This window comes from Actinomycetospora rhizophila (assembly GCF_042657905.1).
Taxonomy (GTDB): Bacteria; Actinomycetota; Actinomycetes; order Mycobacteriales; family Pseudonocardiaceae; genus Actinomycetospora; species Actinomycetospora rhizophila.
This window is the reverse complement of sequence record NZ_JBHSKG010000011.1, coordinates 56,436-112,523: the sequence shown is the minus strand read 5'-3', so window position 1 is coordinate 112,523 and position 56,088 is coordinate 56,436. Positions and strand designations below refer to the sequence as shown.

Sequence of the window (56,088 nt, the reverse complement as noted above, 5' to 3'; positions counted from 1 at the left end):
TCGTCCCGATCGCCTCGGGCTCGCAGCTGACCAAGGTCGACAAGGCCTACGGCGAGCTGATCTCGCTGGGCCTCGTGGACGACGCCGAGTACAAGGTGTTCGGCGCCCAGGCCGCCGGCTGCTCGCCGGTGTCGACCGCCTTCCGCGAGGGCACCGATGTGGTCCGCCCCCAGAAGCCGGACACGATCGCCCGCTCGCTGGCCATCGGCAACCCCGCCGACGGGCCCTACGTCCTCGATGCGGTGCGCCGCTGCGGCGGGACGATCACCGACGTCACCGACGACGAGGTCCGCGACGGCATCCGGCTGCTCGCCCGCACCGAGGGCGTGTTCGCCGAGACGGCCGGCGGCGTCACCGTGGCCAACGCCAAGAAGATGGTGGAGTCGGGCGACCTGGACCCGGACGCCGACACGGTCCTGCTGATCACCGGCGACGGCCTGAAGACCCTCGACGCGATCGAGCACCAGGTCGGGCCGAAGGCGACGATCCCGGCGACGTCGAAGGCCGTGCGCGAGGCCCTCGGGCTGTAGGTCCGCGGCACGTTGCGCATGATCGACAGGCGTCGCGGCTCCCGATGGTGCCTCTCGCCGGCGCCGACCCGTGTCCCGAGGACACGGGTGGAGGCCTGCCTCGACGACCTCGCTGGAGAGGCGCGACTTCCGTGATCGATGGACCTCGTGGCCTGCGGAAGGTGCCCCTCGCCGAGTCCGGGCGGGGGAGAGATCAGCGGGCGCGTCGTGCACCTCCGGGACGGCACGCGGGAGAATGAGGCGCCCCTGACGACGGCGCCTGACGATCCGGCGTCGCACCTCACATCAAGCCGGTGAGGTGTCGACGCCTTCGCCCAGCGGCTCCGATCCGGTGACGAGCGCGGCGTAGATCGGGACGCCGGAGTTCGACACGTCCCAGTGGAGCGAGACGGGCCGTTCGTGGCGCACGAGGCGGTACCAGACGTCGAACTCTGCAGCGGGCAACAGGACGAAGAGCCAGGTGCCCTGTCGTGAGCCAGGGGTCGCGGGCACGTCGCTGAACGACATCGTGGCCCCGCTGAGTTGACCGGGGTGGGCCGGATCCGCCCAGAGCACGAGCTCTGATTCGACCGACGCGTTGACACCAGGGGTGCGGACGTGCCGGCTCACGGCGTAGCTGCCGATGCGCATGACGTCGAGGGCCATGGACGATCCCCTCCCCCGGAGCTCCTGCTCAGTCTCGTCGCCCACCGACCCGCCCAACAAGGGACGCCGGGCGTGCGGATCACCGCCGCCTCGGGTCGGGGCGCGGGTCGCCGCGGGCGACGACGGCCGGGCCGGCGCGCGGGTCGGCGCCGGCGACGACGGCGAGGTCGCCCGACTCGTCGGTGCGGCGCACGAGCGCGCCGGTGCGGGCGAGCAGCCCCACGACCTGCGGGTTCGGGTGCCCGTAGGTGTTGCCGCGCCCGACGCTGACCAGCGCGAGCGAGGCACGGGCCGCCGTGAGGAAGGTCGGCAGCGAGGACCGCGAGCCGTGGTGCGGGACCTTGAGGATCTCGGCGTGCAGGTCCGCGCCCGACCCGAGCAGCGACGACTGCGACGACAGCTCCGCGTCGCCGGGCAGCAGCACCCGCCCGACCGGGGTGTGCGCGCGGACCACCACCGAGGTGTCGTTCACCGCCGACCCGTCCTCGCCGTCGACGTGGGCGGTCGGGCGCACCGGGCCCAGCACCTCGAGCACCAGCCCGGGCCAGCGCAGCACCGTGCCGCGCGCGAGACCGACCAGCGGGGCGCGCGCCGCCGCCGCGCGCCGCACCACCTGCGCGAGCGTGTCAGCCGGCTCGCGCGCCGGACCCAGCGCGACCCCGCCCACCGACCGCCCCGCGAGCGCCCCGGCCAGCCCGCCGACGTGGTCGGCGTGCAGGTGGCTCAGCACGACCAGCGCCAGCGAGCGGACCCCGAGCCGCACCAGGCACCCGTCGATCGCGCCCGCGTCCGGGCCGACGTCGACGAGGACCGCCCGCCCCGGCTCGCCGGTCGCGAGCACCAACGCATCCCCCTGACCGACGTCGCAGGCGACGAGGGTCCAGCGCGCGGGCGGCCACCCCGGCGGCGCGACGCGGGTCGGCACGAGGACCAGCAGCGCGCCGACCAGCACCGCCGCGACCACCGCGCGCAGCCGGCGCCAGCGCAACGCCGCCCCGACCAGCACCACGAGCCCGGCGAGCGCGAGAGCACCGGGCACCCCGCCGGGCCAGTCCAGCGTCGCCCCCGGGACCGCGGCGCACCGGCGCGCCACCCAGACCAGCCACGACACCCCGGGCCCGGCGGCCCACACGAGGGCGTGGGCGCCCGCGGTCCACCACGGCGCCACCCCGGCGGCCATCACCCCGAGCACCGTCACGGGCGCGATCACCGGCGCCGCGAACAGGTTCGCCACCACCGCGACGAGGCTCACCTCGCCCGACAGCCCGGCGATCACCGGCGCGGTCACCACGTGCGCGGCCGCCGGCACCGCCAGCGCCTCCGCCACCCCGGCCGGCACCCGGCGCGCCCGCATCCGCGCGACGAACCCGGGCGCCAGCAGCACCAGCGCCCCGGTGGCGAGCACCGACAGCGCGAACCCCGGGTCGGTCGCCAGCCCCGGGTCGACGAGCAGCAGCACGATCACCGCCGCGCACAGGGCCGGCACCACCGAGCGTCGTCGCGCGACCGCGAGCGCCAGCACCGTCACCCCGCCCATCACGGCCGCGCGCAGCACGCTCGGCGAGGGCCGCGCGAGCACCACGAACCCGACCAGCGCGAGGCCCGCCAGCACCGCCGCCGTCCGCGGGCCGAGACGCCCCAGCCGCGCGAGCAGCAGCACCGCGCCGCACACGATCGCCACGTTGGTCCCCGACACGGCGGTCAGGTGGGTGAGGCCGGCGGCGCGGAAGTCGTCGGCGAGCCCCGGGGAGACGCCGGAGGTGTCGCCGACCACGAGCCCCGGCAGCAGGCCCGCCGGGTCCTCGGCCAGCACGGCGCGTGCCGCGTCGCGCAGACCGCCCCGCAGGTCGCCGGCAGCGCGCTGCACCGCGGGCACCGGGCCCACCGACCGCGGGGGTCCGCGGACCTGCAGCACCGCGACCGTCAGGTCGGCGCGGTCCGGCGGCCCGAGCCGTCCCCGCGCGCTGACGAGCTGACCGGGCAGCAGTCCCGCCCAGTCCTCGGCGGGTGCGAGCAGCACCACCCGCCCACCGGCCCGCCACCCGGGCCCCGCGCCGACCTGCCCGCCGACGAGCTCGCCCCGCACCACCACCCGCCCCGGGCCGGGCACCGAGGACCGGACGGGGCGCGGGTCGGCGGTGACGACGAGGTCGAGCCGCGCCGACACACCGGCACCGGTGGCCGGACGCAGCGGGTGGCTCGCCACCGCGAAGGCCCCGAGGCCGGCGACCAGCCCCACCGCGGCGGTGCAGCCGCCCGCCGCCACCACGACCGCGCGCAGTCCGGGGCGCCCCGGACCGCGACGACCGGTCGCCCGCCGCGCCGCGATCACCGCCGCGACGGCGGCGAGCACGACGAGCGCGAGCGCGACACCCCACCCGGCCGTCAGCGCCGCGATCGCCACGCCCCACGACGCCAGCGCCGCCGGGACGAGACGCAGGTCGGGCGGCGCCGGCGGCGGGTCGTCCGCCGGGTCGCGGCGCGCGGGGGCGCTGCTCACACCGTGACCAGGTCGCGCAGGGTCGCGAAGCGGGCGTCACCGATGCCGCTGACCTCCTGCAGCTGCTCGACGGCGCCGAAACGCCCGTTCTGGGTGCGCCACTCGAGGATCCGCTGGGCGGTGACCGGTCCGACGCCGGGGAGCTGGTCGAGCTGCTCGAGGGTCGCGGTGTTGAGGTTCACCGGCCCGCCGGGGGCCGCGCCCCCGGCACCGCCCGCCGGTGCGGCCCCCGCCGCACCCGCGGCCGGTGCCGCCGGGGCCGCCGGGACCGCCGCCGCGGGCACGCCCACCACGACCTGCTCGCCGTCGGAGAGCCGCGCCGCGAGGTTGAGCCCGGTCAGGTCCGCCTCGGGCGACGCCCCGCCCGCCGCGTCGATCGCCTCGCCGACACGGCTGCCCGGCGGGAGCCGCACGAGCCCGGGGCGCGCGACCTTCCCGGACACCGACACCACGATCGGCCCCGTGTCGGGCGGCGCCGGACCACCCGGGAGGGCGGGCAGCGGCGAGGGCTGTACCGGAGCGCCCGCCACCAGCGGCAACGCCGGCACCGGCTCGGCGACCGGGCGGTCGGACCACACCCCCACCGCCGCGACCACCGCCGCGACGGCGGCGACCGCCGCGAGAGCGAGCGCGCCCGTCCGCCCCGGGTCCCACCGCGCGCCGATCCACGACGACGGCAGCCACCGCGTCACCCACCGCCGGGCGCGCTCGCCCCGTTCCGGCGGGTCCCACGCGCTCCCCCGGCGCGCGGCGGGGACCGGGTCGTCCTCGTCGTCCCACCACGGGTCGTCCGGCGCAGCCACCGGAGGGTCGTCCCGCGCCGGCGCCGGCGGCGGCAGGCGCAGCCGGGCCGCGGGCGTGCCCGGCGGCGCCCCGGGCCACCCCACCCGCGCACCCCCGGAGGGACCGGGGTCCGCCGGAGCGCCGACCTCGACCGCGTCCCGCCCACCCCACCCGCCCGCGCGGCCACCACCGCCGAGGGCCCGCAGGCGGGCACGGGCGTCGTCGGTGTCGGGCGGTGCGGAGCGGGCCATGCGCGGGACGCTAGGAACCGCCCCGACCAGCAGCCCAGCACCGAGCGGACGCCTGGGGACAACCACCCGGGGTGGGGACGGCGCGGTGCCGCGCCCACGCCGTGCAGCCCCCGGACGGGCGAGCGGGACCCCCCTATCAGCGACCCAGCGCCGCCGCCACCTCGGCGCCGATGGCCTCGCCGACCGCCCGGTGCGCCGACCAGCCCCAGTGGATGCCGTCGGGGTTGCCGTGGCCGCCGAGCACGTGGTCGGCGACGAGAGGGGTCGGGTCGACGAGGCGCACACCGGAAGATGCCGCCCACGCCGTCAGCGCCACCACGTGCCGCTCGCGGCCCGCGTGCACCCCGCCGTAGGCCGGCGCCCGGTGCACCGCGGGCAGCATCGCGACCACCGGCAGGCCCGGGATCAGCGCGGTCACCGCGACGCGCAGGCGCTCGAGGTGGCGCACGGTCTCCGCCGGCGGCAGCGCCACCGGCCCGGCGCGGCCGAGCACCCGCGCGGCCCGCGGCACCGCCCACGCGTGGGCGTCCCGCGCGGCCCGCCGCAGCCGCGGCCGGTGCACCGCCGGGATCAGCTCGCGCAGCGCCGTGGGCAGCGGCGACGGGAGCGTGTCCATCCCGCCGACGCCGAGGACCACGGCGTCGGCGTGCCGCAGCGACGCCCAGATGCGCGGGTCGCCGACCATCGCCCGCCACGCGTGCCGCGCGGTCCACCCCAGGCCGGCGTGCAGCTCGGCGCGCCCGCCGAGGACGCCGGCCGCCACGTGCGGCCACAGGCGGGGCTCGTCGGCAGGCTCGGCCCGGTCGGGGCCGTGGAAGGACAGGGAATCGGCGATCACCACGAGGAGCGGGTCCTCGTGCGTCACGCCGCGAGCCCCCAGGCGCGCAGGCGCCAGCGGTCGAAGCGGCGCTCCAGGATCGCCCACGCGCAGTTGTGCAGCGGCGAGAGCGAGTGCCACGCCGAGACCGGCCAGCCCAGCGTGGCCGCGGTCAGCGCGCTGATCGTGCCGCCGTGCGCGACCACCATCGCGGTCTGGCGCTCGTCGGTGTCGGCCAGCTCGTCGTCCAGCTCGGCGAGCACCGGGACGGCGCGCTCGGCCACCGCCACGCGCGACTCCCCGCCGGGCGGCGCCCACTCCGGGTCGCTGCCCCACGACGCGAGCCCGCCGGGCCAGCCGGCCTCGACCTCGGCGCCGGTCAGGCCCTCCCAGTCGCCCAGCGACGTCTCGCGCAGCCGCGGCTCGGGGCGCGGCACCAGCGCGGCCTCCTTGGCGACGGCCTCGGCCGTGCGCCAGGCGCGGACCTGGTCGGACGCGACGAGCAGCGCGGGCTCGTAGGCGGCCAGCAGCGGCGCGGCGGCCAGCGCCTGGGCGCGGCCGACCTCGTCGAGATCGGGGTCGAGGCGTCCCTGCATCCGGCTCTCGGCGTTCCACAGCGTCCGCCCGTGGCGGGCGAGGACGAGCCGGTGGAGGCTCACTCGCCGGCGGCGGTCTGGTCGGCCGGCGGGCCGTGGACCTCCGCCGGTAGCGGCACCGCCGGGCAGTCCTTCCACAGCCGCTCGAGGCCGTAGAACTCCCGCTCCTCGGTGTGGAAGACGTGGACGACGATGTCGGCGAAGTCCAGCAGGACCCAGCGGGCCTCCTGGGTGCCCTCGCGGCGCACGGCCTTGGCGTCGAGGTCGCGCAGCTTCTCCTCGACGCTGTCGACGACCGCCTGCACCTGGCGCTCGTTGGGCGCCGAGGCGATGACGAACGCGTCGGTGAGCGGGAGCCGCTCGGACACGTCGATGGCGACGACGTCCTGCGCGAGCTTGTCGGCGGCGGCGAGCGCGGCGGTCTCGGCGAGACGGCGGGCGCGATCGGTGACGGCCACGAAACCCTTCGGAGGTCGACGACTGCAGCGCTGGTCATGGTACTCGACGCCACCGCGTGCTCGTTCGCTCGCGACCGCCCACGGCGCCGGGGGTGCGGCGCATACTGGCCCGATGCCGGACTACGGGGACGGGCTGGCCCAGGGCGGCGACCTGGTGGCCGCCGCCGAGAACGCCGTCTCGCAGGCCACGGCCCCGCTCGGGGGCCGGCGGCCCGACCTGCTCGCCGTCTTCGTCTGCCACCCCGACCCCGACGTGATCGCCCGGGCCGGCGAGCGGGCGATGGAGGTGGCGGGCGCGCGGGTGGCCGTGGGGTGCAGCGCCGGCGGGGTGATCGGCGACGGGCGCGGGGTCGAGGCGCAGCCCGCGGTCGCCGTCTGGGCGGGAGCGCTCCCCGACGCCTCGCTCACCCCGTTCCGGCTCGACGCGAGCCGCACCGAAACCGGCATCGTCGTCGGCGGGATGCCCCAGCGCACCGAGTCCGACGAGGTCGCGCTGGTGCTCGCCGACCCGTACACGTTCCCGATCCAGGGCTTCGTCGAGCAGTCCGCCGAGGCGCTGCGGGGCCTGCCGCTGGTGGGCGGGCTCGCGTCCGGGCCCGGCGGCGCCGGGGCGACGCGGCTGTTCCTCGACGGCGTCGTGCACGAGCGCGGCGTCGTCGGCGTGACCATCGGGGGCGACGTCCGGGTGCGCACGCTGGTCAGCCAGGGGTGCCGTCCGGTGGGCCCGGCGATGACCGTCACGGCCGCCGAGGGCCCGCACCTCCGGGGCCTCGCGGGGCAGCCCGCCTACCGCAAGCTCGAGCAGATCGTGGGCGAGCTCGACGAGGCCGAGCAGCAGATGGTGGCGCAGGGCCTGCACCTCGGCGTCGCGATGGACGAGTACGCCGACGACCACCGCCAGGGCGACTTCCTCATCCGCGGCGTCGTCGGGGCCGACCCCGAGCAGGGGACGGTGACGGTCGGCGACGTCGTCGAGGTCGGCCGCACGGTGCGCTTCCAGGTGCGCGACGCCGCGAGCGCCGACGCCGACCTCGACTGGCTCATGACGCGCCACCGCGGCGGCGGCGACACCGCGGGCGCGCTGCTGTTCTCGTGCAACGGGCGCGGGCGGGCCATGTTCCCCGACGCCGACCACGACGTGGCCGCCGTCCGGCGCGGCCTGGGTCCCGAGGGCGTCGCCGGGTTCTTCGCCGCCGGCGAGATCGGCCCCGTCGCCGCCCGCAACCACCTCCACGCGTTCACCGCGTCCGTGCTCGCCTTCGGTGGCGACAGCGGCTGACGGGACCCCCTCGCACGGCTCCCGTCACCGTCGGTCCTACCGTGGTCACCGCACGCCAGCATCCACGGAGGACCACGACAGGCGATGAGCGTCGAGCCACGGCCGGACGTACGACTCCCCGAGGACGTCGTCTCCCTGCTCCGCGGCCCGAACCCGTGCTTCGTCGCCACGGTCACGCCCGACGGCTCCCCGCAGACGACCGAGACCTGGGTGGACACCGACGGCACCCACGTCGTCCTCAACGCCGTCGAGGGCCTGCCGAACGTGGAGAACATCCGCCGCGATCCCCGCGTCTCCGTGGCGATCGGCGACGCCGGGCGGCCGGGGCGCTACGTGGCGGTGCGCGGCCGCGTCGTCGAGGTGACGCCCCACGGTGCCGCCGAGCACATCGAGTCGCTCGCCCGGCGCTACCTCGGCCGGCCCTACCCCTGGCACCGACCGGACCAGACGCGGCTGATCCTGCGCATCGCCCCGACGGCCGTGCACCGCCCGGTCCCTGACCCCTAGCGGGTCCCCGGAACGACCTGGGCCGCCGGCTCGCCGCCGGTGGCGAACGGCGAGGTGGCGGACAGCCCGAGCAGGTCGGGCCGCACCAGCGCCACGCCGAGCGCGGCGAGCACGGCCACGAGCAGCACGATCGTGGAGATCAGCAGCGCGCTCGTGCTGCGGCGCGCCGGCGCCGGCGGCGCGACGACCGGCAGCGGCATCGAGCGCGGACGGGCCAGGTCCGGGTCGGCGGGCCACGGCCCCCAGGCATCCGCCGGCCCCGACGCGAGCAGGCGCGGGGGCTGGATGCGGGGCAGGGGGATGCCGTCGGTGCGCGCGAACGTCCCGGGGGCGTCGACCCAGGCGCGGGCGCGGTCCTCGGGCGACCATGGCGGGGTGGCGTCCGGGGCCGTGATCGCCGCGGGTGCTCCGTCGACCCGCTCTGACGAGGTCGACGGAGCAGCCGGAGGGATCACGTCGGCCGGCTTGAGCGTGACCAGGGCGACGCGCGGTGCGGGCACGCGGATCGGCCCGGTCGGGGCGTCGTCGACCGCGACACCGTCGAGCTCGTCGTCCGTGCTGTGCCGGCTCACGACGCGACCGCGGTGAGCGAGCAGCTGCCCGACGGCGAGATCCAGGTGCTGGGGGAACCGGTGAACGTGACGGGCGAGCCACCGGAGCCGGGCGTGACGACCAGGTCGCCGCCCTGCATCGCCCACGACCCGGTGTCGCCGGCGTCGGAGGTGTAGGTCCCGGCGCTCGCGAACGTCAGCGTCCCGGTGGCGAACCGGCACCCCTGGGCGGTGTAGTCCCCGGACGGCGCGCTCGCGGACGAGGTGGCCGACGTGGTCGTGCTCGACGACGGCGTCGAGGTCGTCGTGCCGGGCACCAGGCCGGGAGCGACGGCGTCCGGCGCGCTCCGGCGCTGGGCGTCGGTCGGCGAGGTCGTCGTGCTGCCGGACGTCTCCGGGTCCGTGGCGTCCCGGGCGACGAGCGGGTCCACCGATCGCTCCGATGTCGGACCGCCGGCCTCGTCGGAGCCCTCCGGGACCACCGCCTGCACCGTGTCGTTCTCGGTGTCGTCCTCGCCGTCCGAGCCCTGCGGGCGGTCGTGTCCGCGGCCGGTGTGGACGTCGATGATCGTGAAATTGTTCGTGACCCGGGTCGTCTGGTGCGTGACCACGGTGATCGACGTCGACGTGAACGACTGCCAGCGCGGGCCGACGTAGGCGACGGTGTTGAAGGACTGGGGTGCCGTGAGCGGGTTGCCGCAGGCACAGCGGGTGACGAGGTTGCCGTACCGGTCGACGAGCACCGCGGTGCCGGCCTGCAGGACCGCGGGCCAGGACGTGACCTCGCCGCCGGCCCAGCCGTGGTTGGTGACGTAGGTGTCCGAGCGCAGGACCACCGAGGTCAGCCCGTCGACGTAGCTCGAGACCGTCGCGGCGGAGCCGTCGCGCAGGCCGAGGACCGAGGCCCAGCCGGCGGCGCGGTCGGGGTGCTCGCCGAGGAAGCGGCTCAGGCGGGCGCGGTCGCACACCGCGTTGCTGCCCGAGCCGCCGTAGAGCCCCGGCGTGGTGCCCGCGTAGCTCCCGCTCGTGTCGGCCACGGGCCGGACGTCGGGGACGTCGGTGCCGACGCTCTCCATGAAGGGGTTGGCGCCGGCGGTGGCCACCGGCTCGAGCGCGACGTCGGTCGGCGCGTCCAGCTCGCGGGCGATCACCACGCCCCCCAGCGCCGCCACCAGCATCGCGAGCACGACGATCGCGACGAGCGGGCCCCGCGACGCGCGCCGCGGTGGAGGTGGCGGAGCCTGCGCGGCGACGGGCGGCGGCATCTGCACCGAGATCACTCCCCCAACGAGTGCCGCGCCCGCGGTCGGGCCCGGCGTCCGCAACGGATCTCGGTGGGTCGATGCGGTGCGTTAGTCGGCGCGCCGCCATGTCACTCGTTCGAGTGGGGAAGCGCCCGATCGGGGCAGCGGCGGCGACTACTCCGACGCGACGTGCTCCGTCGGGCCGAGCACCCAGCCCTGGCCCCGGGGCTGGTACAGCCCGCGCTTGGCGATGTACTGCACGACGCCGTCGGGCACGAGGTACCAGACCGGCTCGCCGGCGGCGACGCGCTCCCGGCACGCCGTCGACGAGATCGCCATCGCGGGCACCTCGAGCAGGCTCACCGCGCCGCGCGGGAGGTGGTCGCCGTCGAGCTCGAAGCCGGGCCGGGTGACGCCGACGAAGTGGGCGAGCCGGAACATCTCGTCGGCCCGGTGCCACGACAGGATCTGCTCGAGGGCGTCGGCGCCGGTGATGAAGAAGAGCTCGTCGTCGGGGAAGATCTTCGCGAGGTCGGCGAGGGTGTCGACCGTGTACGTCGCGCCCTCGCGGTCGACGTCGACGCGGCTCACGGTGAAGCGCGGGTTCGACGCGGTGGCGACGACCGTCATGAGGTAGCGGTCCTCGGCCGGGCTGACCGACTCGCTGTCCTTGCGGTAGGGCTGCCCGGTGGGGACGAAGACGACCTCGTCGAGCGCGAAGCGGATCTGCGCCTCGCTGGCGGCCACGAGGTGGCCGTGGTGAATGGGGTCGAAGGTGCCGCCCATGACCCCGATCCGGCGGCCGCTCATCCGTTCAGCCTAGATCGCACGCGTCTCACACCGGCAGCAGTCCCGACACCACACCGGCGAGCTGGGCGGCGGTGCGGCACTCGTGCATCGGGACGACCTGCCCGTAGCTGCGCGCCGCCGAGTCGCCGGTGCCCCACTGGGCCTGCGGCTCGGGGTTGAGCCAGTGCACGTGGCGGGCCTGCTCGGCGAGGTCGCCGAGGACGGTGAGGTTGGGGTCGCGGTAGTTGGTGCGCCCGTCGCCGAGGACGAGCAGGGACGTCCGGGGGCCGACGACATCGGGCCAGCCCTCCCGGAAGCGCCCCAGCGCCGAGCCGTAGTCGCTGTGCCCGTCGAAGGCGATGAGCCCGGGGCGCGCGGTGATCTCGGCCATGACGCCGCCGAGGTCGGCGTTCGGGCCGAAGAGGTCGGTGACCTCGACGCACCCGTCGACGAAGCAGAAGATCCGGATGCGGGAGAACTGCTCGCGCAGCGCCTGGACCAGCATCATTGTGAAGTGGCTGAACCCGGCCACCGACCCCGACACGTCGCAGAACAGCACCAGCTCGGGACGGCCCGGCCGGGGGCGGCGGAACGCCGGGCGCATCGGCACGCCGCCGGTGGACATCGAGCGGCGCAGCGTGCGGCGCAGGTCGATCGGGCCGCGGCGGGCCCGCCGGCGCCGGGCGGCGAGCCGGGACGCGAGGTGGCGCGCGAGCGGGGCGACGCGGCGGCGCAGGTCGGCGAGCTGCTCGGAGTTGGCGGTGAGGAAGTCGACGCGGTCGCCCTGCTTCGGCACGCCGGTCCGTGCGGCCGCCTCCCGCCCGCGGATCTCCGCGCCGCGGCGGCGTGCCTCGTCGGTGACCATGCGCCGGAACGACGAGATGCGGTCACGGACCTGGCGCCGCGAGACCTCCTCGGCGAACGGGCTGTCCCAGTCGGCGTCGGCGCCGCCGCGCAGGTCGGCGAGCACCCGGGCGAGCAGCGTCTCGGGGCGCACGGCGTTGAGCGCCTGGTAGGCCGACCACGTCGACGGGCGCCCGCCGCCGCCCTGGCCGCGGTCGCCGCCACCGCCGCCCTGCCCCTGCCCGCCCTGACCGCCCTGCCCCTGGCCCCGCCCGACGGCGCCGAGCCCGTCGACGATCGCGCGGGCCAGCTCGGCCATGGCCGCGGTGTCGCCGTCGCGCAGCAGGCCGGCGAGCAGGTCGCGCAGCGCCTCGACGTCGACCGACCCGTCCTCGGCGTAGGGCAGCGCGACCTCGCCGAGCGCGGCTCCCTGCCCCAGCGGGAACCACAGGTCGAACAGCGCGTCGAACACCGCCCGCTGCCCCGAGCGGCGCAGCATCGCCGCCGCGAGGCCCTCGCGCAGCTGCTCGCGCTGCAGGAGGTCGAGCTCGGCGATCACCGCGGCGGCGTCCACCGACTCCCCCGGCCCCACCGCGATGCCGGCCCGCCGCAGCGCGCCGACGAAGTCGACGAGGTGGGCGGGCAGACCGCCGTGCACGACCGGGCTCATGGTCCGGCTCCGCTCCGCTCCGTGTCCCGGCTCATGGTCAGTTCAGCCGCAGCTCGGCCATCGCGCGCTGCGTGTCGGCCTGGTGCTTGAGCACGACGCCGAGGGTGGAGCGCACGGTGTCGTCGTCGAGGGTGTCGAGGCCGAGCGCGAGCAGCGTGCGGCCCCAGTCGATCGTCTCCGACACCGAGGGCGCCTTGCGCAGCTGGATGCCGCGCAGCACCCCGACGATGCGCACGAGCTCCTCGGCGAGGGCCTCGGGCAGCTGCGGCACGCGGGTCAGCACGATGCGGCGCTCGAGCTCGGGGTCGGGGAAGTCGAGGTGCAGGAACAGGCACCGGCGCTTGAGCGCCTCGGACAGCTCGCGGGTGGCGTTCGAGGTGAGCAGGGTGAACGGGCGCTGGTTCGCCGTGATCGTGCCCCACTCGGGGACGGTGACCTGGAAGTCGCCGAGCACCTCGAGCAGCAGGCCCTCGACCTCGACGTCGGCCTTGTCGGTCTCGTCGACCAGCAGGACCGTCGGGTCGGTGCGCCGGATCGCGGTGAGCAGCGGGCGCGGCAGCAGGAACTCCTCGGAGAACACGTCGTCGCGCGTGTCGTCCCACGACTCGCCCTGGCTCGCCGTGATCCGCAGCAGCTGCTTGGCGTGGTTCCACTCGTAGAGCGCGCGGGCCTCGTCGATGCCCTCGTAGCACTGCAGCCGAACCAGGCCCGAGCCCGTCGCCTCGGCCACCGCGCGCGCCAGCTCCGTCTTGCCCACGCCGGCCGGGCCCTCGACCAGCAGCGGCTTGCCGAGGCGGTCGGCGAGGAAGACGGTGGTCGCGACGGCGGTGGAGGGGAGGTACCCGACGTCGGCGAGCCGGGTCATGACGTCGTCGACGGAGTCGAACAACGTCTTCTGGCCGACCGGCTCGGTGCTCACGCGCCGCATCCTGCCTCGCCCGCCGCGTGTTGTCCCGGCGATGTGGTCGACGTGGTGTGTCCGCGGTGCGGCCCCGTGCGGCACGCAGGAGCGGGACGGTCGTGACCGGCTCGGCGCGACGCTCAGTACTGGTTGGTGCGCACGTCCGTCGCCAGGGCCGCGTCGATCTCCCCGGCGGGCACGTGGGTCCCCGAGATGCTCTTGGCCATCGTCCCCGCGGACGGGACGTCGCCGCGGCCGGGCCAGCTCGCCGGGTCCCACAGCGACGACCGCGCGAACGCCTTGGCGCAGTGCAGGAAGAGCTCGTCGATCTCGACGACGACGGCCAGCTCCGGGCGCCTGCCCCGGACGGCGAAGCGGTCCGCGAACTCCGGGTCGGCGAAGATCCTCGCCCGTCCGTTGATCCGCAGGGTGTGGTCGCGGCCGGGCACGAGGAACAGCATCCCGACCTCGGGGTGGGAGAGGATGTTGCGGAACGAGTCGAGGCGGTGGTTGCCGGGGCGGTCGGCGAAGGCCACCGCCTTCCCGCCGTCGAGCACGAGCACCTGGCCCGCCGGGTCGCCGCGCGGCGAGACATCGACGCTGCCGTCGGCGCCCGTGGTCGCGAGGACGAAGAACGGCGACGCCGCGAGGAAGCGGCGCGACGCGTCGTCGACGTGGTCGATGGCCTTCTCGGCGATGAAGGCCGGCGGCTCGGACACGAGCGCGCGCAGCTCGGCCAGCTCGGTGATCTCCGGCATCAGGTGCTCCGGCGGACGAGGCTCACTGAGGTGACCCTAACTCACGTGAAGGCGCCCGCGTAGGCGTTGAGGGCCGGCTGACCGCCGAGGTGGGCGTAGAGCACCGTCGCGTCCGGCCCGATGTCGCCGCGCGCCACGAGGTCGACGAGCCCGGCCATCGACTTGCCCTCGTAGACCGGGTCGAGGATGACGCCCTCGAGCCGCGCGGTGAGCTCGATGGCGTCGATCGTGGAGGCGACCGGGATGCCGTAGCGCTCGCCCGCCCAGCCCTCGAGCACGGTGATCTCGTCGTCGCGCAGGTCACGCCCGAGCCCGATGAGCGACGCGGTGTGCCGGGCGATGCGCGCGACCTGGTCGCGGGTCTTCTCGAGCGTCGCCGAGGCGTCGATGCCGATCACCCGGCGCGGCCGGTCCGACCCCGCGAAGCCCGCGATCATGCCGGCGTGCGTCGAGCCGGTGACGGTGCAGACGACGACGGTGTCGAAGAAGACCCCGAGCTCGGCCTCCTGCGCCTCGACCTCGCGGGCCCACCGCGCGAAGCCCAGCCCGCCCAGCGGGTGCTCCGAGGCACCCGCCGGGATGCCGTAGGGCACCCCGCCGGCGGCGCGCACGTCGTCCATCGCGCGCTCCCAGGAGTCGCGGATGCCGATGTCGAAGCCGGCCGGGTCGAGGCGCACGTCCGCGCCGAGGATGCGCGAGAGCAGGATGTTGCCGACCTTGTCGTTGACGCTGTCGGGCCAGTCGACCCAGCGCTCCTGCACCAGCCGCGCCTTCAGCCCCAGCTTCGCGGCCACCGCCGCCACCTGGCGCGTGTGGTTGGACTGCACCCCGCCGATGGAGACGAGCGTGTCCGCGCCGGCGGCCAGGGCGTCGGGGACGATGTACTCCAGCTTGCGGACCTTGTTGCCGCCGTACGCCAGCCCGGAGTTGCAGTCCTCCCGCTTGGCCCAGATCGCCGGCCCGCCGAGGTGGGCGGACAGCCGGTCGAGCCGGTGCACCGGGCTCGGGCCGAAGAGCAGCGGGTGGCGGGGGAAGTCGTCGAGGGACACGGCGTCTCCTGGGTGGGGCGGTCGGCGTCGCGCAGAATATCGCATTTCGCGTGCCGGGACGGGCAGCCGAGGGCGACCCCACGCTGTCGGACCCCTGTGCTTTCGTGGAGCCATGACGGCGACCACCGACTCGGCCACCGACCTGCGCTCGGCCGCCGAGGCGACGCTGCAGCGCCTCGCGGGCCCCGACGCGGCGCTGCGCGAGGACCAGTGGGCCGCGATCCACGCGCTCGTGGCCGAGGGGCGCCGGGCCCTCGTGGTCCAGCGCACCGGGTGGGGCAAGAGCGCGGTGTACTTCGTCGCCACGGCGCTGATCCGGCAGCGCGGCGGCGGCCCGACGGTGATCGTCAGCCCGCTGCTCGCGCTCATGCGCAACCAGATCGACGCGGCGAACCGCGCGGGCATCCACGCGGTGACGGTCAACTCCGCCAACACCGACGACTGGCGCGACGTCTACGCCGAGGTGCAGGCGGGCGCGGTCGACGTGCTGCTCGTGAGCCCCGAGCGGCTCAACAACCCCGAGTTCCGCGACCAGGTGCTCCCCGAGCTCAGCCGCACCGCCGGCATGCTCGTGGTCGACGAGGCGCACTGCATCTCCGACTGGGGGCACGACTTCCGGCCCGACTACCGCCGGCTGCGCACGCTCATCGCCGAGCTGCCCGACGGCGTGCCGGTGCTCGCCACGACGGCGACGGCGAACGACCGGGTCACCACCGACGTGGCCGACCAGCTGGGGGTCTCGAGCAGTCACGACCACGCGCTGGTGCTGCGCGGCGAGCTCGACCGCGAGTCGCTGCGCCTCGGCGTGCTGCCGCTGGACAAGGGCGCCGACCGCTTCGCCTGGCTCGCCCAGCACCTCGACGACCTGCCGGGCTCGGGCATCGTCTACACGCTCACGGTCTCGGCCGCCGACGAGCTCGCCGCGTTCCTGCGCGAGCGGGGCCACCCCGTCGCCGCCTACACGGGCAAGACCGACCCCGCCGAGCGCGAGCGCGCCGAGGACGACCTGCTGGCCAACCGCGTCAAGGCGCTGGTGGCGACGAGCGCGCTGGGCATGGGGTTCGACAAGCCCGACCTCGGCTTCGTCGTGCACCTCGGCGCCCCGCAGTCGCCGGTCGCGTACTACCAGCAGATCGGCCGCGCCGGCCGCGGCGTCGAGCGCGCCGAGGTCCTGCTGCTGCCCGGGCCCGAGGACCGCGACATCTGGGCGTACTTCGCGTCGCTGGCCTTCCCCGCCGAGCCGCAGGTGCGTGTCGCGCTCTCCGTGCTCGGCGACGCCGGGCGCCCCCTGTCCACCGCCGCGCTGGAGCCGCGGGTGGAGCTGAGCCGCGGCCGGCTCGAGATGATGCTCAAGGTGCTCGACACCGACGGCGCCGTCCGCCGGGTCAAGGGCGGCTGGGAGGCCACCGGGCAGCCGTGGGAGTACGACGGCGCCCGCTACACCGGCCTGGCCAAGGCCCGGCGAGCCGAGCAGCAGGCGATGCTCGACTACATCGCCACCGACGGCTGCCGCATGGAGTTCCTGCGCCGCCAGCTCGACGACCCGGGCGCCGCGCCGTGCGGGCGCTGCGACAACTGCACCGGCCGCCACGCCGACCCCACCATCGGCGAGGACGTCCGCGTCCAGGCGCAGACGACGCTCGACCGGCCCGGCGTCCCGCTCGCGCCGCGCAAGCAGTGGCCCAGCGGCATGGACGCCCTCGACGTGCCGCTCAAGGGCAAGATCGCGCCCGGTGACGCCGCCGAGGAGGGCCGCGCGCTGGGCCGGCTCACCGACGTCGGCTGGGGCCCGCGCCTGCGCCCGCTGCTGCGCGCCGACGACCTCGTGCCCGACGCCGCGGTCGACGCCGTCGTCGAGGTCCTCAAGGGGTGGGACTGGGCGCAGCGCCCGGCGAGCGTCGTGTGGTTGCCCTCGCGCCGGCGCCCCGTGCTCGTCGAGAGCTTCGCCCAGCGCATCGCGAGCATCGGGCGCCTGCCCCTGCTCGGCGCGCTGGCCGACACCGCGCCCCCGGTCTACGAGGATCCCGAGGACGACGCCGAGCCCGAACAGCCCAACTCCGCCCAGCGCCTCGCCGAGGTGTGGTCGCGGCTCTCGGTGCCCGCCGGGATGGATCCGGGCACCGGGCCCGTGCTGCTCGTCGACGACGTCGCCGACTCCGGGTGGACGCTGACGGTCGCGGCGGCCCTGCTGCGGCGGGCGGGGGCGCCGGCGGTGCTGCCGCTGGTGCTGGCCACCACGAACTGAGCAGGTCTCGTCGGGTTCTCGCCCTGCTCTCAGGGGTCGTTCAGCTCTCTCGGCGACAGTCGTGGGGCACTGTCGGGATCGTCCGCTCCCGGCGCCGCTCCGCCCTCCCGCCGACGAGAGGACCCGAGCATGACGACGCCCCTCCCCCGCGAGCCCTCCGACGAGCCACGCCCGCTCTCCGACCGCGAGAAGCGCGCCCTCCACGACCTCGAGCACCGTCTCGCCGACGACGACCCGGCGCTGAGCATGAGCCTGCGCCAGCCCGCGGCCTGGCGGCGCCACCTCTCGGACCGCGCCCTCAACGTGATCATCCAGATCGCCGTCGTGGTCGTCCTGCTGGTGGTCGTGCTCCCCGGTCCGTGGGGCGCGGCGCTCGTCGCGGTCGCCCTCATGGTGATCCCCGGGACGCTGTCGATCCTCGCGTCACGCCGGGAGCGCGGGGAATCCGCGGCGGAATCGTGATCACCGCGCCCACGCCGACCGACCGGCCGGTTCCCGGGGCCCGTCCCCGGGTGGTATGCCCTGCGGTGTGACGATCGCTGCGCTGTACCGCTACCCCGTCAAGTCGATGCTCGGGGAGTCCCTGAGCCGTGCCGTGTTCGACGAGCGCGGGGTCGCGGGCGACCGCGCCTACGCCGTCCTCGACGTCGAGTCCGGCATCATCGCGAGCGCCAAGGTGCCCAAGCGCTGGGCGAAGCTGCTGGAGTTCTCGGCGGCGTTCGCCGGCGAGCCGGTGGCCGGCGAGACCGCCCCGCCCGTGATCATCACCTTCCCGGACGGCTCGACACGCCGCAGCGACGACCCCGACATCGACCGGGCGCTCTCCGACGTCCTGGGCCGCGAGGTCCGGCTCGTCACCACCGCGCCCGACGCGCCCAAGTTCGAGGAGCTGTGGGCCGACCTCGACGGGATGGACCGCGAGAGCCTCGCGCCGGAGCACATCATCGACGCCACCACCTCGCGCCAGGAGGACACCGGGGAGGCGATCAGCAGCTTCGACGTCGCCGCGTTCGCCCCGCCCGGGCGCTTCTACGACCTCGCGGCCCTGCACGTCGTCACCGAGTCGACGCTGGCCCGGCTCGCCGAGCTCGCGCCCGAGAGCGACTTCGACGTGCGCCGCTACCGCCCCAACGTCGTCCTCGCCGACACCGAGCCCGGGTTCGTCGAGAACGACTGGCCGGGCCGGGAGATGAAGCTGGGCGACGATGTGCGGGTGTCGTACACGTTCCAGACCATGCGCTGCGTCATGACGACGATGGCGCAGGGCGACCTCCCCGACGACCGCAACACCCTGCGCACGGTCGCGAAGAACAACCGGATCATGATCGAGAAGCCCGAGGTCGCGGGCAAGTGGGCCTGCGCCGGTGTCTACGCCGACGTGAGCGCCGGCGGCGAGGTCGCCGTCGGCGACGCCCACGCCTGACCCTGATCCACCCGAGGAGACGAGCACCCCCCGTGGACACCCGCTCGAGCACCGTCGACGGCGTGCTCGCCCGCAGCGCCCGCCGCACCCCGCACCGCGTGGCGCTGCACTTCTCGGACCGCACCTGGACCTACCAGGAGCTCGACGACGCCGTCACCCGCGCGGCCGGGTTCCTCGCGGAGCTCGGCGTCGGCGCGGGGGACCGCGTCGCCACCTACGGCAAGAACTCCGACGCCTACCTGCTCGCGTTCCTGGGGTGCTCGCGGCTCGGCGCGGTCCACGTCCCGATCAACTACGCCCTGACCGGTGAGGAGCTCGGCTACCTGGTCGAGCAGTCCGGGAGCCGCCTGCTGCTGATCGACCCGGCGCTGGCCGGGCCGGTCGACGCGCTGCCCGCGCAACCCAGACAGGTGGTCCCGCTGCGCGACGCCCCGGGGTCGCTGCTCGACCGGGCGCGCACCGGCGACCTCCCGGAGCTGACCACGACGGTCGCCGACACCGACCTCGTGCAGCTCCTCTACACCTCGGGCACCACCTCGCGACCCAAGGGCGCGATGATGACCCACCGCGGGCTGGTGCACGAGTACGTCTCGGGCGTGCACGCGCTGGCCATGTCGGAGCACGACCGCCCGCTGCACGCGATGCCGCTGTACCACTCGGCGGGCATGCAGCTGTTCCTCATGCCCTACCTGATGGTCGGCGCCACCAACCACCTCATGGAGGCGCCGGACATCCCCGAGATCCTGCGGCGGATCGAGGCCGACGCCATCGGCGCGATCTTCCTGGCGCCGACGGTGTGGGTGCCGCTGGTCAACCACGCCGACTTCACCACGCGCGACCTGACCAGCCTGCGCAAGGCCTTCTACGGCGCCTCGATCATGCCGGTGCCGATCCTGGACAGGCTGCGCGAGGCGCTGCCCGCCCTCGGGGTCTACAACTGCTTCGGGCAGTCCGAGATCGGCCCGCTGGCCACGGTGCTGCAGCCCGAGGAGCACGACGAGCGCCCCGAGTCGTGCGGGCGCCCGGTGCTGTTCGTCGAGCTGCGGGTGATCGACGACCACGGCGACGACGTCGGGCCGGGCGGCACCGGCGAAGTGGTGTACCGGTCGCCGCAGCTCTGCGAGGGCTACTGGGACAAGCCCGAGGAGACCGCCGAGGCGTTCCGCGACGGCTGGTTCCACTCCGGCGACCTCGTGCGGATCGACGAGCAGGGCTACATCACCGTCGTCGACCGGATCAAGGACGTCATCAATACCGGCGGCGTGCTGGTCGCGTCCCGCGAGGTGGAGGACGCGCTCTACACCCACGGCGCCGTCGCCGAGGTGGCCGTCATCGGGACGCCCGACGAGCGGTGGATCGAGGCCGTGACCGCGTTCGTGGTCCCGAAGTCGGAGGTGGGTGCCGACGAGCTGATCGCCCACGTGCGCGGCCGGCTCGCCGGCTACAAGACGCCCAAGAACATCCACTTCGTCGACGAGCTGCCCCGCAACCAGTCGGGCAAGCTGCTCAAGCGCGTCCTGCGCGACCAGGTGCCGGGGTGACGGCGGTGCCGCCGGGCGCGCCGCCGCGGTCGGGGAACTGGTTCACCCGGGGCGGCTGGTGGTTCTTCGTGCACCTGCTGAGCCTGGGTCTGCTGCTGCCCGTCCCCCTCGCCCACGCCGCCGTCCGGACCCGCCGGGCGGTCTACGCCGTGCTCGCGCTCGCGTCGGTGGCCCTCGTCGTCGGTGCGTTCGCGCTGAACCAGGCCGCGGACCGCACGCCGGACGGGCAGTACCAGGGCCTCGCGGCGTCGCTCTCGTCCCTCGGGCTGCTCACCGGCCTGCTCGGGGGTCTCGTCCTGCTGATCCTCATCCGACCCCGCGTCTTCCCCCGCTCCACCCGGCCCGTCGGCTGGGACCGCCCGCCACCGGACCCGGCGATCGCCGCGGCCCTCGCCGCCCGCGACCGCCGCAGCGAGGCCCGGCGCCTGGCCGCCGAGGACCCGCTGCTCGCGCGCGAGCTGCGCATCGGGCGCCCCGACCTGGCGCGCTCCTACGACGACGGCGGCCTCGTCGACCTCAACACCGCGCCCGGTCCGGTAATCGCCCGGACCCTGGGCATCGCGCCCGCGCACGCCGAGCGGATCGTCGGCTGCCGGGCGGCGGCGGGACGGTTCGCCGCCGTCGACGACGTGTTCGTCTGGGCGGACCTGCCCTACGAGGTGTGGGACCAGGTCCGCGACCGCGGCGTGGTGCTCGGCCGAACGGGTTAACGAGTTCCCTGTCCGCAGGCGGTGCGCTTCACTGAGCGTGAGGCCGTATCGAGGACCGGGGGGACCATGAGCCGGGAGAAGAAGGACCGACGCACGCCGCTGCCGCAGCTGGTGGTCACACCCGCCGGGTACCGGGCGTTCTCCCCGGAGCTGGTCCGCGACCGCAAGGACCTGCAGGAGACCACCGTCCGCAAGGAGCTGCGGTTCCAGAGCAACGGCGGCGAGTCGGTGGTCTGGACCATGACGGTCATCGGCGGCATCGGGCTCCCCCTGCTCCTCGGCGCGTCCGTGCTGAGCTTCGTCCTCTGGTGCGTCGCGGGCATCGTCGGCGGCTTCCTCGTCGGCGCGGTGATCGGCGGCATCGTGACGCCGGACCGCGAGAAGGAGTACCGCGAGGACCACCGCGAGACCGACCCCTGGGCCGAGATCCCGGCCGACGACCCGCGCGCCACGGTCTGCTCGCTCGCCGAGGAGATCGCCTCCACGCGGGCCTGGCAGGACGGCATCCTCGACGCACCGCGCCACCTCGCCGCCATCGTGTGGTCCGCGGTCTCGAAGGACGCCGCCCGGAGCACCGACGAGGACGCCGAGGACGTCGCCGTGGTCACCGAGAACCTGCGCGAGCTGCTGCGCGTCGCCCGCGACCTCGACCACCGTCGCGAGTACGGCACGCCGGCCGTCGACGAGCGGATCAGCGCCCGCGAGCCGACCGCGCGTGCCCGCGCCCTGTCCGCGGAGGCCCTCGAGAACGGACGCGCGACCCGCGACCTGCTCTGAGCACCGGCGACCCGTGTCCCCGGGACACGGGTCGCCGACTTCGCCCTCGTTCGACCGAGTGGCGTATCCCCCGGCGCCCGCGCGCGTTCTCCTCGTGGGCAACCGATCGGGGGGACGGGCGTGCGCCGGAGTCTGGGTACCAGGGTGGGGACGGCGGTGGTGGCACCGCTCGCGGCGCTGCTGGTGGCGACGGGGGTACCGGCCGCGGCGGCCGTGCCGACGACCCTGCCGACCTCCCTGCCCGCCCAGGCGCCGCCCCCGTCCGGCGACACCGAGGACGTCGAGCCCGCCGCGCTCCCGGCCGCCGGGGCGACGCCGGCGCAGGTCGAGGAGGAGCGCCTGACGACGCCGAGCCCCTCCCCCGACTCGGGCGGCGCCCGGCAGGCCACGAGCCCCGACCCGCTCAAGCTCGTCGCGGTGACCTGGACCGGTCCGGCGCCGCAGCTCGTCGAGATGCGCAGCCGGCTGGTCACCGGACTGTTCGGGCCGTGGACGCGGGTCGACCCGGTCGACACCGAGCGCGACGGCAAGCGGTCCGCGTCGACGGGCACCGAGCCGGTGTGGGTGGACGACAGCCGGGAGGTGCAGGTCCGCGCGACCACGGACGGGCAGCCGGTGACCCAGCGGGTGGCGCTCACCTCGATCGACCCCGGGACCAGCAGCAACGACGCCCGGATCGCCGCGGCGGCCGTCACGCCGGGCGGCGCGACGGGCAGCCCGAGCAGCCCGGCCGTGGTGACCCGCGCGCAGTGGGGCGCCGACGAGCGGCTGATGACGTGGAAGCCGGAGTACACGCCAACAGTCCGCGCGGTGACCGTGCACCACACGGCGGGCACCAACGCCTACACCGCCGCCGAGTCCGCCGCGATCGTGCGGGGGATCTACACCTACCACGCGCGCACCCAGGGCTGGGGCGACATCGGCTACAACGTGCTCGTCGACCGCTTCGGCACCGTCTTCGAGGGCCGCTCCGGGGGTCTGGCCCGCTCGGTGATCGCGGCGCACGCCGGCGGGTTCAACCGCGAGACCTTCGGCATCGGGATGATGGGCGACTTCACCTCGGTCGCCCCGCCGGCGGCCACCCTCGAGGCGACCGCGCAGCTCGCGGCGTACAAGCTCGGCGGGCTCTACCGCGACCCGGCTGCGAACGTCACCCTCACCAGCACCGGCGGCGGCACCTCCCGCTATCCGGCGGGGCGGGCGGTCTCGCTGCCGACCGTCTTCGCCCATCGCGACGTCGGCGCCACCGAGTGCCCGGGCAACACCGGCGTCCGGTCCATGCCCACGATCCGGTCGCGGACCACGGCGCTGGTCGGCAACCTCGCGAGCTACCCGATCCGGCAGAAGTGGCTGGCGCTGCGCAGCGTGCTCGCGGAGCCCTCGGTGGTCGAGAGCCCCACCGCACGCTCCGCGCGCGTCACCCGGTTCTCCGGCGTTAACGGGGCGGTCTACTGGTCGAGCGCCACCGGCGCCTGGGCGGTCTACGGCACCATCGGGGTCCGCTACGACGCCCTCGGCGCCGCGGGCTCGGTGTTAGGCCTGCCGCGCACCGACGAGAAGGCCACCCCGGACGGCCGCGGGCGCTACAACCAGTTCCAGGCGGGCTCGATCTACTTCTCGCCGTCGACCGGGGCCTGGCCGGTGCGCGGGCCGATCCTCACCCGCTGGGGCCAGCTGGGCTACGAGCGCTCGAGCCTCGGCTACCCGAAGGGCGACCAGCGTGCGGTCACCGGCGGGCAGCGCCAGGACTTCGAGCGCGGCTACCTGCGCCTGAACACGGCCACCGGCGTCGTGACCGTCAACAGCTAGCGGCACGCAGCGCAACGGAGCTGCCGCGCCGGAGGCCGGATACAGCTCTACTCCGGGTGCCCGATCGCCGTCGACGCCGGCACGACCACGTACTGGCGCAGGCACAGGTCGGTGAACACCACCGGGCCGCGCGGGCCGGGCACGTGGTCGACGTTGATGCCGGTCTCGGGCACGCGGCGCAGCTTGACGCCGTCGAGGAGCCGGGTCGTCGCGTTCCAGAAGGCGCCGGTGCCGGCGTAGGCGTCGAGGAACGCGCGCGCCGCGGCCTCGTCGGCGGTGGCGATCGCCGCCGCCAGGCCCGAGGTCTCGCGGTTGGCGATCGCCGCGGCGTCGGCGGGGCCCTCGGCCGGCGCGATGGTCACGGTGGCCTCGTGGCCGTCGTCGAGCGCCCATTCGTGCCCGAGCGCGTGGTCGTGCGGGGGCAGCGAGGCGCGCAGCCCGTGCCCCTCGAGCAGCTCGACCAGCCCGGGCACGACCTCGTCCCACCGGTGGCGCTCGACGAGCAGGAGGTTGAGCCGGTTGCAGACGCCGAGCCGGTCGATCGAGGACGTGACCATGGTCCGCGTGAGGTCGGGCGGGGCGGCGCGGTCGATGTAGAGCACGCCGCCGCCGTCGGCGTGGGCAAGGGTCCGCACGCCGTGCTGGGCGGCCTCGAGGCCCAGCGAGCGGGTGGTGTCGCCGGAACCGCGCAGGATGACCAGCGGGATCAGCGCGGGGCGGCGCACGAGCTCGACGGCACACTCGCGGCGCGGGTCGCTGACCAGCACGACCGCGTCGGGGTCGAGGCCGGCGCCGGCGAGGGCGGGCGCGACGACGGTCTCCATCAGCGCGACGGCCGACGCGAGCGCGGCGCCCCCGGTGCGCAGGACCCCCGCGTTGCGCGACTTCACCAGCTGCGACGCGACGTCGACGACCACGTTCGGGCGGGCCTCGAAGTTGGCGCCGATCACCCCGACCGGTCGCCGGCGCTCGATCAGCCGCAGGCCGTCGGGACGCTCCTCGAGCACCGTGTCGATCGCGGGCGTGGGCACGTCGGCGAGCTCGCGCAGCGTCCCGGCCATCGCGTCGAGGCGCGGCCGGTCGAGGCGCAGCCGGTCGACGAGCGCGGCGGTGGTGCCGGCCCGCTCGGCCGTCTCGACGTCGGCGAGGTTGGCGGTGAGCACCGTGTCCGCGGCCTCGGTGAGCAGCCGGGCCATGCCCCGCAGCGCCTCGGCGACCTCGTGGTCGTTGGCGGCCGCCATCCGCGGGGCCGCCGCCGCGGCTCGGCGCCCGCAGTCGGTGACGATCGCCGCGGGGTCCGTGGCGACGGAGGGTGCGGTGGTCACGGAGAGGTCACCTCGGCGGAGTCGGGGGTGGGGACCGTCGGGACGACGGGGACGAGGTCGTCGGCGTGCACCACCTCGCGGCGCAGCTCGGCGGGGAGGTCGTCGCTGGAGCGCCCGGAGATCTCGGGGAGCTCCTCGGCGTCGAAGGCCACGACGCCGCGGGCCACGACCTCGCCGTGCGGGTCGACGAGGTCGACGACGTCGCCGGCCTCGAAGTCGCCGTCGGACCCGGTGATCCCGGCCGCGAGCAGGGAGCGGCGGCGCCCGACCACGGCGCGCACCGCACCGTCGTCGAGGTGCAGCCGGCCGCGGGTGCCCGCCATGTGGCGCAGCCAGAAGCGGCGTGCGGACAGGCGCGGGCCGTGGGGCGCGAAGACCGTGCCCACCCCGGCGCCGTCGAGTGCGGCCGCGGCGTCGGCGGCCGCGGCCACCAGCACCGGGACGCCCGCGCCGCTGGCGAGGTCGGCCGCCGCGAGCTTGGAGGCCATGCCGCCGGTGCCCAGCGAGGACGGCTTCCCGACGCGGACGCCGGCGAGGTCGGCGCCCCCGGTGATCTCGCGGACGAGGGTCGCGCCCGGCGAGCGCGGGTCGGCGTCGTAGAGGCCGTCGACGTCGGAGAGCAGCACCAGGGCGTCGGCGGAGATCACGTGCGCGACGAGCGCGGCGAGCCGGTCGTTGTCGCCGAACCGGATCTCGTCGGTGGCCACGGTGTCGTTCTCGTTGACCACCGGCACCACCCCGAGCCCCAGCAGGCGCTCGAAGGTGCGCTGCGCGTTGCGGTAGGGCTGGCGGCGCACCACGTCGTGCGAGGTCAGCAGCACCTGGCCGACCGTGCGGCCGTGGCGGGCGAACGCCTCGGCGTAGGCGTGGGTGAGGTGCAGCTGCCCGACGCCCGCCGCGGCCTGCTGGGTCGCGAGGTCGCGGGGCCGGCGCGGGAGCCCCAGCGGACGCAGCCCCGCCGCGATCGCGCCCGACGACACGAGCACCACCTGGGTGGCGGCCGCCCGCGCGGCGACGGCGTCGACCAGCGCGTCGAGGCGGGCGACGTCGAGGCCGCCGTCGACGCTGGTCAGCGACGTCGAGCCGACCTTGACGACGAGCCGGCGCGCGCCGGCCACGGCCTCGCGCGCGCTCACCGGGGGTCGTCCTCGTAGTCCTCGTGCCACGGCGTGATGCCGAGCTCGAAGTCGCTCTGGTGGCGGCGGCGCTCGTCGCGGGCGGCCCGGCGGTCGGTGGCCGACGGGCGGTCGACCCGCTCGGCGCCCTCGAGACGGGGGTCGGTGCCGCGGTTGCCGCGCATCGCCGCGACGCCGGCCGGGGTCGAGGGCTCCCAGTCGAAGGTGTGGATGCCGATCGTCACCATGTCCCCCGGGCGCGCGCCGGCCTCGGCGAGGGCCTCCTCGACGCCGAGGCGAGCGAGGCGGTCGGCGAGGTAGCCGACGGCCTCGTCGTTGGCGAAGTCGGTCTGGCGCACCCACCGCTCGGGCTTCTCGCCCTTGACCAGGAACCCTTCTTCGGGGTCCGGCTCGACGGTGAAGCCGGTGTCGTCGACGGCGGTGGGCCGCAGCACGACGCGCGGCGCGGCCGAGGGCACCGCGGCGGCGCGGGCGTCGTCGACGGCGGCGGCCATCGTGTAGGCGAGCTTGTCCAGCCCGGCGTGGCTCGCCGTGGAGATCTCGACCACGGGCCAGCCGAACGCGGCCACGTCGTCGCGGACCATCTCCGCGAGGTCGGCGGCGTCCGGTACGTCGATCTTGTTGAGGGCGACGATCCGGGGTCGCGCGGCGAGGTCGGTGCCGAGCGCGGGGGTGTAGGCGGCGAGCTCGTGCTCGAGGGCGCGGATGTCGGAGACCGGGTCGCGGTCGGGCTCGAACGTCGCGCAGTCGACGACGTGCACGAGCACCGAGCAGCGCTCGATGTGGCGCAGGAAGTCGAGCCCGAGGCCCTTGCCGCTGCTCGCTCCCGGGATGAGCCCCGGGACGTCGGCGACCGTGAAGGTGCTCCCGCCCGCCGAGACGACGCCGAGGTTGGGCGCGAGCGTGGTGAAGGGGTAGTCGGCGATCTTCGGCTTGGCGGCGCTCAGCGCGCTGACCAGGGAGGACTTGCCGGCGCTGGGGTACCCGACGAGCCCGACGTCGGCCATCGAGCGCAGCTCGAGCACCAGGTCGCGCGACTCCCCCTCCTCGCCGAGCAGCGCGAACCCGGGCGCCTTGCGCGACGGGCCGGCGAGCGCGGCGTTGCCGAGACCGCCCCGCCCGCCGCGCACGGCGACGAAGCGCGTGCCGAGGCCGGTGAGGTCGCCGAGCACCTCGCCGTCGGTGTCGAGGACGACGGTGCCCTCGGGGACGGCGAGCTCGATGTCGTCGGCGTTGGCGCCGTTGCGGAAGCTGCCCATGCCCGGCTTGCCGTTGCCGGCCGTCGCGTGCGGGCGGTGGTGGAAGTCGAGCAGGGTGTGCACGCCGGGGTCGACGACGAGCACGACGTCGCCGCCGCGCCCGCCGTTGCCGCCGTCGGGGCCGCCGAGCGGGACGAACTTCTCGCGGCGGATCGAGGCGCAGCCGTGGCCGCCGCTGCCCGCCGTGACGTGGAGAGTCACGTGGTCGACGAAGCGGGCCATCGCTCGGCGTGTCCTTCCGGGGTGTGTCGTGTCAGCGGCGTGGCGTCGCTGTCATCCAGTGTCCGTAACGCCACGCGCTCGCTGGCGTGGCGGGGGTGGAACGAACGAAAGGGGTGGGTCCGCGTCCCGGACCCACCCCTGACGGTACTGCGCGTTATCAGGCGGAGACGGTCTCCTCCGCCGGGAGGACGCCGACGGTCTTGCGACCGCGCTTCGACCCGAAGGTCACGGCGCCCGGGACCAGGGCGAACAGCGTGTCGTCGCCGCCGCGGCCGACACCGACGCCCGGGTGGAACTTGGTGCCGCGCTGGCGGACGAGGATCTCGCCGGCCTTCACGACCTGACCACCGAAGCGCTTGACCCCGAGCCGCTGGGCGTTGGAGTCGCGACCGTTGCGGGAGCTGGACGCACCCTTCTTGTGAGCCATGGTGCTCCCCCTTACTTCGAGATGTTCGTGACCTCGAGGCGGCTGTAGCGCTGGCGGTGGCCGACGCGCCGCTTGTACCCGGTCTTGTTCTTGTACTTCAGGATCTTGATCTTCGGGCCCTTGGTGTCACCGACGATGCTGCCGGTGATGGAGACCTTCTCGAGGTCGGACGCCGAGCTGAGCACGGTGCTGCCGTCGACGACCAGGACGGGCTGCAGGTCGACACTGTCACCGTCGAGGAGCTCCACGTCGATGACGTCGCCGACCGCGACCTTGTACTGCTTGCCGCCGGTCTTCACGATCGCGTACATCTTCCGCGTGGACTCCTGTCTGCGAGGGCTTCCGGCTCCGGCGCGCGGCTCGTGCGGTGCGAGCCCGGCGCGCTGGCGCCGCGGGTGACGACCCGGCGGGCACCGATCTCCTAGGGTACCTGCCCCCGTGGTGCGGGTCCGACCCCGGGGGCCGACCCGCACCACGGTGGGTCGGTAACGGTCAGTCGGTCGGCGGTCCCGCCGGGCGCGAGGCCGCGCGACGGCGGCCCCGACGGGCGGTACCGCTGCCGGTGGGGGCGGCGGCCGGCTCCGGGGTGGCCGCGGCCTCCTCGGTGGCGTCCGGGGCGCTCCCCGCGGGCGTCACCAGGGCCTCGTCGCGGCCGTGGCCCCTGCCGTTGCCATTGCCGTTGGCGGCCCCGATGGCGCCGGTGATGCGCGGCGCCGGCGGGGTCTCCGCGGCGGAGTCCGTGTCCGGCCCCGTGCCGTTGCCGCCGGGGACGTGCTCGGCGAGGTCGGCCTCGAGCGCGACCTCGGCCTGGACGGCCTGGTGGATCGTCTCCTCGACCGACTCGACGCTCTCGACCGACCCGTCCGCCGTCTCGTCCGCAATCTCGGCGCTGTCCTGCTCCGCGCCGCTCGCCGCGGCGAGGCCCGCCTCGAGCTCCACCTCGGCCTCGTCCGCCTCGACGACGGTCTCGGCCACGACGGCCTCGGTGTCCGTCTCGGTCTCGGTCCCGGTCTCGGTCTCGGTCTCGGTCTCGGCCGGGGTTCCGGTGTCCGCGCCCGCCGTGGCGTCGAGGGCCTCGGACTCCGCGTCCTCGCTGTCCTCGTCGCCCGAGGGCACGAGGCCGCTGGCCGCCGCGACCGTCGCGGGCGAGCCGCCGTCGGAGCGCTCCGCCCGTCGGCCGCGCCGTCCGCGCCGTCCCGAGCCCTCCTTCGGCTCCTTCGCGTCCTTGGACTCCTTCGTGTCCTTGGACCCGCCGCCGTTGCCGGTGGACGACCCGTCGGAGCCCATGACGGGCTCGGTCGAGACGATGACGCCGCGGCCGCGGCAGTGCTCGCACGTGGTGGAGAACTCGTCGAGCAGGCCCTGCCCGACGCGCTTGCGCGTCATCTGCACCAGGCCCAGCGAGGTGACCTCGGAGACCTGGTGACGGGTGCGGTCGCGCCCGAGGCACTCGGTGAGGCGCCGCAGCACGAGGTCGCGGTTCGACTCCAGGACCATGTCGATGAAGTCGATGACGATCATGCCGCCGATGTCGCGCAGCCGGAGCTGGCGGACGATCTCCTCGGCGGCCTCGAGGTTGTTGCGGGTGACCGTCTCCTCGAGGTTGCCGCCGGAGCCGGTGAACTTGCCGGTGTTGACGTCGACGACGGTCATCGCCTCGGTCCGGTCGATCACCAGCGTGCCGCCCGAGGGCAGCCAGACCTTGCGGTCGAGCGCCTTGATCAGCTGCTCGTCGATGCGGTGCGCGGCGAACACGTCCTCGGGTCCGGTGTGGCGGGTCAGGCGCCCGGCGAGCTCGGGGGCGACGTGCGCGACGTAGTCCTCGAGGGTCTCCCAGGCCCGCTCGCCGGAGACGACGAGCGAGGAGAAGTCCTCGTTGAACATGTCGCGGACGACGCGGATGAGGAGGTCGGGCTCCTCGTAGACCAGCGTCGGGCCCTTGGCGCCCTTCGCGCCGGCGGCCGACGACTCGATGGTCTCCCACTGCGCGGTGAGCCGGCGGACGTCGCGCTCGAGGTCTTCCTCGCTGACGCCCTCGGCGGCCGTGCGGATGATGACGCCCGACTCGTCGGGGACGATCCGCTTGAGGATCTCCTTGAGCCGCTTGCGCTCGGTGTCGGGCAGCTTGCGACTGATGCCGGTGGCGCCGCCCGCCGGCACGAACACGAGGAAGCGCCCGGGCAGGCTGATCTGCGTGGTCAGGCGCGCGCCCTTGTGGCCGACCGGGTCCTTGGTGACCTGCACGAGCACCTGGTCGCCGGTCGAGAGCGCCTGCTCGATCTTGCGCTGCTTGCCCTCGAGGCCCGACGCGTCCCAGTTGACCTCGCCGGCGTAGAGGACGGCGTTGCGCCCGCGGCCGATGTCGACGAACGCGGCCTCCATCGACGGGAGCACGTTCTGCACCCGGCCGAGGTAGACGTTGCCGACCATCGAGTTCTGGCCCTCGCCGGCGACGAAGTGCTCGACGAGCACGCCGTCCTCGAGCACCCCGATCTGGCTGCGGCCGGCCTGCTGGCGCACCACCATCGTGCGCTCGACGGCCTCGCGCCGGGCCAGGAACTCCGACTCCGACAGGATCGCGGGCCGGCGGCGACCGGACTCGCGCCCGTCGCGGCGGCGCTGGCGCTTGGCCTCGAGGCGCGTGGAGCCCTTGACCCCGCGCACCTCGTCGTTCGAGGACCTGCCGCCCTCGGGGCGCTCGACGCGGTCGCGGACGTGGGTGACGGTGTCCGGCGGGTCGTCGCCGTCCCCGGAGGAGTCGGAGCCGCCCTCGCCCTCGGAGGAGCGCCGACGACGCCGGCGCCGGCGCCGCGAACCGCTCGAGGAGCCGTCGTCGCCCTCGGCGCCGTCGTCGGACTCGCCGTCGGTGTCGCCGTCGGACTCGCCGCCGGAGTCCGTGTCGCCGGACTGCCCCGTGTCGGACTCGCCGGAGTCGTCGGTGTCGTCCGACGACTCGCCGTCGCCCGACTCGGCGTCGTCGCTGCCGCCCCGGCCGCGCCCGCGTCCCCGCCGTCCCCGGCGGCGACGCCGGCGGCCGTTGTCGTCGTCGTCGGACCCGTCGTCGGCCGCGTCGCCGCCGGTCGTGTCGGACCCGGACGAGGTGTCGGCCGAGGTGTCGGCGCCGGTCGCGTCGTCGGACGGGCCCGTCGCGGCCGCGGACTCCTCGGCCGCGGGGGCGGGCTCGCCGGTGGTCTCGGTCTCGGTGGCCTCGCCCGGGGTCACGACGCCGGTGGAGCGGCTGCCGCGACGGCGGCGGGTGCGCGTCGGGACGGCCTCGGTGTCGGACCCCGCCGAGTCGGGCGCGAGGAACATCGGCGCCGCGAAGGCCGGTGCGGCGGCCCGCGACGGCGGGGTGACGTCGGTCGTGGCGTCACCGGTGTCGAGAACGGTGGCAGTCGCGGTGTCAGCTGCGGTGTCGGCTGCGGGGTCGGGCAGCACCAGGGCGTCCGCCGCCTCCGCGGGCGCCTCGCCGAGCACGTCCGCCGTGCTCGGGGCGGCCGCCGGCGCGCCGGGGGTCGGGAACAGGTCCTCGACCACCTGGCTCACGACGCCGCGGTCGACGCTGGACTGCGCGCTGCGCGCCCCGACGCCGAGCCGGGCCAGCACGGCCAGCAGCTCGCGGCTGGACGTGCCCACGACGCGGGCGAGCGCGTGCACCCTCACCTTGTCCGGGAGCGCTGCCAGGGCCGCGTCGTCGGGTCGTCCGGGTGCGACGGAACCCCCCGCGGCGGCTGAGCCGCCGGAGGGGGTGTCGTTGTCGGTCATCCATCTCCTCCGCCCCCGGGCGCGACACGGGTGTCGCGGCCACACGGGGACCTCGCGTGGTCTCGCCTGGGCGGCCGTCGGGGACGGTCGCCGACTGCGGCACGACCGACGGATCGGGTGGCCGTCTCGTCGTGCGGTGCGGCGACGCGACCAGCACCGAGGCCGACCGGGCCCGTCCGGGGGACTACGCGGGGGTGGCCGCGCGGTCCGCCGCGAGCGGATCGATCAGCTCTCCGCGCTCGTCGAGCCGTCCCTGGGCCCACCGGGTGGCCCTGACGGGCTCCGGGAACTCGAGGCCGGCGACGGCACGGAGGGCACTGCACACGTCGTCGGGTCGTGCGGCCGGCGTGGTGTGCCGTACGACCGCCGTCAGTCTCCCACACGTCGCCGCTCGTGCACGGTCCTCCCGGTCCGGGCTCGCCGGTTCGTCCGTCCGGGTGATCGAAAGACGCAGTTCGGCCACCGCCGCTCGCACGTCCAGCGGCTTCGGTCCGTTCTTGGTGACACGCTCCACCGACACCTCCGGGGCGGCGAGGAACGCCTCGACGGCCCGCGCGAGCTCGTCGTCGGGCACGCCGGGGGTCTCGATCTCCCAGCGGCTCGCGTCGATCCGGTCGGCGAGCGCGCCGGGGCCGGCGAGCACCACCTCGACCACGGCGATCCCCTCGGGCAGGACCGCGTCCACCTCGCGGGCGACGACCTCGGGGTCGAGCTGCTCGGTGACCCCGATCTCGACGTACTCGGCCTCGCTCGCCGCGCCCGTCGGGGCGGCGCCGATCCACGAGAGCCGCGGGTGCGGGCTGAACCCGTGCGAGAGCGACACCGGCACCCCGGCGCGGCGCAACGTCCACTCCATGGTGCGCGCGACGTCACGGTGCGAGCTGAAGCGGGCGCGCCCCCGCTTGGCGAAGCGCATCCGCAGCTTCGCCACCGTCGGCGCGGACGGGTGCGCCGCCTCGCCGGGCTTCGTCCTGGCCATTCAGCCTGCGCCTCCCCCGGTCGTCAGGACCATCATCTCGTCGCCGGCCGGGCTGAAGCCCGCGGCGCGGTAGAACGCCGCCCCCGACGCCGACGGGCGCAGCACCAGCCGGACCAGCCCGCGCTCGCGGGCGTGGCTCACCGCCGCGCCGAGGAGCTTGCGGGGCACGCCGCGCGGGGCGGCGCCGAGCGCGACGAGGCTGCCGACGTAGCCCCAGCGCTCCCCCGCCCGCCCGGGCGCCGGCATCGCGGCGACCTCGGCGACGTCGAGGGACCCGACGGCCTCCCAGCCCGCCGTGTGGCGGGCCTCCGCGACCCACACGACGTGGTGCGAGAGCTCGGCGCGCCACCACGTCGCGAACCCGTGCTCGAAGCCGGGGTCGGCCCCGGGCGCGATCCGGCCCCGCTGCTCGACCCAGGCCCGGCGCAGCGCGGCGACGGCGTCGCCGTCCGTGGTGCCGGCCCGGCGGACACGCACCTCGGTGTCGGGGACCTCGGCCGCGCTCACGGACGGTCGGCGGCGAACGCGGGGTTGCGGACCGGGGTCGACGTGCGGTGGTCGACGGGCGTGATCGGCAGCGACGGCCGCCCGGGAGGGGCCATCTGGATCTCGGTGCCCATCGTCGGGCAGACGCCGCAGTCGAAGCACGGCGTCCAGCGGCAGTCGTCCTGCTCCTCGGCGGCGAGCGCGTCCTGCCAGTCGTCCCACAGCCACCCGCGGTCGAGCCCGGAGTCGAGGTGGTCCCAGGGCAGGATCTCGTGCTCGTCGCGCTCGCGGGTCGTGAACCAGTCGACGTCGACGCCCTCAAGCTCCGCCGCGGCCGCCGCCATCCACCGGTCGAACGAGAAGTGCTCGCTCCAGCCGTCGAACTGCTGCCCGTCGCGCCACGCCCGCTCGATGACCCGGCCGATGCGGCGGTCACCCCGGCTGAGCAGGCCCTCGACCAGGCTGGGCTGCCCGTCGTGGTAGCGCAGGCCGACGTTGCGGCCCAGTGAGCGGTCGCTGTTGATGGCCTCGCGGAGCTTGCGCAGCCGGTCGTCCACCACGTCGGGCGGGGTCTGCGCGGCCCACTGGAACGGGGTGTGCGGCTTGGGCACGAAGGCGCCGATCGACACCGTCGTGCGGACGTCCCCGCGGCCCGCGGCCCTGCGACCGGCGCGGATGACCTCGTGGGCCATCGACGCGATCTGCAGCACGTCCTCGTCGGTCTCGGTGGGCAGACCGCACATGAAGTACAGCTTGACCTGCCGCCACCCGTGCTCGTAGGCGGTGGAGACGGTCTTGATGAGCTCCTCCTCGGAGACCATCTTGTTGATCACCTTGCGGAGGCGCTCCGACCCGCCCTCAGGGGCGAACGTCAGCCCGGAGCGGCGGCCGGACCGCGTCAGCTCCTCGGCCAGCGTCACGTTGAAGGCGTCGACGCGGGTGGACGGCAGGCTCAGGCCGGTGCCGGTGCCCTCGTAGCGGTCGGCGAGCGAGGTCGCGATCTCCCCGATGCCGGAGTGGTCGGCGCTGGAGAGCGAGAGCAGGCCGACCTCGTGGTAGCCCGAGTTCTTCAGGCCCTCCTCGACCATCTCCCCCACGCCCTGCGGCGAGCGCTCCCGCACCGGCCGGGTGATCATCCCGGCCTGGCAGAAGCGGCAGCCCCGGGTGCAGCCGCGGAAGATCTCGACGCTCATCCGCTCGTGGACGGTCTCGGCCATCGGGACCAGCGGCTTCTTCGGGTAGGGCCAGTCGTCGAGGTCGCTGGTGGTGCGCTTGTGGACCCGCGCGGGGGCGGCGTCGCTGGTCGGGGTCACCGCCGCGATGGCGCCGTCGTCGCCGTAGGAGACCTCGTAGAGCCCGGGGACGTAGACGCCGGGCACCGCGGCGAGCCGCTCGAGGGTCTGTCGTCGCGTCAGCCCCGAGGCCTTGGCCTCCTTGACGACGTCGGTGATGTCGCCGACGACCTCCTCGCCGTCGCCCAGGGCCACGAGGTCGACGAAGTCGGCGATCGGCTCGGGGTTGAACGCGGCGTGCCCGCCGGCGAGCACCAGGGGGTGCTCGGTGGTCCGCTCGGCGCTGCGCAGCGGGACGCCCGCGAGGTCGAGGACCGAGAGCAGGTTCGTGTACCCGAGCTCGGTGGCGAAGCTGACGCCGAGCACGTCGAACGCGCCCACCGGACGGTGCCCGTCGACGGTGAACTGCGGGACCCCGTGCTCGCGCATGAGCTCGGCGAGGTCCGGCCACACGGCGTAGGTGCGCTCGGCGAGCGCGTCGGGGCGCTCGTTGAGGACCTCGTAGAGGATCATCAGGCCCTGGTTGGGCAGGCCGACCTCGTACGCGTCGGGGTAGCAGAGCGCCCAGTGGACCGGCACCGACTCCCACGGCTTGGTCCCCGCGTTGCGCTCGCCGCCGACGTACTGGACGGGCTTGCGGACCCGGGGCAGCAGCGGCTCCAGGCGTTCGAACACGGACTCGACCACGGGACCCAGGGTAACGATCGAGGGCCTCCGGCCTCGTGAGTGGTTCGGGTCGCCGGGGCGACCCGAACCACTCACGTGGCGTCAGCCATCAGCCGAACCAGAGCTTGATCTCGCGCTCGGCGGACTCCGGCGAGTCGGAGCCGTGGACGATGTTCGAACCGGTCTCGAGGGCCAGGTCGCCGCGGATCGATCCGGGCACCGCCTTCTCGACCGGGTCGGTGCCGCCCGCGATCTGGCGGAAGGCGGCGATGGCGCGCGGGCCCTCGACGACCATCGCGGCCACCGGGGCCGAGGTGATGAACGAGATGAGCTCCTCGTAGAAGCCCTTGCCCTCGTGCTCGGCGTAGTGCTGCGACGCGAGGTCGCGGTCGACGGTCTTCAGCTCCAGCGACACGAGACGCAGACCCTTGCGCTCGATGCGCGAGACGACCTCGCCGATCAGACCCCGCTCGACGCCGTCGGGCTTGACCAGCACCAGGGTGCGCTCACTCACGTCGTTCGTTTCCCCTCTTCGTGGACCGCCTGTCGGCGCCGAGGGTAACGAGCGTCGTCAGCCGCCCTGCTCGGCCCATTGCTACTCGGGTCCGGCTCCGCTGCGCTCCGCGAACAGTCGCTGGCGCCGCAGCACCTCGTGGCGCATCCACAGCATCAGCGCCCAGACGAGGCAGAAGACGAGCCCCAGCACGCCGAGCGACGGCGACACGACCCAGCCCAGCAGCATGAGCACCTGCAGGCCCAGGGCCAGCGGCAGGCCCCACGGCCGCGAGAAGGTCGCGATCGCGACGATCATGCCGACGGTCAGCACGACCACCCAGGCGATCTTCGCCGGCGTCAGGCCACCCTCGACCTTGTCCATCACCAGCAGCCCGAGCGGCACGATGACGACCTCGAGCGAGAGGCACGCGCTGGCCGGGCCGCGGAACGCCTTCTTCGCCGCGGCACCACCGTCGGGAGCGGTCACTGCGGCTCCCTCCCCAGCAGCGTGCGGGCCTCGCCCGCGGCCACCACCGAGCCGACGACGAGCACGCCGGCACCCGCGACCGGGGTCTCCGGGTCGTCGGTCTCCTCGGCCAGCCCGATCGCCGTCTCCAGCGCCGCGTCCATCCGCGTCTCGACGACGACCCGGTCGGCGCCGAAGAACCCGACCGCGAGGCTGCCGAGCTCGTCGGCGTCCATCGCGCGGGGCGAGGAGACGGCGGTGACGACGACCTCGTCGAGCACCGGCTCGAGGGCGGTGAGAATGCCCTCGGCGTCCTTGTCGCGCATGACGGCGAGGACCCCGACGAGGCGGCGGAACGAGAACTCCTCGCGGACCGCGGCCGCGGCCGCCCGCGCCCCGTGGGGGTTGTGGGCGGCGTCGACGACGACGGTCGGCGCCGAGCGCAGCCGCTCCAGGCGCCCGGGCACCCGCACCGAGGCGAACGCGTCGCGCACGGCGGCGATGTCGAGCTTGCGCGACGCCCCCGCCCCGAAGAACGCCTCGACGGTCGCGAGCGCCAGCGCGGCGTTCTTGGCCTGGTGCTCGCCGAAGAGCGGCAGGTAGATGTCGTCGTACTCGCCGCCGAGCCCCTGCAGGCGCAGCTGCTGACCGCCGACGGCGACCTCGCGGGCGAGCACCCCGAACTCCATCCCGGAGCGGGCGACCTCGGCGTCCATCGCCACCGCGCGCTCGAGCAGCACCTTGGCCGCCTCGGGCGCCTGCTCGGCCATCAGCGCCACCGCGCCCTGCTTGATGACGCCGGCCTTCTCCGCGGCGATCCCGCCGAGCTCCGGGCCCAGGTAGTTCACGTGGTCGATGTCGATCGGCGTGATCGCGGCGACGACGGCGTCGGCGACGTTGGTGGCGTCCCAGCTCCCGCCCAGCCCGACCTCGAGGACGGCGACGTCGACGGGCGCGTCGGCGAACGCGGCGAACGCCATGCCGGTGAGCACCTCGAACTTCGAGAGCTTCGGGCCGTCACCCTGGGCCCGGTCGACGATCCCGAGGAACGGGGCGATCTCCTGGTAGACCTCGACGTAGCGGCGCGCGCTGATCGGGACGCCGTCGATCGCGATCCGCTCGGTGGCCCGCTGCAGGTGGGGGCTCGTGTAGCGCCCGGTGCGCGGCCCGATGCGGGTGAGCAGCGCGTCGATCATGCGGGTGACCGAGCTCTTGCCGTTGGTGCCCGCGACGTGGATCGCCGGGTACGAGCGTTGCGGGTCGCCGAGCACCTCGACGAGCGCGCGGATGCGCTCGAGCGAGGGCTCGATGCGGGTCTCGGGCCAGCGCTGGTCGAGCTCGGCCTCGACGGCGCGCAGCGCGGCGAGCGCCTCGGCGTCGTCCGGCTCCCGGTCGGGCCGGTCGTCGATGGGCCCGGTGGTGACGCCCTGGCTCAGCGCGTCGGCGAGCGCTCCCCCGCCCGGGCCGGAGCCGGAGTCGTCGGCGCCCCCGGCCATGGCCAGGAGCTGGGCGAGCTCGTCGGCGTCCGCGTCGCCGGACGCGTCCTGGTCGGCGGACAGGGAGCCCCATCGGTCGTCGCTGGTCATCACCCTCGATGCTACGGCCGGTCGTCTCCCCGGGCCCGCGCCGCCAGCCGGTCGGCGAGGCCCTGGGCGAGCTCGGGCTCCCCCGGCCCCGACCCGGCCGCCCGCCCCTAGAAGAGCGCGCCGACGTTCTGCAGGAGCGACCACACCCCGTAGAGGAACGGGATCACCACCCACAGCCACACGACGACGGTCAGGACGGTGCGGCCGACCGGCGCGCCGGTCCCGCTGCCGTCGCCGGCCTGGTTGCTGGTCGGACTGCTCATCGCGATGCTCCCTGCCTGCGCTGCTCGGCGGCGACCGACCCCTCGGGCGCGGCACGCTCCTCGTCACTGACGTAGTGCTTCGGGTCGATCGGACGGATCAGCTCGTTGGCCACGAAGCCGATGACCAGCAGCCCGATCATGATCGAGAACGAGACCGTGTACTTGGACGGCCCGGCCACGTCGCCCTGGGCCTCGACCACCGCGTTGACGATCAGCGGACCGAGCACGCCGGCCGCCGACCACGCGGTGAGCAGCCGGCCGTGGATGGCGCCGACCTGGTAGGTGCCGAAGAGGTCCTTGAGGTAGGCGGGGACGGTGGCGAACCCGGCGCCGTAGAACGACAGGATCAGCATCGAGGCGATCAGGAAGATCACCTTGTTGCCCTCGCCGAGCAGCAGGATCACGAGGTAGAGCAGCGCCCCGACCCCGAGGTACATGCGGTAGATGTTCTTGCGGCCCACGACGTCGGACGTCGACGACCAGACGAACCGGCCGAGCATGTTCGCGAGCGACAGGATCGACACGAACGCCCCGGCCGCGGCGGCGATCACCGGCGCCGGGCCCGTGGTGGCGAAGAAGTCCTGGTAGATGGGCTGCGCCTTCTCGAGGATGCCGATCCCCGCGGTGACGTTGAAGCAGAGCACGACCCAGAGCAGCCAGAACTGCGGGAGCTTGATGGCGGTCGCGGCCGAGACGGCGGGACCGGAGCCCGTCGAGCCGGGCGAGGCCTGCGGCGGGTTCGGGGGCTGCCAGTCGTCGGCGGGGACGCGGACCAGCAGCCACCCGACCGACATGAAGATCGCGTACCCGATGCCCATGACGAGGAAGGTCTGCGACAGCCCCGCGGGGCTGGTGCCGAAGCCGGCCAGGAGCTGCTTCTCGATGGGCTGGGCGATGAGCGCGCCGCCGCCGAAGCCCATGATGGCGATGCCGGTCGCCATGCCGGGCCGGTCGGCGAACCACTTGATCAGCGTCGAGACCGGCGAGATGTAGCCGATGCCCAGGCCGATGCCGCCGACGAAGCCGTAGCCGACGACGACCAGCCAGTACTGGCCGATGGCGATGCCGCCCGCGGAGATGACGAACCCGGCCGAGAAGCAGACGGTGGACACGAACATCGCCCAGCGCGGCCCGCGCCGCTCGACCATCGTCCCGCCGAAGGCCGCGGAGAGCCCGAGCATCACGATCGCGAGCTGGAACGGCAGCGCCGTCGCGGTGCCCGAGAGCCCCAGGCCCTGCCCCAGACCGGTCTTGAGCACGCTCCACGCGTACGCCTGGCCGATGGCGAGGTGCACCGCCAGCGCGGCCGGGGGAACGAGCCAGCGACTCCACCCTGGTGGTGCCACGATGGAGGAGCGATCGAAGAAACCCGCCATGGATGGCTCCTTAACGCCGACACGTCCGGTGGCGGGCAACTACCCGGTCGGACGATGGGTCACACACCGACCACACAGAGCAACAACGACAGGACGACCACGGAGGCGGTCATGGGACGCGTGACGGTGAAGCGTCCGGTGCTGCGCATCGTCGACGGCGAGATGCGCCGCCGTCCGGACACGCTGGCCGCCGAGGAGCCGCTGGAGATCCGGGTCGCCGGCCGCCCGCTGGCGGTGACGATGCGCACCCCGGGCCACGACGTCGAGCTCGCGCACGGCTTCCTGCTCACCGAGGGCGTCATCGGCGACCGCGAGGACGTGTCGACGGCGCGCTACTGCGACTCGGTCGACGACCACGGCCGCAACACCTACAACGTGCTCGACGTCGCCCTCGCCCCCGGCGTGGCGCCGCCCGACGACTCCGTCGAGCGCCGCTTCTACACGACCTCGTCGTGCGGGGTGTGCGGCAAGGCCTCGCTCGACGCGGTCCGCACGAAGACGCGCTTCGCCCCCGGCGACGACCCGGTGACGCTGACCCCCGAGCTCCTCGCCGGGCTGCCCGACGCCCTGCGCGCGGCGCAGGCCGTCTTCGACAGCACCGGCGGGCTGCACGGCGCGGGCCTCTTCCGCGCCGACGGCACGCTGCTCGTCGCCCGCGAGGACGTCGGGCGGCACAACGCCGTGGACAAGGTCCTCGGCCACGCCCTGCTCGAGGGCGCGATCCCGGCCGCGGGCACGATCCTCATGGTGTCGGGGCGCGCGTCGTTCGAGCTGACCCAGAAGGCCGTGATGGCCGGGGTGCCGGTGCTCGCCGCGGTGTCCGCGCCGTCGTCGCTGGCGGTCGAGATGGCCCGCGAGAGCGGGATGACGCTGGTCGGCTTCCTGCGCGGGCACTCGATGAACGTCTACGCCGGGTCGCAGCGCATCGTCGCCGAGGATGCTCCCCTGGTCGGGGCGGACGGCCCGTAGCACCGGCCGCGGCCCGTACGGTGACCCCGGCGTCCCCGTCCGTGCCCTCGAGATCCGAGGAGGAGGTCCCGGCCGTGCCCGCCCGACCGACCCGCCGCCAGTTCCTGGTCGGCTCCGCCGGCGCCCTCGGGGTCGCCGGGGCCGTCGGGCTCGGCGGGGTGCTCGTCGGCCAGGACGACCCCGCGCCGCCGCCGCAGCGCATCCCCGACCCGCCGCGCCGCGCCGCGCCGACCGACGCCGTCGGCACCCTCGAGTGGGTCGACTCCGTCGCGCGGGGACGCCGCGTGCGCCTCGTCACCGTGCTGCCGCCGGGCGCCGACCGCGCCCGGCTGCCCGTCTGCGTCGCCCTGCACGGGCTCAAGGGCAACGCCCAGTGGTGGAACGAGGCGGGCAACCGCAGCCTGCTCGGCGACGCCTGGGCCCGCGGGGTGCCACCGTTCGCCGTGGTCGGCGTCGACGGCGGCGACAACTACTGGCACCCCTACGCGTCGGGCGATGACCCGCTGGCGATGCTGCTCGACGAGATGCCCGTCTGGCTGCGCGAGCGCGGCCTCGCCACGGCGCCGGCGGCGGGCGACCTCCCCGGCGAGCCGGCCATGGTCACCGGCGTCTCGATGGGCGGGGCGGGCGCGCTGCTCTACACCCGCGAGCGGATGCGGCGGCGCCGCCCGCTGCGCGCGGTGGCGGCGATCAGCCCGGGGCTGTTCACCGACTGGCGGGTCGCGTCCCGGCGCCCGTTCACGGGTCGCGCCGACTGGGAGGCCAACGACCCGATGCGCTTCTTCCCCGAGATCATTCCGGTGCCCGCGGGCATCTGGTGCGGCGACCGCGACCCGTTCGTCGACGCCACGCGCCGCTACATCGCGCTCGCGCGCCCCGAGGTCGGCGCGATCAGCCCGGGACGCCACGACGGCGTCTACTACGCCAAGGTGATGCCGGACGTCGCCGGCTTCCTCGGCCGTCACTCACGCGACGAGCCGTTGCGCTCCGGGGGCCGCCGGGCGGGCTGAGCCCGGCCCGGCGCACCCGGAGCCCGACCTCAGGCCGACTTGTCGCGGCGCTCCCGGCGCGAGGGCTGGCGCGGGACGATCGTCGGGTTGACGTTGTCCTTCACCGTCTGCTCGGTGACCACGACCTTGGCGACGTCGTCACGACCCGGGATGTCGTACATCACCGGGTTGAGGACCTCTTCCATGATCGCGCGCAGACCGCGGGCACCGGTGCCGCGCAGGATCGCGAGGTCGGCGATGGCCTCGAGCGCCTCGGGGGCGAACTCGAGCTCGACGCCGTCCATCTCGAACAGCTTCTGGTACTGCTTCACCAGCGCGTTCCGCGGCTCGGTGAGGATCTGCACGAGGCTCGGCTGGTCGAGGTTCGACACCGAGGCGACGATCGGCACGCGGCCGATGAACTCGGGGATCAGCCCGAACTTGATGAGGTCCTCGGGCAGCGTGTCGCCGAACGACTCGGCCGACTCCATCTCGGCCTTCGACCGGATGTCGGCGCCGAAGCCCAGACCGCCCTTGCCGACGCGCTCGGCGATGATCTTCTCGAGCCCGGCGAACGCCCCCGCCACGATGAACAGCACGTTCGTCGTGTCGATCTGGATGAACTCCTGGTGCGGGTGCTTGCGCCCGCCCTGGGGCGGCACCGACGCCGTGGTGCCCTCGAGGATCTTCAGGAGGGCCTGCTGCACGCCCTCGCCGGAGACGTCGCGCGTGATGGAGGGGTTCTCCGACTTCCGCGCGATCTTGTCGACCTCGTCGATGTAGATGATGCCGGTCTCGGCGCGCTTGACGTCGTAGTCGGCGGCCTGGATCAGCTTCAGCAGGATGTTCTCGACGTCCTCGCCGACGTACCCGGCCTCGGTGAGCGCCGTGGCGTCCGCGATCGCGAAGGGGACGTTGAGCAGCTTCGCGAGCGTCTGCGCGAGGTAGGTCTTGCCGCAGCCCGTGGGGCCCAGCATGAGGATGTTGGACTTCGCCAGCTCGACGACGTCCTCGTTGCGGCTGCCCTCGCGGTTCTTCTCGCCGGCCTGGACACGCTTGTAGTGGTTGTAGACCGCCACCGACAGCGTCTTCTTGGTGTCGTCCTGGCCGATCACGTACTGATCGAGGAACTCGTGGATCTCGGTGGGCTTGGGGAGCTCGTCGAGCTTGACCTCACCGGCCTCGGCGAGCTCCTCCTCGATGATCTCGTTGCACAGGTCGATGCACTCATCGCAGATGTACACACCGGGACCGGCGATGAGCTTCTTGACCTGCTTCTGGCTCTTCCCGCAGAAGGAGCACTTCAGCAGGTCACCGCCGTCGCCGATGCGTGCCATCGCAGCAGACCTCGTGTCCCCTCCGGCGCACCGCGGTCGGTGCGCTCGTTCGTGGTTGACCGTACCTGCCCACCCGGTCGGACGGGGAGGTTCGCGCCCAGCGGATCGTGCAGGTCGCGAGCCCGCGACGCCGTCTCCTGCCCGGGCACGTCGGTGCTCCCGCGACGGGCGGTCGGCCCGCTGCGCCGGGTGCGCCGACATCCGTCCGGAGCCTCCCCCGGACCACCGCGCGTCGGCGGCGGCCCGGGAGCGGGACCGGTCGGATCAGCGGTTGGCGGAGAGCTTGCGGCTCGCCACCACGTCGTCGATGAGGCCGTACTCCTTGGCCTCCGGCGCGGTCAGGATCTTGTCGCGCTCGACGTCCGCACGGATCTGCTCGGCGGACCGGGTGGTGTGCGTCGCGAGCGTCTCCTCCATGAGGCGGCGCATGCGCGAGATCTCGGCGGCCTGGATCTCCAGGTCCGACGCCTGGCCGTAGAAGCCCTCGGTGGCGGGCTGGTGGATCATCACGCGGGCGTTCGGCACCGCGAGGCGCTTGCCCGGCGCGCCGGCGGCGAGGATGACCGCGGCGGCCGACGCGGCCTGGCCGAGGCACACCGTCGCGATGTCGGGGCGCACGTACTGCATCGTGTCGTAGATCGCCATCAGCGCGGTGAACGAGCCACCGGGCGAGTTGATGTACATCGTGATGTCGCGGTCCGGGTCGTTCGACTCCAGGAACAGCAGCTGCGCCATCACGTCGTTCGCCGACGCGTCGTCGATCTGCACCCCGAGGAAGATGATCCTTTCCTCGAAGAGCTTGTTGTAGGGGTTGGACTCCTTGACGCCGTAGCTCGTGCGCTCGACGAAGGAGGGAAGGATGTAGCGCGCGTTCGGCGAGGCCGGAGCCGTGCCGCCGGGCACGTGGAGCTCACTCATCTGCTCTGTCTCCTGTCTCAGGAACCGGACCCGTTGCCGTTGCTGCTGGGCTGATCGGAGGAGCGCGTCACGACGTGGTCGATGAAGCCGTACTCGAGGGCCTCGTACGGGTCGAACCAGCGGTCGCGGTCGGAGTCCTCGGTGATCCGCTCGAACGTCTGGCCCGTGTGCTCGGCGATGAGCTCGGCGAGCTGGCGCTTGAGCTTCTTCATGGACGCGGCGCGGATCGTGATGTCCGATTCCGTGCCGCCGAGGCCGCCGGAGGGCTGGTGCATCATGATCTGCGCGTGCGGCAGCGCCAGGCGCTTGCCCCGGGCCCCCGCGGAGAGCAGGAACTGCCCCATCGAGGCGGCGAGGCCCATCGCGACCGTGGAGACGTCGGGCTCGATCCACTCCATGGTGTCGTAGATCGCCATGCCCGCCGACACCGAGCCGCCGGGCGAGTTGATGTAGAGCGTGATGTCGCTCTTCGGGTCCTCGGCGGAGAGCAGGAGCAGCTGCGCCGAGATCTGGTTCGCGATGGTGTCGTTGACCTCCTGACCCAGGACGACGATGCGCTCCCGCAGGAGGCGCTCGTAGACCGAGTCGTTCAGCGTCATCGATCCCCCGGCGGAGCGCATGACCGCCCCGGCCGGGATGGAGAGGTGCTGGCTCACCTGTGTCCCTGCTTTCTCTGCTGAGGTGATCGGTCTGGCGTCGGTCGGGCCCACCGACCTCGACAGTAACCACCGGGACGGGCCGGACAGTCCGTCGACGGGCCGTGTTCGCTCCTGGCCGATGGATCGGCCAGGAGCGCGGGCCGGGTGCGCCGGATGGGTCAGGCGCGGGACGTGGAGTCGGGCGCGCCGACGACCTCGGTGTCGGCGGTCGCGTCCGCCTCGACCTGCGAGCTCGGCGAGGCGGGGTCGCTGGCGTCGGTGTCGGCGTCGGCGACCTGGGCGGCGTCGTCCGTGGGACCGGCGGCGGCGTCGGCGCCCTCGGCGGTGGCGTCCTCGGTCGCGTCGGTGGCCTCGTCGACCGTCTCGCCCTCGACCTCACCGGCGGTGCCGAAGAGCTCGGAGAGATCGACGTCGCTGCCGCCGGGGCCTGTGATCGTCGCGGACTGCACGACGGTGGCGAGCGCCTTGCCGCGCCGGACGTCGGCGAAGATCGCGCCGAGCTGGTTGGCCTGCTGCGCCTGCTGGATGTACTCCTCGGGGCTCACCCCGAAGCGCTGGGCCTGCATCATGATGCGTTCCATGAGTTCCTGCTGCTCGACCTGCACGTTCGCCTCGTCGGCGATCTTGTCCAGGAGCAGCTGGGTCTTCACGGCCTGCTCGGCGCTGGTGCGCAGCTCGGTGTCGAACTCCTCGCGGGTCTGGCCCTGGGACTCGACGTACTCGGTGAGCCGCGCCTCGTCGTGGTCGAACTCGTGGACGGCCTCGTGGGCGCGGACCTCGACCTCGGACTGCACGACCGACTCGGGCAGCGGCACGTCGGCCGCCTCGAGCAGGGCCTCGAGCACGCGGTCGCGCGCCTGGCTGCCCTGCTCCATCTTCTTGACGCGCGCGTAGCGGGTGCGCAGGTCGTCCTTGAGCTCGTCGAGGGTGTCGAACTCGCTCGCGAGCTGGGCGAACTCGTCGTCGGCCTCGGGGAGCTGGCGCTCCTTGACCGTCTGCACCGAGACGGTGACCTCGGCGTCCTTGCCGGCGTGGTCGCCGGCCACGAGCTTCGTCGTGAACTGCTTGGTCTCGCCGGCAGACATGCCCTCGAGCGCCTCGTCGAGGCCCTCGATGAGCTGGCCGGAGCCGACCTCGTGCGACATCCCGCTGGTCTGCGCCTCCTCGACGGCCTCGCCGTCGACGGTGGCGGACAGGTCGATGACGACGAAGTCGCCGTTCCGGACCGCGCGGTCGACGCCGGTGAGCGTGCCGAAGCGCGCCTGCAGCCCCGTGAGCTGCTCGTCGACGTCGTCGTCGGTGACCTCGGCGTCGTCGACCTCCACGGCGATCGAGGTGTAGTCCGGCACCGTGATCTCGGGCCGGATGTCGACCTCGGCCGTGAAGGCGAGCTTGTCGCCGTCCTCGATCTCGGTGACCTCGATGTCGGGCTGGCCCAGCGGCTGGACCTCGGCCTCGGTGACGGCCTCGCCGTACTTGGCGGGCACGGCCTCGTTGACGACCTCCTCGAGGACGACGCCGCGGCCCAGGCGCTGGTCGAGGATGCGGGCGGGCGCCTTCCCGGGGCGGAACCCCGGGATGCGCACCTGCTGCGCGATCTTCTTGTAGGCCTTGTCGAAGTTGGGCTTGAGCTCGTCGAAGGGCACCTCGACGGCGAGTTTGACGCGCGTCGGCGACAGGTGCTCGACGGTGGACTTCACTGGTCGTCTCTCCTCGGGGCAGGGCCATCGTGCGCTCGTGCGGTGACCTGCCCGCAACCCCAGGGCGTACGGGCGGATCGGTCCGAGGCGTGACGCGGGAGGCCGTCCCCACCGCTCACGGTCGAGGAGCACCGGAGAGCCGGTGCCTGTACCTGCTGACGCGCCCGCCCGGGCGTGGCGGCGAGTCTAGACGTGACCCCCGACCGCTCGCCGTGGCGCCCGCCCGGACCGGGCACGACGGCGCGTCGGGACCACCCGTCCGCGGGCGGTCGGCGGGCTGTCGCGGGGAGGCGGGCCCACCGCCGACCTCGCCGTGACGACCGCCGATCTCATCGTCACGACCCGCTCGGCGGGCGGTGGTGGCCGCGGCCCGCCGCCCGTCTCGCGCACCGGACGCCGCATCGCTCGTCCGGGCGGCGACACGCCGGGAGACGCCACCGTTCGGAGGACACCGGACCTCTCCACCGCGCCGCGGGACAGGTCCGGAGCGGGCTGGCACGGTGGGGATCACCCCGCACCCGCTCCCCCGCCGCGGGGCCCGCCACGAGGAGGGACAGCCATGAAGAAGATCCGCGCCAACATCGAGCGTGCCCTCGAGACCTTCGAGGCCATCGCCGGCTACGGCACCAAGCGCCGCAAGCGCGCCCGGCGCTGACGGTGTGACGGCGTCACCCCCGAGGTCGGCGGACTGCTCGCGCTGCCTGGCGCTGTGCTGCGTCGGGCCGTCGTTCGCCGCCTCGGCCGACTTCGCCGTCGACAAGCCGGCCCGCACCCCGTGCCGCCACCTGCGCCCCGACGACGGGTGCGGCATCCACGACCGGCTCCGTTCCCGCGGCTTCCCCGGCTGCGCGGTGTTCGACTGCTTCGGCGCCGGCCAGCAGGTCGTGCAGGTGACCTTCTCCGGCGCCCGGCGACGCGTGCCGGCGATGTTCGACGCCCTCGAGGTCCTGCGCCCGCTGCACGAGGTCCTCGCGCTGCTCGACGAGGCCGTGCGGACGCCCCTGGCGGCCGAGGCCGGGGAGCTGCGCGACCGCGTCGAGGCGATGGCGACGCTGCCCGCCGAGGCGCTCGGCGGGGTGGACGTGGGCGCCGTGCGCCGGGAGGCGGGCGCGCTGTTCGACGAGGTCGTCGCGGCGGCGCACGCCGGGCGGCCGGGCCCCGACCTGCGGGGCGCCGACCTGCTCGGTGCCGACCTGCGGCGCCGCGACCTCCGGTCGGCGCGGCTACGCGGCGCGCTGCTCGTGGGCGCCGACCTGCGGCGGGTCGACCTCGACCGGGCCGAGCTCCTCGGCGCCGACCTGCGCGGCGCCGACGTCCGCGGCGCCCGCCTCGCCGGGGCGCTGCTGCTCACCGCCCCGCAGCTCGAGGCCGCCCGCGGGGACGCGCACACGACCGTGCCCGCGCACCTCGACCGCCCGACCCACTGGACTGCTCTACCGTCCGCCCGGTGACCCTGCGCTCGATCGCGCTCTTCGTCCTCGCCGCGGTCCTGGAGATCGGCGGCGCCTGGCTGGTGTGGCAGGCGGTGCGCGAGGGCCGGGCGTGGTGGTTCGCCGCGATCGGCGTGCTCGCCCTCGGGCTCTACGGGTTCGTCGCCGCCTTCCAGCCCGACGCCGCCTTCGGCCGCGTGCTCGCCGCGTACGGCGGCGTGTTCGTGGCGGGCTCGCTGGCGTGGGGCGTGGTGCTCGACGGCTACCGGCCCGACCGCTTCGACCTGCTCGGCGCCGCGATCTGCCTCGCCGGCGTCGGCGTGATCATGTACGCGCCGCGCTGAGGCGCCGCTCCAGCTCGGCGAGGTCGGCGACGAACCACAGATCGCGGCCCTCGTTGGCCTCGCGCACCCAGTCCCCGACGGGGCCGGAGGTGTCGCGGAGCGCGCCGACGACCACCAGGCGCAGCCGGTAGTTCACGAACTTCTGCACGACCGCGCCGGCGACCCCGCTGCGGAGCTGCGCGAACGCCGGGTCGAGGCGCTCGACGGGCACGGCGACGACGTCGGCCTCGGTGCCGTAGGTCTCGCCGATGACGTCGAGGGCGCCCGCCTCGTCGCGGATCACCGGTCCCTCGCGGTCGAGGACCAGCACGCGGACGCCGCCGAGCTCGGAGATCGTGGTCACGGACCGATCCTCCCGGTCGGCGCGACCCGATTGTCACGTCCCGTGGGAGTGGCGGCCCTGCCGGTGAAGAGCCACCTGTCACGGCAGGGCCGCCCGGGCGGCTGCTCGCGTGAACCGCGCTGCGCATCGTGCCCGGTCACTCACGGGAATCGGACACGGGGATCACATGGTGGGCGCCTGCGGGTCGCTGTCGTCGCCGACGAAGTGGATGTCGAACGGCTTGTTGGTCATGAACAGGAACGTGACGTCCTGGTCCTGCGTCGCCCCGTGCTGCATCACGCCGCCCTCGGGGAACCAGACGAAGCTGCCCGCCGGGTAGTCGCCCTGGTGGGTGTTGAGCACGCCCTCGAGGACGTAGACGCCGTGCGCGCAGGGGTGGCTGTGCCACGGGTTGGTGAAGCCCGCCCGGTAGACCATCTTGAGCACGGTCATGCCGGTCTCGGGGTCCTGGACGAGCGGGACGTGCTCGAGGTTCGCCCCGATGTACTCGACCGGGAAGCCCTGCCAGGCCTCGGCGTTCGTGTCGACGACGGTCAGCTCGACGGGCGTGCTCTTCGTGCTCACGGTGCACCTCCGGGGTTGAGTGCCAGGGGGTCACCTTCCTGCGGTGCCGTCCCGAGCCACAAGGCCCGGACCAGCGGCACGCCCTGCTCCGCGAGGGCCTGGTGCCGGCGAGCGCGGGGAGGTGGTGAGCGTCGCCCCACCGCCGCGATCAGGCTCGGCGCAGCCGGGGGCGGGTCGGTGCCGGCGTCCTCACCGGCCCGAGCGGCACGTCCGGCAGGCCCGCAGCCCTGATGATCATGCGGAACGCGCCGGTCGCGGGTGATCGCTCCAGGTGCTCCGTGGACCCCGTGAGATCGGGCGGAGGGAGCACCCGGGGCGATCTTGCGCTCGCGCATGCCGCGTCAGTCGAGCGGTCCCAGGAGGGCCGCGGTTCCCTCGCCCACGTCCGCCCCCGATCTCCGCGGGCCTCGCCGTGATCGACGGTCCGGCCTCACGCGGATCGGACGGCACCCTGCCACGGATCGGTGGCGGGGCGTTCGTGCGGTGCTCCCGGCGGTCGTGTCCACGCCGGTCGGCACGGTCGGGGTGGCCGGATTCGAACCGACGGCCCCTCGCTCCCAAAGCGAGTGCGCTACCAAGCTGCGCCACACCCCGTGACCACGAGTCTAGGGGCGGGGCGCGGGGACCGCGGAGGCGCCGCTGCCTCCCGGTCCGGTCGTGCGTCGGACCTAGTCCAGCCCGCGGACGATGTGGTCGTCCTCGGTGCCCTCGACCCGGTCGACGACCTCCGTGGCGGTGCTCATGCCGATCTCCCTCCTACGTTGCGGCTCCGTCTCCCCATGGTGGCGAGGAGTCGGTCCCTACCGTCGCGTATCCGTAGGACGTCACTCCGTGTTGCTCGTTCCAGTCGATCGGTCAAGTCCCGTACCGGATCGTTCACGAAGCCGTCGGGCGGCGTTCAGGAGGCGGCCGTCGACCCACCGGAGCAGGCGGGGAGGGCGCATCCGCTACGGTGAGACCGGGCCCCGAGGGCCCGTCGCGGGCGTAGCTCAATGGTAGAGCCCCAGTCTTCCAAACTGGCTACGCGGGTTCGATTCCCGTCGCCCGCTCCACACCGTTCGTGCAGGTCAGCGGGACAGTTCGGCCGATTGCATGATCGTCGGGCGCTGCGACGACCCGCCGTCGTGCGATTAGCGTGCGATTAGGCCGGGACCGCATCGCCGTCACCACCCTCGTCCTCGTCGTCCGCCTGGCCCTCGTCGCCACCGTCGGCCTCGGCGGTCCGCTCCCCCTCGATGTGCTGGCCGAGACGGTCGGCGATCGCGCGGTCCCGCTCGTCGCTGGCGTGTTGGTAGATCATCGCCGCCCGCATCGAGCCGTGCCCCATGCGCCGCATCAGCTCCCGCGTGCTCGCTCCCGACATGGCCGCGAGCTGGTTGCCGGTGTGCCGCAGGTCGTGGAAGTGGAAGCCCGCCGGGAGTCCGACCCGCACGACCGTCTTCGTCCACGCCGTCTCGCGGTGGAAGTTGCCGCGTCGCAGCTCACCGCCGCGCGAGCCCGTGAACAGCAGGCCCGTCGTGCCCGACTCCGCGTAGCTCGTGAGGTGAGCGACCAGGTCGTCGGAGAGCACCGCGGGGAACGCGACCGCGCGCGTGCCCGCCTCGGACTTGGTCGGGCCGACCACCATCTCGCCGGCCTGGGTCTGGCCGACGCTGCGGTGCACTCGCACGATCCGTGCCCTGAGGTCGACGTCGCAGCGGCGCAGGGCGATCAGCTCACCCCAGCGCAGACCGGTGAACGCCGCCGAGAGCACGAGCACCCGGTACCGCGCGGGGACCGCGCCGGCCAGGGCGAACACCTGGGCCACCGAGGCGAACGGCCGCTCGGGGGTCCGGTACTGCCCGGCGCCCTTGATCCGGCACGGGTTGCGCTTGATCCGCCCGTCGTCCACGGCCGTCGCCATCACGGTGTGCAGGAGCCGGTATGCCTTCGCGGTCCGATCCTCTGAGCGCCCCGAAGCGAGCAGGTCCGTGCGCCAGGCCCGGACCCGTTCGGTGCTCAACTCCGCGATCCGCGCCTCCGCGAGGAACGGGGCCACGTGCAGGCGCCAGAGGCTCGCGTACTCCTCCCGGGTGCGTCGGCTACAGCGGTGGTCCACGAGCCACTGGCGTCCGAACTCCCCCACTGTGACCTCGCCGAGCAGCGGGTCGGTCCAGTCGCCGCGCACGATGTCGGCTTCCAGGACCGAGAGCCACTGTTCGGCGTCGCGCTTGCGCTCGAAGGTCTCGGGCGCCGTCCGCCGCTGCCCGTCCGTGCCGAGGTAGCTGGCCTGGTAGCGGCCCGAGGAGAGCTTGCGGATCGAGCCGAAGCGGCGGTGACCCTTCTTGTTCGCCATCAGGCCACCACCCCTCGCCGCACGCTGGCCCGGGTGATCGGCTCGACGCGGCCCGCCTGGACGAACGCGTCGAGGTCGGTCACGGCGAAGCGGACGTGACGGCCCACGTGGTGGAAGGCGATCCGGCGCTCGGCGACGAGCCGACGCATGAACCGCTCCGAGGTCGCCAGGTACTCGGCGGCAGCGGGGACGCTGAGGTACTTGGCGGTGTTGTTCTCCGTCTCCATGTCGGTTGCCTTGCTCTCGTTGGTCAGCAGGTGATCGAGGTCAATTCGTCGCGGGCGGCGTGCCTCCTGGCCCGCGCGTTAGCTGCGGCGGTGTTGGCCATGAGGGCGTCGGCGGTGGTGTGCCAGCCGATCCCGGCGAAGGCCAGGGAGGCGACGACGACCTCGGTGGTGTCCTCGTCGGCCTGGTCGTCGCGCTCGTCGACGTCGGGGCCGGTGTTCGCAGCGTGGGCGCGGGCCCAGTCGCGGCGTGCGGCGCGCAGAGCGGTCATGGTGGTGGAGTAGCGCCGGGAGCGGGTCGAGAAGTGGCCGCCGAAGCCGAGCATGTGCGCCCAGCGCCGCAGCCGACCCCAGCCCTCGCGCCACTCCTCGGCGTCCGGCGGCGGGGCGCCCTCGCGGTCCGGGCGGGTCCCGAGGCGCCAGCACGCGGCGATCTGGCGGCCGACATGCGTGGTGGTGTCGGCGTAGGCGGCGGCCGTCTCGGGGGTGAGACGGGTGGAGACGTGGCCGGCCATCTCGGTCGCCTTCGTGGCGTACTTGGCGAGGTAGCCGGCCACGGCGCCGTGGGTGATCTCCCCGGCGTCGTCGACATCGCGCACCGTCAGCCGCACAGGGCGGGGGTCACACTGCTCGCCCCAGCCGATCGACCAGCCCTCGGGCCGGTCCGGGTGAGCGTCGCTGCGGAAGACCGTGCCGTGGACCGCTTCGCGCAGCAGGAGCGCGACGTGCCCGGCGCGGATGCCGGGGTTGGGGGTGAGGATGGCGGTGGGGTCGTCGGGGTCGCGGCCGTCGAGGCGGACCAGGGCGTGGAAGTGCACGGCGCCGCGGGTCTGGTACTCGGCGACCTTGGTGTAGCTCAGGCGCAGCTTCGCGCCGGGTTCCTCGAGGCGACGCAGCGCGCGCCCGGCGGCGACCATGGTGCGACGCCACAGCTCCCCCGCGGAGTGGTTCCACACGGCTTGGCGGTCGTGGTCGTAGCAGTCCAGGCACAGCGGCCGTCCGACCTCGGGGGCGTGCTCGTCGTGCCGGTCCCAGCACACGAGGTCGATCCCGTGCTCGCAGGTGTCGACCTGGCGGCGGGGGTGACACGGCAACGGCGGGCCCTTCGCGTCCGTCCGGTGGGTGTGGACGGGCCCGAACGACGGGGCGGTGCAGGTCAGGAACACACACGGGTGCTCGGCGACGGTGGGCGGGACGCCCTTGCCGCCCAGGAGGCCGGCGGTGACCAGTTGGTAGGTGTCGGCCCGGTAGGTCTCCGCGCAGCTCGCGCAGACGTTGGCGCGGCGGTTCCCGCACGGCACGTAGAGCACCGCGTCCGGCATCGCCGACGTGTGCGACTCCACGGTGATCCGGCCCGTGCTCTGCTCGACGGTGGTCAACGATCCGGCGAGACGGATCGGGTGCGAGCAGCCCGCGGCGGCCCCGCCGAGGTGAGCGAGCCAGCCCGACCAGTCGTCGCGACCGTGTCGGGAGAACTCGGCGACGTCCGTGGTCGCAGCCGCCCGGGCGAGGCGACGACGGCCGAGCTCGTCGACCGTTAGACCAGTGGGGCCGCCACTGGTCGCGTTGGTTCGACCATTCGGCGTCACGATGCCCGCCCTAGTGTTTCCGCGGGGTGCTCGGTGGGCCACTGGTGGCGGGAGTCGAGACGCTCGCACCGGGACCTGTCGCGGGAACAGCCGACAGGCTCGGTCACGTCCGTCGCAGCTGTACGGACGTGGCGTCCTACGCCCTGACCGTCCGACGACATGTCCCCGCCGCCTGAGCCTGCTCCCCCTCGGTGCTCGGCAGCGGAGACGGAGCCCCGGTCCCCGAACCGGGGCGCCGCCGCTCGGACGATCAGGGTGTAGGCCCCCGCGCCGCATGCGTCCGCCCTCACAGCCGGCCTCCCTGAGCCGCAGTGAGGGTGTCGTCGGCGAGCCGCCGGCCCTCGCGCAACCACGCGGCCGTGTCGGCCAGGGCATAGACCTGCTCGTCGGACAGGAACGCGGACTTGATCCGCTGCGGCTCCCCACCCTCGGCGAGCAGCAGGCCGATGCCCTTGTCCTCGGGGGCGATCACGGCGGCGGAGTGACCGCGGGCGGCCCAGCCGTGCCCGAGCACGATGTCCGAGCTGGCGTCGGTGGTGCAGCGGAACGCCCACCGGTAGCCGAACAGATCCCGCAGCGACGTGGGGATGATGTCCGAGGACGGTCGTTGGGTGGCGGCGATGACGATGACCCCAGCGGCACGACCACGGGCGACGAGATCGCGCAGCAGCACCGAGAACGTCTCGCGCTCTTGCTTGGTGCCGACGGTGGCCGAGTAGTAGGCGACCTCGTCGAAGATCGCGGCGATCGGGTCGATGCCGTGCGCGGCATCCGCAGGCGTGATCTTCCGCCGGCGCTCGGCGTCGAGCCAGTCATACCGACGGTCCATCTCGGCCTGAAGGTCGCGCAGGGTCTCGGTGGCGTCGGTGAGGTCGGGACCGACGAAGCGGTCGGCGGCGTCGCGCCAGAGGCCGAGTTCGACGCGCTTGCCGTCGAACAGCCAGAGCCCGCAGTCCGGGGACAGGGCCGCGTGCGCGGTCGGGAGGTTGAGCCCGACCGACTTGCCCGCTCCGGGCTCCCCAGCGAGTAGGGCGTTGCGGTAGGCCAGGGTGACCCGGACCGGGCGGCCGTGCTCGTCGATCCCGAGGTGGATCGGGTCCCAGATCGACAGCGGTGACCGCGCCGGCGTTTCCGGGCACGGGGTGGCGGGGGTGCGGATCGCGGCGGTCCAGGAGCGCAGCAGGTCGCGCAGGCGCACCGGCTCGGGATGCTGCTCGGGGCTAGACATAGTCCGACCAGTCCCCACCGCGCTCTGGCACCTTGACCGGCTCTGGGGTGGGCGCGGGCTGTGAGGCCGTGTTGGCGGTGGGTGCGGGGTGCTCGATGACCATCGGCGGGACGTCGTCGCGCTCGTCGAGCGTGGGGCGCTGTGCTGGCTTGCCGTCCTGCCTGCCGCCACGGTCACCGGCGCCCGACCAGTGGGCGTTGCCCGGCTTCGGCGGGACGACCTTCGTGCTCGAGGGCGGGCGCTGGCCGGTGGTGGCGGTCCAGTCGGCCAGCTCGGAGTCGATCAGCTCACGGGCCAGCGGGTCGCGGCGGATGACCTCGACCTTCACTAGGGCGGTCATGGAGCGCACGGTGGTGACCCGGGCGTCGCGGGCGAAGCAGCCCGAGGCGATCCAGTCGGTCTGCTCCTCCACATCGGTCGGCGAGATGCCAGCGCGGAGGAAGAGCCAGACGGTGTCGCCGACCTCGGTGGGGTGCGACCACAGGAACAGCGGCGCGTGGCGGGAGAAGTTCAGGCAGCGCCGCTCGACGAGCACCTGACGCAGCCGGTGCCGCGTCATGACCGCCGCCGCGCGGTAGGCCACGAAGCGGCGCAGGACCGGGGTCACCAGGACCACCGCGACGGTGACGGCGACCAGGGCGATGACGAACGGGGTCCGCAGCCACGAGGTCAGCAGCACCCACACGGCGACGACGGCGAGGATGGTGGTGATCTCGGCGCGGAGCCGGATCAGGAGGCCGAGCAGCCGAGCGAGCGGGTGCACGGTGGGGGCGGTGATGATCTCGAACCCGTCGGTGCGCGAAGCGCGGATCATCGGACGGGCAGCGGAGCGGGACGTCTGGCGAGGCATGACGGTTCCTCACAAGCGACAGCGGCCAGCACGGCCGCACAGGACGGAAATCAGGAGGTGGGAGGGGTCGGGGCCGCGGGGAAGCCGGCCCCGACCCGAGGCAGATGACCAACCGGGATGGCGAACCGGCGTGGTCAGTCGGGGAAGGCGAGGGCGGCGCAGATGCCCAGGCAGGCGAAGACCTGCGAGCCGGTCTCGGAGACCCCCACCGGGACCGAGGGCACCCCGGAAGGGCCGGTGCGGGTGCCGGGCACCGGCGCGGGGCGGTGCTGCGCCGGGACCTCCGGCACCACGAACGACACCTCGCACATCACGCACTCGTGGCCGTCGGCCTGGGCGGCGTTGAGCCCGGTCCACAGCTCCTCGGCGCCGGAGCGGGCGGCGGTCACGACGCACCGCCCTTCGGGGCCGGGGCGCCCTGCGCGGCGTTCATCGGGTCGAGGGCGTCGGCCCGGAACGCCACCCCGGCCCGCTGGCCCTGCTGCCACGGGATCGCGATCAGGTTCCGCGGCACGACCTCGTCGCCGAGCTGCACCCGCGGCAGCCCCGGGGTCGTGCAGTTGATGACCTCGGCACCGTTCTCGTCGATCTGCACGAGCTGGGTGACCATCAGGTCGTCGCCCGTGACCCGATCGCGCTTGGGCCGGCCCTCCATGTCGGTCTTCTGCTTCGGGATCGACCCCACCGTGTAGCGGGTCCCGTCCGTCTTCACCTTGATAGCCATGACTGCGGTCCTCCTGGGACTCTCAGCGCCGAGGCCCGATCTCTTCGGGGGCGCATCACCAGGAAAGCCGCAGGTCAACGGGTCGACCCGCACAAAAGTGCGACCCGCACAGATGTGCGGGTCGTGTGAAGCCTTGCGTCAGGCCGTCGCGGCTGCGGGGGACGCGAGCGCGGCGGTGACCCATAAAGGGTCGAACCGTTCGACGACGTCCCCACCTGTACCGGAACGAACGGCGACGGGCTCGCCGAGACGGCCGGTGTGTGGGTCGAGGAACACCACACCCGCGCGGCCGAGGGTGTCAAGAGTCGTCGCCCAGGCCGGGTGCTGCCACAGCCGGTCGTTCACGAACAGCGCCGCGATGATCGGTGCCCCGGTACCGAGGGCGTCGCAGAGCGTGCCGGTGACGTGGTTGTCCATGACGCCGCACGCGATCTTGTTGGCGGTGTTGAACGTGAGCGGGAGCGCC

At 74.3% G+C, this 56,088-nt stretch carries 55 protein-coding genes and 2 tRNA genes (2 of these 57 running past the window's edge); 15 read left to right on the top strand and 42 right to left on the bottom strand.

Going from position 1 to position 56,088, the window contains the following annotated elements:
- Positions 1–530: the 3' end of a threonine synthase gene (gene thrC, locus ACFPK1_RS20275; protein WP_378022748.1), read on the top strand. Its footprint begins 733 nt before the window's first position; the window shows 530 of its 1,263 coding nt (coding positions 734–1,263); its start codon lies off the left edge, out of view; it ends in the stop codon at positions 528–530.
- 285 nt (positions 531–815) lie between these two features.
- Here the strand turns inward: thrC and ACFPK1_RS20270 are convergent, their stop codons facing one another.
- The 6 genes from ACFPK1_RS20270 to rsfS all read right to left on the bottom strand — a co-directional run bounded on the left by ACFPK1_RS20270 (position 816) and on the right by rsfS (position 6,580).
- Positions 816–1,175 (bottom strand): hypothetical protein, encoded by a 360-nt coding sequence (locus tag ACFPK1_RS20270; protein ID WP_378022747.1) that lies wholly within the window; start codon positions 1,173–1,175, stop codon positions 816–818.
- Between the two features lie 79 nt (positions 1,176–1,254).
- The gene (locus ACFPK1_RS20265) at positions 1,255–3,675 is read right to left on the bottom strand and encodes a ComEC/Rec2 family competence protein (protein ID WP_378022746.1); all 2,421 of its coding nucleotides are present in this window, start codon (positions 3,673–3,675) and stop codon (positions 1,255–1,257) included.
- The gene (locus tag ACFPK1_RS20260; RefSeq protein WP_378022745.1) at positions 3,672–4,709 is read right to left on the bottom strand and encodes a ComEA family DNA-binding protein; all 1,038 of its coding nucleotides are present in this window, start codon (positions 4,707–4,709) and stop codon (positions 3,672–3,674) included. Before ACFPK1_RS20260 ends, ACFPK1_RS20265 begins: the two co-directional genes overlap by 4 nt.
- Before the next feature lie 136 nt (positions 4,710–4,845).
- Positions 4,846–5,574 carry a diglucosylglycerate octanoyltransferase gene (gene octT, locus ACFPK1_RS20255; RefSeq protein ID WP_378022744.1) on the bottom strand — a complete coding sequence of 243 codons (729 nt, stop codon included), beginning with the start codon at positions 5,572–5,574 and terminating at the stop codon, positions 4,846–4,848.
- On the bottom strand, positions 5,571–6,185 hold the full coding sequence (locus tag ACFPK1_RS20250; RefSeq protein WP_378022743.1) for a histidine phosphatase family protein: 615 nt from the start codon (positions 6,183–6,185) through the stop codon (positions 5,571–5,573). The genes octT and ACFPK1_RS20250 overlap by 4 nt, the downstream gene beginning before the upstream one ends.
- Positions 6,182–6,580, bottom strand: coding sequence for a ribosome silencing factor (rsfS, locus tag ACFPK1_RS20245; protein ID WP_378022742.1), 399 nt, complete (start codon positions 6,578–6,580; stop codon positions 6,182–6,184). Before rsfS ends, ACFPK1_RS20250 begins: the two co-directional genes overlap by 4 nt.
- Positions 6,581–6,692: 112 nt before the next feature.
- On the opposite strand from rsfS, the gene ACFPK1_RS20240 reads away from it, so the two are divergent.
- Both ACFPK1_RS20240 and ACFPK1_RS20235 read left to right on the top strand, forming a co-directional pair.
- Complete coding sequence (locus ACFPK1_RS20240; RefSeq protein ID WP_378022741.1) at positions 6,693–7,859, top strand: FIST signal transduction protein; 1,167 nt, start codon at positions 6,693–6,695, stop codon at positions 7,857–7,859.
- Positions 7,860–7,943: 84 nt separating this feature from the next.
- Positions 7,944–8,366, top strand: coding sequence for a TIGR03618 family F420-dependent PPOX class oxidoreductase (locus ACFPK1_RS20235; RefSeq protein ID WP_378022740.1), 423 nt, complete (start codon positions 7,944–7,946; stop codon positions 8,364–8,366).
- Here ACFPK1_RS20235 and ACFPK1_RS20230 read toward each other — a convergent pair.
- The 7 genes from ACFPK1_RS20230 to ACFPK1_RS20200 form a co-directional block, all read right to left on the bottom strand.
- Positions 8,363–8,938, bottom strand: coding sequence for a hypothetical protein (locus tag ACFPK1_RS20230; RefSeq protein ID WP_378022739.1), 576 nt, complete (start codon positions 8,936–8,938; stop codon positions 8,363–8,365). The genes ACFPK1_RS20235 and ACFPK1_RS20230 overlap by 4 nt on opposite strands.
- A complete protein-coding gene (locus ACFPK1_RS20225; RefSeq protein WP_378022846.1) occupies positions 8,935–10,182 on the bottom strand; it encodes a DUF6777 domain-containing protein in 1,248 nt (415 codons plus the stop codon). Before ACFPK1_RS20225 ends, ACFPK1_RS20230 begins: the two co-directional genes overlap by 4 nt.
- 153 nt (positions 10,183–10,335) lie before the next feature.
- Entirely contained in the window at positions 10,336–10,971 is a 636-nt protein-coding gene (gene nadD, locus ACFPK1_RS20220; RefSeq protein ID WP_378022738.1) for a nicotinate-nucleotide adenylyltransferase, read from the bottom strand.
- 25 nt (positions 10,972–10,996) lie between these two features.
- On the bottom strand, positions 10,997–12,463 hold the full coding sequence (locus ACFPK1_RS20215; protein WP_378022737.1) for a vWA domain-containing protein: 1,467 nt from the start codon (positions 12,461–12,463) through the stop codon (positions 10,997–10,999).
- 37 nt (positions 12,464–12,500) lie between these two features.
- A complete protein-coding gene (locus ACFPK1_RS20210) occupies positions 12,501–13,328 on the bottom strand; it encodes an AAA family ATPase (RefSeq protein WP_378022845.1) in 828 nt (275 codons plus the stop codon).
- A 176-nt stretch (positions 13,329–13,504) separates the two neighbouring features.
- On the bottom strand, positions 13,505–14,122 hold the full coding sequence (locus tag ACFPK1_RS20205; RefSeq protein ID WP_378022736.1) for an MSMEG_1061 family FMN-dependent PPOX-type flavoprotein: 618 nt from the start codon (positions 14,120–14,122) through the stop codon (positions 13,505–13,507).
- Positions 14,123–14,163: 41 nt separating this feature from the next.
- Positions 14,164–15,171, bottom strand: coding sequence for a 1-aminocyclopropane-1-carboxylate deaminase (locus ACFPK1_RS20200; RefSeq protein ID WP_378022735.1), 1,008 nt, complete (start codon positions 15,169–15,171; stop codon positions 14,164–14,166).
- Between the two features lie 112 nt (positions 15,172–15,283).
- On the opposite strand from ACFPK1_RS20200, the gene ACFPK1_RS20195 reads away from it, so the two are divergent.
- From ACFPK1_RS20195 to ACFPK1_RS20165, 7 genes are all read left to right on the top strand, one after another.
- The gene (locus tag ACFPK1_RS20195; RefSeq protein WP_378022734.1) at positions 15,284–17,416 is read left to right on the top strand and encodes a RecQ family ATP-dependent DNA helicase; all 2,133 of its coding nucleotides are present in this window, start codon (positions 15,284–15,286) and stop codon (positions 17,414–17,416) included.
- Between the two features lie 129 nt (positions 17,417–17,545).
- A complete protein-coding gene (locus ACFPK1_RS20190) occupies positions 17,546–17,878 on the top strand; it encodes a DUF3040 domain-containing protein (RefSeq protein WP_378022733.1) in 333 nt (110 codons plus the stop codon).
- A 67-nt stretch (positions 17,879–17,945) separates the two neighbouring features.
- Positions 17,946–18,839: an MOSC domain-containing protein gene (locus tag ACFPK1_RS20185; RefSeq protein ID WP_378022732.1), complete on the top strand. Its 894-nt coding sequence runs from the start codon at positions 17,946–17,948 to the stop codon at positions 18,837–18,839.
- Between the two features lie 32 nt (positions 18,840–18,871).
- Positions 18,872–20,380, top strand: a complete 1,509-nt coding sequence (locus ACFPK1_RS20180; protein WP_378022731.1) for an acyl-CoA synthetase — start codon at positions 18,872–18,874, stop codon at positions 20,378–20,380.
- The gene (locus ACFPK1_RS20175; RefSeq protein WP_378022730.1) at positions 20,377–21,090 is read left to right on the top strand and encodes a ComEA family DNA-binding protein; all 714 of its coding nucleotides are present in this window, start codon (positions 20,377–20,379) and stop codon (positions 21,088–21,090) included. The genes ACFPK1_RS20180 and ACFPK1_RS20175 overlap by 4 nt, the downstream gene beginning before the upstream one ends.
- A gap of 66 nt (positions 21,091–21,156) precedes the next feature.
- Positions 21,157–21,867 carry a hypothetical protein gene (locus ACFPK1_RS20170; protein ID WP_378022729.1) on the top strand — a complete coding sequence of 237 codons (711 nt, stop codon included), beginning with the start codon at positions 21,157–21,159 and terminating at the stop codon, positions 21,865–21,867.
- Between the two features lie 156 nt (positions 21,868–22,023).
- Positions 22,024–23,676, top strand: coding sequence for an N-acetylmuramoyl-L-alanine amidase (locus tag ACFPK1_RS20165; RefSeq protein WP_378022728.1), 1,653 nt, complete (start codon positions 22,024–22,026; stop codon positions 23,674–23,676).
- Positions 23,677–23,723: 47 nt separating this feature from the next.
- Here the strand turns inward: ACFPK1_RS20165 and ACFPK1_RS20160 are convergent, their stop codons facing one another.
- From ACFPK1_RS20160 to ACFPK1_RS20095, 14 genes are all read right to left on the bottom strand, one after another.
- Positions 23,724–25,001 carry an aldehyde dehydrogenase family protein gene (locus ACFPK1_RS20160; protein WP_378022727.1) on the bottom strand — a complete coding sequence of 426 codons (1,278 nt, stop codon included), beginning with the start codon at positions 24,999–25,001 and terminating at the stop codon, positions 23,724–23,726.
- The gene (gene proB / locus ACFPK1_RS20155; protein WP_378022726.1) at positions 24,998–26,137 is read right to left on the bottom strand and encodes a glutamate 5-kinase; all 1,140 of its coding nucleotides are present in this window, start codon (positions 26,135–26,137) and stop codon (positions 24,998–25,000) included. Before proB ends, ACFPK1_RS20160 begins: the two co-directional genes overlap by 4 nt.
- The gene (gene obgE / locus ACFPK1_RS20150; RefSeq protein ID WP_378022725.1) at positions 26,134–27,618 is read right to left on the bottom strand and encodes a GTPase ObgE; all 1,485 of its coding nucleotides are present in this window, start codon (positions 27,616–27,618) and stop codon (positions 26,134–26,136) included. The genes proB and obgE overlap by 4 nt, the downstream gene beginning before the upstream one ends.
- Positions 27,619–27,775: 157 nt before the next feature.
- Positions 27,776–28,045 (bottom strand): 50S ribosomal protein L27, encoded by a 270-nt coding sequence (rpmA, locus tag ACFPK1_RS20145; RefSeq protein WP_378022724.1) that lies wholly within the window; start codon positions 28,043–28,045, stop codon positions 27,776–27,778.
- Between the two features lie 11 nt (positions 28,046–28,056).
- Positions 28,057–28,356 carry a 50S ribosomal protein L21 gene (rplU, locus tag ACFPK1_RS20140; RefSeq protein WP_378022723.1) on the bottom strand — a complete coding sequence of 100 codons (300 nt, stop codon included), beginning with the start codon at positions 28,354–28,356 and terminating at the stop codon, positions 28,057–28,059.
- 181 nt (positions 28,357–28,537) lie between these two features.
- Complete coding sequence (locus ACFPK1_RS20135) at positions 28,538–31,702, bottom strand: Rne/Rng family ribonuclease (protein ID WP_378022722.1); 3,165 nt, start codon at positions 31,700–31,702, stop codon at positions 28,538–28,540.
- A gap of 292 nt (positions 31,703–31,994) precedes the next feature.
- The gene (locus ACFPK1_RS20130) at positions 31,995–32,789 is read right to left on the bottom strand and encodes a TIGR03936 family radical SAM-associated protein (protein WP_378022721.1); all 795 of its coding nucleotides are present in this window, start codon (positions 32,787–32,789) and stop codon (positions 31,995–31,997) included.
- Positions 32,790–33,296 (bottom strand): GNAT family N-acetyltransferase, encoded by a 507-nt coding sequence (locus ACFPK1_RS20125; protein ID WP_378022720.1) that lies wholly within the window; start codon positions 33,294–33,296, stop codon positions 32,790–32,792.
- Positions 33,293–35,254 carry a TIGR03960 family B12-binding radical SAM protein gene (locus ACFPK1_RS20120; RefSeq protein ID WP_378022719.1) on the bottom strand — a complete coding sequence of 654 codons (1,962 nt, stop codon included), beginning with the start codon at positions 35,252–35,254 and terminating at the stop codon, positions 33,293–33,295. Before ACFPK1_RS20120 ends, ACFPK1_RS20125 begins: the two co-directional genes overlap by 4 nt.
- A gap of 88 nt (positions 35,255–35,342) precedes the next feature.
- Positions 35,343–35,747 (bottom strand): nucleoside-diphosphate kinase, encoded by a 405-nt coding sequence (gene ndk / locus ACFPK1_RS20115; protein ID WP_337702197.1) that lies wholly within the window; start codon positions 35,745–35,747, stop codon positions 35,343–35,345.
- 81 nt (positions 35,748–35,828) lie between these two features.
- Positions 35,829–36,215, bottom strand: coding sequence for a DUF4233 domain-containing protein (locus tag ACFPK1_RS20110; RefSeq protein ID WP_378022718.1), 387 nt, complete (start codon positions 36,213–36,215; stop codon positions 35,829–35,831).
- On the bottom strand, positions 36,212–37,780 hold the full coding sequence (gene folC / locus ACFPK1_RS20105) for a bifunctional tetrahydrofolate synthase/dihydrofolate synthase (protein ID WP_378022717.1): 1,569 nt from the start codon (positions 37,778–37,780) through the stop codon (positions 36,212–36,214). The genes ACFPK1_RS20110 and folC overlap by 4 nt, the downstream gene beginning before the upstream one ends.
- Positions 37,781–37,887: 107 nt before the next feature.
- The gene (locus ACFPK1_RS20100) at positions 37,888–38,043 is read right to left on the bottom strand and encodes an MFS transporter small subunit (protein WP_378022716.1); all 156 of its coding nucleotides are present in this window, start codon (positions 38,041–38,043) and stop codon (positions 37,888–37,890) included.
- Complete coding sequence (locus ACFPK1_RS20095) at positions 38,040–39,419, bottom strand: OFA family MFS transporter (RefSeq protein ID WP_378022715.1); 1,380 nt, start codon at positions 39,417–39,419, stop codon at positions 38,040–38,042. Before ACFPK1_RS20095 ends, ACFPK1_RS20100 begins: the two co-directional genes overlap by 4 nt.
- 111 nt (positions 39,420–39,530) lie before the next feature.
- Between ACFPK1_RS20095 and fdhD the strand changes: the two genes are divergently transcribed.
- Positions 39,531–40,388 carry a formate dehydrogenase accessory sulfurtransferase FdhD gene (fdhD, locus tag ACFPK1_RS20090; protein ID WP_378022714.1) on the top strand — a complete coding sequence of 286 codons (858 nt, stop codon included), beginning with the start codon at positions 39,531–39,533 and terminating at the stop codon, positions 40,386–40,388.
- Between the two features lie 74 nt (positions 40,389–40,462).
- Positions 40,463–41,398 carry an alpha/beta hydrolase gene (locus ACFPK1_RS20085; protein ID WP_378022713.1) on the top strand — a complete coding sequence of 312 codons (936 nt, stop codon included), beginning with the start codon at positions 40,463–40,465 and terminating at the stop codon, positions 41,396–41,398.
- Positions 41,399–41,427: 29 nt separating this feature from the next.
- Here the strand turns inward: ACFPK1_RS20085 and clpX are convergent, their stop codons facing one another.
- From clpX to tig, 4 genes are all read right to left on the bottom strand, one after another.
- Complete coding sequence (gene clpX / locus ACFPK1_RS20080) at positions 41,428–42,714, bottom strand: ATP-dependent Clp protease ATP-binding subunit ClpX (protein WP_378022712.1); 1,287 nt, start codon at positions 42,712–42,714, stop codon at positions 41,428–41,430.
- Positions 42,715–42,978: 264 nt separating this feature from the next.
- Entirely contained in the window at positions 42,979–43,632 is a 654-nt protein-coding gene (locus tag ACFPK1_RS20075) for an ATP-dependent Clp protease proteolytic subunit (RefSeq protein WP_378022711.1), read from the bottom strand.
- Positions 43,633–43,649: 17 nt separating this feature from the next.
- Positions 43,650–44,252: an ATP-dependent Clp protease proteolytic subunit gene (locus ACFPK1_RS20070; protein ID WP_378022844.1), complete on the bottom strand. Its 603-nt coding sequence runs from the start codon at positions 44,250–44,252 to the stop codon at positions 43,650–43,652.
- Between the two features lie 197 nt (positions 44,253–44,449).
- Positions 44,450–45,991, bottom strand: coding sequence for a trigger factor (gene tig, locus ACFPK1_RS20065; protein WP_378022710.1), 1,542 nt, complete (start codon positions 45,989–45,991; stop codon positions 44,450–44,452).
- Between the two features lie 659 nt (positions 45,992–46,650).
- On the opposite strand from tig, the gene ACFPK1_RS20060 reads away from it, so the two are divergent.
- Both ACFPK1_RS20060 and ACFPK1_RS20055 read left to right on the top strand, forming a co-directional pair.
- Positions 46,651–47,442 (top strand): pentapeptide repeat-containing protein, encoded by a 792-nt coding sequence (locus ACFPK1_RS20060; RefSeq protein WP_378022709.1) that lies wholly within the window; start codon positions 46,651–46,653, stop codon positions 47,440–47,442.
- Positions 47,439–47,765, top strand: coding sequence for a YnfA family protein (locus ACFPK1_RS20055; RefSeq protein WP_378022708.1), 327 nt, complete (start codon positions 47,439–47,441; stop codon positions 47,763–47,765). Before ACFPK1_RS20060 ends, ACFPK1_RS20055 begins: the two co-directional genes overlap by 4 nt.
- Here ACFPK1_RS20055 and ACFPK1_RS20050 read toward each other — a convergent pair.
- The 3 genes from ACFPK1_RS20050 to ACFPK1_RS20040 all read right to left on the bottom strand — a co-directional run bounded on the left by ACFPK1_RS20050 (position 47,746) and on the right by ACFPK1_RS20040 (position 49,266).
- Positions 47,746–48,108 (bottom strand): DUF4180 domain-containing protein, encoded by a 363-nt coding sequence (locus tag ACFPK1_RS20050; RefSeq protein WP_378022707.1) that lies wholly within the window; start codon positions 48,106–48,108, stop codon positions 47,746–47,748. The two genes, ACFPK1_RS20055 and ACFPK1_RS20050, sit on opposite strands and share 20 nt — an antisense overlap.
- 162 nt (positions 48,109–48,270) lie before the next feature.
- On the bottom strand, positions 48,271–48,672 hold the full coding sequence (locus ACFPK1_RS20045; RefSeq protein ID WP_378022706.1) for a cupin domain-containing protein: 402 nt from the start codon (positions 48,670–48,672) through the stop codon (positions 48,271–48,273).
- 520 nt (positions 48,673–49,192) lie between these two features.
- Positions 49,193–49,266, bottom strand: a tRNA-Pro gene (locus ACFPK1_RS20040).
- Between the two features lie 384 nt (positions 49,267–49,650).
- Between ACFPK1_RS20040 and ACFPK1_RS20035 the strand changes: the two genes are divergently transcribed.
- Positions 49,651–49,724 (top strand) — tRNA-Gly (locus ACFPK1_RS20035).
- A gap of 89 nt (positions 49,725–49,813) precedes the next feature.
- Here ACFPK1_RS20035 and ACFPK1_RS20030 read toward each other — a convergent pair.
- From ACFPK1_RS20030 to ACFPK1_RS19995, 8 genes are all read right to left on the bottom strand, one after another.
- Positions 49,814–51,007 carry a tyrosine-type recombinase/integrase gene (locus ACFPK1_RS20030; RefSeq protein WP_378022705.1) on the bottom strand — a complete coding sequence of 398 codons (1,194 nt, stop codon included), beginning with the start codon at positions 51,005–51,007 and terminating at the stop codon, positions 49,814–49,816.
- Complete coding sequence (locus ACFPK1_RS20025; RefSeq protein WP_378022704.1) at positions 51,007–51,234, bottom strand: helix-turn-helix domain-containing protein; 228 nt, start codon at positions 51,232–51,234, stop codon at positions 51,007–51,009. Before ACFPK1_RS20025 ends, ACFPK1_RS20030 begins: the two co-directional genes overlap by 1 nt.
- Before the next feature lie 23 nt (positions 51,235–51,257).
- Positions 51,258–52,820: a replication initiator gene (locus ACFPK1_RS20020; protein ID WP_378022703.1), complete on the bottom strand. Its 1,563-nt coding sequence runs from the start codon at positions 52,818–52,820 to the stop codon at positions 51,258–51,260.
- Positions 52,821–53,106: 286 nt separating this feature from the next.
- Positions 53,107–54,048 carry an FtsK/SpoIIIE domain-containing protein gene (locus tag ACFPK1_RS20015; RefSeq protein ID WP_378022702.1) on the bottom strand — a complete coding sequence of 314 codons (942 nt, stop codon included), beginning with the start codon at positions 54,046–54,048 and terminating at the stop codon, positions 53,107–53,109.
- On the bottom strand, positions 54,041–54,862 hold the full coding sequence (locus ACFPK1_RS20010) for a hypothetical protein (protein ID WP_378022701.1): 822 nt from the start codon (positions 54,860–54,862) through the stop codon (positions 54,041–54,043). Before ACFPK1_RS20010 ends, ACFPK1_RS20015 begins: the two co-directional genes overlap by 8 nt.
- Positions 54,863–55,032: 170 nt before the next feature.
- Positions 55,033–55,287, bottom strand: coding sequence for a hypothetical protein (locus tag ACFPK1_RS20005; protein WP_378022700.1), 255 nt, complete (start codon positions 55,285–55,287; stop codon positions 55,033–55,035).
- Positions 55,284–55,622 carry a hypothetical protein gene (locus ACFPK1_RS20000; RefSeq protein ID WP_378022699.1) on the bottom strand — a complete coding sequence of 113 codons (339 nt, stop codon included), beginning with the start codon at positions 55,620–55,622 and terminating at the stop codon, positions 55,284–55,286. The genes ACFPK1_RS20005 and ACFPK1_RS20000 overlap by 4 nt, the downstream gene beginning before the upstream one ends.
- Positions 55,623–55,760: 138 nt before the next feature.
- Positions 55,761–56,088 carry the 3' portion of a flavoprotein gene (locus tag ACFPK1_RS19995; RefSeq protein WP_378022698.1) on the bottom strand. The gene runs 230 nt beyond the window's last position, so 328 of the gene's 558 nt are visible here — the last part of the coding sequence; the start codon falls outside the window, past its right edge; it ends in the stop codon at positions 55,761–55,763.

What these genes read in the sequence shown, in the direction of transcription:
- rpmA (WP_378022724.1), bottom strand. Translation starts at nt 28,045, where the DNA reads ATGGCTCACAAGAAGGGTGCGTCCAGCTCCCGCAACGGTCGCGACTCC.
- ACFPK1_RS20270 (WP_378022747.1), bottom strand. Translation starts at nt 1,175, where the DNA reads ATGGCCCTCGACGTCATGCGCATCGGCAGCTACGCCGTGAGCCGGCAC.
- ACFPK1_RS20000 (WP_378022699.1), bottom strand. Translation starts at nt 55,622, where the DNA reads ATGGCTATCAAGGTGAAGACGGACGGGACCCGCTACACGGTGGGGTCG.
- obgE (WP_378022725.1), bottom strand. Translation starts at nt 27,618, where the DNA reads ATGGCCCGCTTCGTCGACCACGTGACTCTCCACGTCACGGCGGGCAGC.
- ACFPK1_RS20210 (WP_378022845.1), bottom strand. Translation starts at nt 13,328, where the DNA reads ATGACCCGGCTCGCCGACGTCGGGTACCTCCCCTCCACCGCCGTCGCG.
- ACFPK1_RS20240 (WP_378022741.1), top strand. Translation starts at nt 6,693, where the DNA reads ATGCCGGACTACGGGGACGGGCTGGCCCAGGGCGGCGACCTGGTGGCC.
- ACFPK1_RS20190 (WP_378022733.1), top strand. Translation starts at nt 17,546, where the DNA reads ATGACGACGCCCCTCCCCCGCGAGCCCTCCGACGAGCCACGCCCGCTC.
- clpX (WP_378022712.1), bottom strand. Translation starts at nt 42,714, where the DNA reads ATGGCACGCATCGGCGACGGCGGTGACCTGCTGAAGTGCTCCTTCTGC.
- ACFPK1_RS20215 (WP_378022737.1), bottom strand. Translation starts at nt 12,463, where the DNA reads ATGAGCCCGGTCGTGCACGGCGGTCTGCCCGCCCACCTCGTCGACTTC.
- ACFPK1_RS20130 (WP_378022721.1), bottom strand. Translation starts at nt 32,789, where the DNA reads ATGGCCAGGACGAAGCCCGGCGAGGCGGCGCACCCGTCCGCGCCGACG.
- ACFPK1_RS20010 (WP_378022701.1), bottom strand. Translation starts at nt 54,862, where the DNA reads ATGATCCGCGCTTCGCGCACCGACGGGTTCGAGATCATCACCGCCCCC.
- ACFPK1_RS20195 (WP_378022734.1), top strand. Translation starts at nt 15,284, where the DNA reads ATGACGGCGACCACCGACTCGGCCACCGACCTGCGCTCGGCCGCCGAG.
- ACFPK1_RS20095 (WP_378022715.1), bottom strand. Translation starts at nt 39,419, where the DNA reads ATGGCGGGTTTCTTCGATCGCTCCTCCATCGTGGCACCACCAGGGTGG.
- ACFPK1_RS20170 (WP_378022729.1), top strand. Translation starts at nt 21,157, where the DNA reads ATGAGCCGGGAGAAGAAGGACCGACGCACGCCGCTGCCGCAGCTGGTG.
- ACFPK1_RS20225 (WP_378022846.1), bottom strand. Translation starts at nt 10,182, where the DNA reads ATGCCGCCGCCCGTCGCCGCGCAGGCTCCGCCACCTCCACCGCGGCGC.
- ACFPK1_RS20015 (WP_378022702.1), bottom strand. Translation starts at nt 54,048, where the DNA reads ATGTCTAGCCCCGAGCAGCATCCCGAGCCGGTGCGCCTGCGCGACCTG.
- rplU (WP_378022723.1), bottom strand. Translation starts at nt 28,356, where the DNA reads ATGTACGCGATCGTGAAGACCGGCGGCAAGCAGTACAAGGTCGCGGTC.
- ACFPK1_RS20070 (WP_378022844.1), bottom strand. Translation starts at nt 44,252, where the DNA reads ATGCGCTCCGCCGGGGGATCGATGACGCTGAACGACTCGGTCTACGAG.
- folC (WP_378022717.1), bottom strand. Translation starts at nt 37,780, where the DNA reads ATGACCAGCGACGACCGATGGGGCTCCCTGTCCGCCGACCAGGACGCG.
- fdhD (WP_378022714.1), top strand. Translation starts at nt 39,531, where the DNA reads ATGGGACGCGTGACGGTGAAGCGTCCGGTGCTGCGCATCGTCGACGGC.
- ACFPK1_RS20075 (WP_378022711.1), bottom strand. Translation starts at nt 43,632, where the DNA reads ATGAGTGAGCTCCACGTGCCCGGCGGCACGGCTCCGGCCTCGCCGAAC.
- nadD (WP_378022738.1), bottom strand. Translation starts at nt 10,971, where the DNA reads ATGAGCGGCCGCCGGATCGGGGTCATGGGCGGCACCTTCGACCCCATT.
- ACFPK1_RS20205 (WP_378022736.1), bottom strand. Translation starts at nt 14,122, where the DNA reads ATGCCGGAGATCACCGAGCTGGCCGAGCTGCGCGCGCTCGTGTCCGAG.
- ACFPK1_RS20100 (WP_378022716.1), bottom strand. Translation starts at nt 38,043, where the DNA reads ATGAGCAGTCCGACCAGCAACCAGGCCGGCGACGGCAGCGGGACCGGC.
- ACFPK1_RS20025 (WP_378022704.1), bottom strand. Translation starts at nt 51,234, where the DNA reads ATGGAGACGGAGAACAACACCGCCAAGTACCTCAGCGTCCCCGCTGCC.
- ACFPK1_RS20235 (WP_378022740.1), top strand. Translation starts at nt 7,944, where the DNA reads ATGAGCGTCGAGCCACGGCCGGACGTACGACTCCCCGAGGACGTCGTC.
- ACFPK1_RS20260 (WP_378022745.1), bottom strand. Translation starts at nt 4,709, where the DNA reads ATGGCCCGCTCCGCACCGCCCGACACCGACGACGCCCGTGCCCGCCTG.
- ACFPK1_RS20030 (WP_378022705.1), bottom strand. Translation starts at nt 51,007, where the DNA reads ATGGCGAACAAGAAGGGTCACCGCCGCTTCGGCTCGATCCGCAAGCTC.